The organism is Roseibium sp. MMSF_3412 (assembly GCF_030733265.1).
GTDB lineage: Bacteria > Pseudomonadota > Alphaproteobacteria > Rhizobiales > Stappiaceae > Roseibium.
Genome location: NZ_JASHJI010000003.1, coordinates 455139 through 511205, shown reverse-complemented (window position 1 = coordinate 511205; position 56067 = coordinate 455139). Strand labels below are relative to the sequence as shown.

62 protein-coding genes (2 of these 62 running past the window's edge) are annotated in these 56067 nt (G+C 59.0%); 37 read left to right on the top strand and 25 right to left on the bottom strand.

The genetic code is table 11. From position 1 onward, the window contains the following. A protein-coding gene (gene leuS, locus RBB49_RS08690; protein ID WP_306142335.1) for a leucine--tRNA ligase crosses the window boundary here: on the bottom strand, positions 1–2352 show its 5' portion. It extends 270 nt beyond the left edge of the window; 2352 of the gene's 2622 nt are visible here — the first part of the coding sequence; the start codon lies at positions 2350–2352; the stop codon falls past the left edge of the window. A gap of 262 nt (positions 2353–2614) precedes the next feature. On the opposite strand from leuS, the gene RBB49_RS08685 reads away from it, so the two are divergent. Further along, complete coding sequence (locus RBB49_RS08685; protein ID WP_306142334.1) at positions 2615–3280, top strand: YggS family pyridoxal phosphate-dependent enzyme; 666 nt, start codon at positions 2615–2617, stop codon at positions 3278–3280. Between the two features lie 9 nt (positions 3281–3289). Here RBB49_RS08685 and RBB49_RS08680 read toward each other — a convergent pair whose 3' ends face one another. Beyond that, positions 3290–4423 carry a hypothetical protein gene (locus RBB49_RS08680; RefSeq protein WP_306142333.1) on the bottom strand — a complete coding sequence of 378 codons (1134 nt, stop codon included), beginning with the start codon at positions 4421–4423 and terminating at the stop codon, positions 3290–3292. A gap of 684 nt (positions 4424–5107) precedes the next feature. On the opposite strand from RBB49_RS08680, the gene RBB49_RS08675 reads away from it, so the two are divergent. From RBB49_RS08675 to rimM, 9 genes are all read left to right on the top strand, one after another. Further along, complete coding sequence (locus tag RBB49_RS08675) at positions 5108–5338, top strand: hypothetical protein (RefSeq protein WP_306142332.1); 231 nt, start codon at positions 5108–5110, stop codon at positions 5336–5338. Positions 5339–5635: 297 nt separating this feature from the next. Then, positions 5636–6628 carry a TRAP transporter substrate-binding protein DctP gene (gene dctP, locus RBB49_RS08670; RefSeq protein WP_306142331.1) on the top strand — a complete coding sequence of 331 codons (993 nt, stop codon included), beginning with the start codon at positions 5636–5638 and terminating at the stop codon, positions 6626–6628. Between the two features lie 146 nt (positions 6629–6774). Continuing rightward, entirely contained in the window at positions 6775–7269 is a 495-nt protein-coding gene (locus RBB49_RS08665) for a TRAP transporter small permease (protein WP_306142330.1), read from the top strand. Further along, on the top strand, positions 7266–8540 hold the full coding sequence (locus RBB49_RS08660) for a TRAP transporter large permease (RefSeq protein WP_306142328.1): 1275 nt from the start codon (positions 7266–7268) through the stop codon (positions 8538–8540). Before RBB49_RS08665 ends, RBB49_RS08660 begins: the two co-directional genes overlap by 4 nt. A gap of 20 nt (positions 8541–8560) precedes the next feature. Beyond that, positions 8561–9433, top strand: coding sequence for an oxaloacetate decarboxylase (locus tag RBB49_RS08655; RefSeq protein ID WP_306142327.1), 873 nt, complete (start codon positions 8561–8563; stop codon positions 9431–9433). A 271-nt stretch (positions 9434–9704) separates the two neighbouring features. Further along, positions 9705–11252 carry a signal recognition particle protein gene (gene ffh / locus RBB49_RS08650; RefSeq protein WP_306142326.1) on the top strand — a complete coding sequence of 516 codons (1548 nt, stop codon included), beginning with the start codon at positions 9705–9707 and terminating at the stop codon, positions 11250–11252. Further along, on the top strand, positions 11249–11572 hold the full coding sequence (locus RBB49_RS08645; protein ID WP_306142325.1) for a chorismate mutase: 324 nt from the start codon (positions 11249–11251) through the stop codon (positions 11570–11572). The genes ffh and RBB49_RS08645 overlap by 4 nt, the downstream gene beginning before the upstream one ends. A gap of 18 nt (positions 11573–11590) precedes the next feature. Further along, positions 11591–12001, top strand: a complete 411-nt coding sequence (gene rpsP, locus RBB49_RS08640) for a 30S ribosomal protein S16 (protein ID WP_306142324.1) — start codon at positions 11591–11593, stop codon at positions 11999–12001. Between the two features lie 46 nt (positions 12002–12047). Then, positions 12048–12605, top strand: a complete 558-nt coding sequence (gene rimM, locus RBB49_RS08635; protein WP_306142323.1) for a ribosome maturation factor RimM — start codon at positions 12048–12050, stop codon at positions 12603–12605. Here rimM and RBB49_RS08630 read toward each other — a convergent pair. Then, positions 12551–13072: an antibiotic resistance protein VanZ gene (locus RBB49_RS08630; RefSeq protein WP_306142321.1), complete on the bottom strand. Its 522-nt coding sequence runs from the start codon at positions 13070–13072 to the stop codon at positions 12551–12553. The two genes, rimM and RBB49_RS08630, sit on opposite strands and share 55 nt — an antisense overlap. A gap of 123 nt (positions 13073–13195) precedes the next feature. On the opposite strand from RBB49_RS08630, the gene trmD reads away from it, so the two are divergent. After that, the gene (gene trmD, locus RBB49_RS08625) at positions 13196–13906 is read left to right on the top strand and encodes a tRNA (guanosine(37)-N1)-methyltransferase TrmD (protein WP_306142320.1); all 711 of its coding nucleotides are present in this window, start codon (positions 13196–13198) and stop codon (positions 13904–13906) included. Between the two features lie 126 nt (positions 13907–14032). Here the strand turns inward: trmD and RBB49_RS08620 are convergent, their stop codons facing one another. Continuing rightward, on the bottom strand, positions 14033–15169 hold the full coding sequence (locus RBB49_RS08620) for a helix-turn-helix transcriptional regulator (protein WP_306142319.1): 1137 nt from the start codon (positions 15167–15169) through the stop codon (positions 14033–14035). Positions 15170–15737: 568 nt separating this feature from the next. Between RBB49_RS08620 and rplS the strand changes: the two genes are divergently transcribed. From rplS to RBB49_RS08600, 4 genes are all read left to right on the top strand, one after another. Further along, positions 15738–16208, top strand: a complete 471-nt coding sequence (gene rplS, locus RBB49_RS08615) for a 50S ribosomal protein L19 (RefSeq protein WP_306142318.1) — start codon at positions 15738–15740, stop codon at positions 16206–16208. Between the two features lie 246 nt (positions 16209–16454). Next, positions 16455–17867, top strand: a complete 1413-nt coding sequence (gene leuC, locus RBB49_RS08610; protein WP_306142317.1) for a 3-isopropylmalate dehydratase large subunit — start codon at positions 16455–16457, stop codon at positions 17865–17867. 299 nt (positions 17868–18166) lie between these two features. Then, positions 18167–18724: an HNH endonuclease gene (locus tag RBB49_RS08605; protein WP_306142316.1), complete on the top strand. Its 558-nt coding sequence runs from the start codon at positions 18167–18169 to the stop codon at positions 18722–18724. A gap of 166 nt (positions 18725–18890) precedes the next feature. Then, on the top strand, positions 18891–20240 hold the full coding sequence (locus RBB49_RS08600) for a pilus assembly protein TadG-related protein (RefSeq protein ID WP_306142315.1): 1350 nt from the start codon (positions 18891–18893) through the stop codon (positions 20238–20240). Positions 20241–20306: 66 nt separating this feature from the next. On the opposite strand, the gene acs is transcribed toward RBB49_RS08600, so the two are convergent. The 13 genes from acs to RBB49_RS08535 all read right to left on the bottom strand — a co-directional run bounded on the left by acs (position 20307) and on the right by RBB49_RS08535 (position 29980). After that, complete coding sequence (gene acs, locus RBB49_RS08595; RefSeq protein ID WP_306142314.1) at positions 20307–22244, bottom strand: acetate--CoA ligase; 1938 nt, start codon at positions 22242–22244, stop codon at positions 20307–20309. 229 nt (positions 22245–22473) lie between these two features. Next, positions 22474–22872 carry a DUF1761 domain-containing protein gene (locus RBB49_RS08590; protein WP_306142313.1) on the bottom strand — a complete coding sequence of 133 codons (399 nt, stop codon included), beginning with the start codon at positions 22870–22872 and terminating at the stop codon, positions 22474–22476. Between the two features lie 90 nt (positions 22873–22962). Beyond that, positions 22963–23598 carry an urease accessory protein UreG gene (ureG, locus tag RBB49_RS08585; protein WP_306142311.1) on the bottom strand — a complete coding sequence of 212 codons (636 nt, stop codon included), beginning with the start codon at positions 23596–23598 and terminating at the stop codon, positions 22963–22965. Beyond that, complete coding sequence (locus tag RBB49_RS08580) at positions 23595–24305, bottom strand: urease accessory protein UreF (RefSeq protein ID WP_306142309.1); 711 nt, start codon at positions 24303–24305, stop codon at positions 23595–23597. The genes ureG and RBB49_RS08580 overlap by 4 nt, the downstream gene beginning before the upstream one ends. Next, positions 24298–24804, bottom strand: a complete 507-nt coding sequence (locus tag RBB49_RS08575; RefSeq protein WP_306142307.1) for an urease accessory protein UreE — start codon at positions 24802–24804, stop codon at positions 24298–24300. The genes RBB49_RS08580 and RBB49_RS08575 overlap by 8 nt, the downstream gene beginning before the upstream one ends. Beyond that, positions 24804–25406, bottom strand: a complete 603-nt coding sequence (locus RBB49_RS08570; protein ID WP_306142306.1) for a glutathione S-transferase family protein — start codon at positions 25404–25406, stop codon at positions 24804–24806. The genes RBB49_RS08575 and RBB49_RS08570 overlap by 1 nt, the downstream gene beginning before the upstream one ends. 32 nt (positions 25407–25438) lie before the next feature. Then, positions 25439–27151 carry an urease subunit alpha gene (gene ureC, locus RBB49_RS08565; RefSeq protein ID WP_306142305.1) on the bottom strand — a complete coding sequence of 571 codons (1713 nt, stop codon included), beginning with the start codon at positions 27149–27151 and terminating at the stop codon, positions 25439–25441. A 3-nt stretch (positions 27152–27154) separates the two neighbouring features. Then, positions 27155–27625 carry a hypothetical protein gene (locus RBB49_RS08560; RefSeq protein WP_306142304.1) on the bottom strand — a complete coding sequence of 157 codons (471 nt, stop codon included), beginning with the start codon at positions 27623–27625 and terminating at the stop codon, positions 27155–27157. 30 nt (positions 27626–27655) lie between these two features. Beyond that, the gene (locus RBB49_RS08555; RefSeq protein WP_306142303.1) at positions 27656–28060 is read right to left on the bottom strand and encodes a lysozyme inhibitor LprI family protein; all 405 of its coding nucleotides are present in this window, start codon (positions 28058–28060) and stop codon (positions 27656–27658) included. Then, complete coding sequence (locus tag RBB49_RS08550) at positions 28060–28485, bottom strand: lysozyme inhibitor LprI family protein (protein ID WP_306142302.1); 426 nt, start codon at positions 28483–28485, stop codon at positions 28060–28062. The genes RBB49_RS08555 and RBB49_RS08550 overlap by 1 nt, the downstream gene beginning before the upstream one ends. Further along, positions 28482–28787, bottom strand: coding sequence for an urease subunit beta (locus tag RBB49_RS08545; protein ID WP_306142301.1), 306 nt, complete (start codon positions 28785–28787; stop codon positions 28482–28484). The genes RBB49_RS08550 and RBB49_RS08545 overlap by 4 nt, the downstream gene beginning before the upstream one ends. A 35-nt stretch (positions 28788–28822) precedes the next feature. Further along, positions 28823–29125 (bottom strand): urease subunit gamma, encoded by a 303-nt coding sequence (locus tag RBB49_RS08540; RefSeq protein ID WP_306142300.1) that lies wholly within the window; start codon positions 29123–29125, stop codon positions 28823–28825. A 15-nt stretch (positions 29126–29140) separates the two neighbouring features. Beyond that, positions 29141–29980, bottom strand: coding sequence for an urease accessory protein UreD (locus RBB49_RS08535; protein ID WP_306142299.1), 840 nt, complete (start codon positions 29978–29980; stop codon positions 29141–29143). Between the two features lie 386 nt (positions 29981–30366). On the opposite strand from RBB49_RS08535, the gene RBB49_RS08530 reads away from it, so the two are divergent. From RBB49_RS08530 to RBB49_RS08520, 3 genes are all read left to right on the top strand, one after another. Beyond that, positions 30367–31758, top strand: a complete 1392-nt coding sequence (locus RBB49_RS08530; protein WP_306142298.1) for a D-alanyl-D-alanine carboxypeptidase family protein — start codon at positions 30367–30369, stop codon at positions 31756–31758. A 188-nt stretch (positions 31759–31946) separates the two neighbouring features. Further along, on the top strand, positions 31947–32246 hold the full coding sequence (locus RBB49_RS08525; protein ID WP_306142297.1) for a hypothetical protein: 300 nt from the start codon (positions 31947–31949) through the stop codon (positions 32244–32246). Between the two features lie 142 nt (positions 32247–32388). Further along, on the top strand, positions 32389–33639 hold the full coding sequence (locus tag RBB49_RS08520; RefSeq protein ID WP_306142296.1) for a GTP-binding protein: 1251 nt from the start codon (positions 32389–32391) through the stop codon (positions 33637–33639). 72 nt (positions 33640–33711) lie between these two features. On the opposite strand, the gene tesB is transcribed toward RBB49_RS08520, so the two are convergent. Beyond that, entirely contained in the window at positions 33712–34581 is an 870-nt protein-coding gene (tesB, locus tag RBB49_RS08515; RefSeq protein WP_306142295.1) for an acyl-CoA thioesterase II, read from the bottom strand. Positions 34582–34709: 128 nt separating this feature from the next. Here tesB and RBB49_RS08510 point away from each other — a divergent pair, with 128 nt between their 5' ends. The 5 genes from RBB49_RS08510 to RBB49_RS08490 all read left to right on the top strand — a co-directional run bounded on the left by RBB49_RS08510 (position 34710) and on the right by RBB49_RS08490 (position 38469). Beyond that, on the top strand, positions 34710–35948 hold the full coding sequence (locus RBB49_RS08510; RefSeq protein ID WP_306142294.1) for a ubiquinone biosynthesis hydroxylase: 1239 nt from the start codon (positions 34710–34712) through the stop codon (positions 35946–35948). A 67-nt stretch (positions 35949–36015) separates the two neighbouring features. Then, a complete protein-coding gene (locus RBB49_RS08505; RefSeq protein ID WP_306142293.1) occupies positions 36016–36888 on the top strand; it encodes an SDR family oxidoreductase in 873 nt (290 codons plus the stop codon). Positions 36889–36929: 41 nt separating this feature from the next. Beyond that, positions 36930–37124, top strand: a complete 195-nt coding sequence (locus RBB49_RS08500) for a twin transmembrane helix small protein (protein WP_306142292.1) — start codon at positions 36930–36932, stop codon at positions 37122–37124. A gap of 38 nt (positions 37125–37162) precedes the next feature. Continuing rightward, the gene (locus RBB49_RS08495) at positions 37163–37738 is read left to right on the top strand and encodes a cob(I)yrinic acid a,c-diamide adenosyltransferase (RefSeq protein ID WP_306142291.1); all 576 of its coding nucleotides are present in this window, start codon (positions 37163–37165) and stop codon (positions 37736–37738) included. A gap of 38 nt (positions 37739–37776) precedes the next feature. After that, entirely contained in the window at positions 37777–38469 is a 693-nt protein-coding gene (locus RBB49_RS08490; protein ID WP_306142290.1) for a rhomboid family intramembrane serine protease, read from the top strand. Positions 38470–38478: 9 nt separating this feature from the next. Here RBB49_RS08490 and RBB49_RS08485 read toward each other — a convergent pair whose 3' ends face one another. Next, complete coding sequence (locus RBB49_RS08485) at positions 38479–38730, bottom strand: RT0821/Lpp0805 family surface protein (protein WP_306142390.1); 252 nt, start codon at positions 38728–38730, stop codon at positions 38479–38481. Positions 38731–38888: 158 nt separating this feature from the next. Next, positions 38889–39371, bottom strand: a complete 483-nt coding sequence (locus RBB49_RS08480) for a hypothetical protein (RefSeq protein ID WP_306142289.1) — start codon at positions 39369–39371, stop codon at positions 38889–38891. A 176-nt stretch (positions 39372–39547) separates the two neighbouring features. Between RBB49_RS08480 and RBB49_RS08475 the strand changes: the two genes are divergently transcribed. From RBB49_RS08475 to RBB49_RS08435, 9 genes are all read left to right on the top strand, one after another. Beyond that, entirely contained in the window at positions 39548–40090 is a 543-nt protein-coding gene (locus RBB49_RS08475) for an RNA polymerase sigma factor (RefSeq protein ID WP_306142288.1), read from the top strand. After that, on the top strand, positions 40087–40791 hold the full coding sequence (locus RBB49_RS08470) for a hypothetical protein (RefSeq protein WP_306142287.1): 705 nt from the start codon (positions 40087–40089) through the stop codon (positions 40789–40791). Before RBB49_RS08475 ends, RBB49_RS08470 begins: the two co-directional genes overlap by 4 nt. Before the next feature lie 276 nt (positions 40792–41067). Then, positions 41068–41817, top strand: coding sequence for an electron transfer flavoprotein subunit beta/FixA family protein (locus RBB49_RS08465; protein ID WP_306142286.1), 750 nt, complete (start codon positions 41068–41070; stop codon positions 41815–41817). Positions 41818–41841: 24 nt separating this feature from the next. Then, positions 41842–42774 carry an electron transfer flavoprotein subunit alpha/FixB family protein gene (locus tag RBB49_RS08460; protein WP_306142285.1) on the top strand — a complete coding sequence of 311 codons (933 nt, stop codon included), beginning with the start codon at positions 41842–41844 and terminating at the stop codon, positions 42772–42774. 136 nt (positions 42775–42910) lie between these two features. Further along, positions 42911–43792: a 3-hydroxybutyryl-CoA dehydrogenase gene (locus tag RBB49_RS08455; RefSeq protein ID WP_306142284.1), complete on the top strand. Its 882-nt coding sequence runs from the start codon at positions 42911–42913 to the stop codon at positions 43790–43792. Positions 43793–43797: 5 nt separating this feature from the next. Further along, a complete protein-coding gene (locus RBB49_RS08450) occupies positions 43798–45288 on the top strand; it encodes a class I adenylate-forming enzyme family protein (RefSeq protein WP_306142283.1) in 1491 nt (496 codons plus the stop codon). A gap of 96 nt (positions 45289–45384) precedes the next feature. After that, a complete protein-coding gene (locus RBB49_RS08445) occupies positions 45385–45588 on the top strand; it encodes a hypothetical protein (RefSeq protein WP_306142282.1) in 204 nt (67 codons plus the stop codon). Positions 45589–45889: 301 nt separating this feature from the next. Continuing rightward, complete coding sequence (locus RBB49_RS08440) at positions 45890–46150, top strand: hypothetical protein (RefSeq protein ID WP_306142281.1); 261 nt, start codon at positions 45890–45892, stop codon at positions 46148–46150. A 28-nt stretch (positions 46151–46178) separates the two neighbouring features. Further along, entirely contained in the window at positions 46179–46385 is a 207-nt protein-coding gene (locus tag RBB49_RS08435) for a hypothetical protein (protein WP_306142280.1), read from the top strand. A 3-nt stretch (positions 46386–46388) separates the two neighbouring features. On the opposite strand, the gene RBB49_RS08430 is transcribed toward RBB49_RS08435, so the two are convergent. Continuing rightward, positions 46389–47051, bottom strand: a complete 663-nt coding sequence (locus RBB49_RS08430) for a TlpA disulfide reductase family protein (protein ID WP_306142279.1) — start codon at positions 47049–47051, stop codon at positions 46389–46391. Between the two features lie 42 nt (positions 47052–47093). Between RBB49_RS08430 and argH the strand changes: the two genes are divergently transcribed. From argH to RBB49_RS08410, 4 genes are all read left to right on the top strand, one after another. Beyond that, entirely contained in the window at positions 47094–48479 is a 1386-nt protein-coding gene (gene argH, locus RBB49_RS08425) for an argininosuccinate lyase (protein WP_306142278.1), read from the top strand. An 87-nt stretch (positions 48480–48566) separates the two neighbouring features. Then, a complete protein-coding gene (locus tag RBB49_RS08420) occupies positions 48567–48815 on the top strand; it encodes a lipoprotein (RefSeq protein ID WP_306142277.1) in 249 nt (82 codons plus the stop codon). A 70-nt stretch (positions 48816–48885) separates the two neighbouring features. Further along, complete coding sequence (gene lysA / locus RBB49_RS08415; protein ID WP_306142276.1) at positions 48886–50160, top strand: diaminopimelate decarboxylase; 1275 nt, start codon at positions 48886–48888, stop codon at positions 50158–50160. 125 nt (positions 50161–50285) lie between these two features. Further along, positions 50286–52883: a TIGR02302 family protein gene (locus tag RBB49_RS08410; protein WP_306142275.1), complete on the top strand. Its 2598-nt coding sequence runs from the start codon at positions 50286–50288 to the stop codon at positions 52881–52883. Between the two features lie 13 nt (positions 52884–52896). On the opposite strand, the gene RBB49_RS08405 is transcribed toward RBB49_RS08410, so the two are convergent. The 4 genes from RBB49_RS08405 to RBB49_RS08390 all read right to left on the bottom strand — a co-directional run bounded on the left by RBB49_RS08405 (position 52897) and on the right by RBB49_RS08390 (position 55514). Then, complete coding sequence (locus tag RBB49_RS08405) at positions 52897–53487, bottom strand: LysE family translocator (protein WP_306142274.1); 591 nt, start codon at positions 53485–53487, stop codon at positions 52897–52899. A gap of 106 nt (positions 53488–53593) precedes the next feature. Beyond that, positions 53594–53989: a response regulator gene (locus RBB49_RS08400; RefSeq protein WP_306142273.1), complete on the bottom strand. Its 396-nt coding sequence runs from the start codon at positions 53987–53989 to the stop codon at positions 53594–53596. A 2-nt stretch (positions 53990–53991) separates the two neighbouring features. Next, positions 53992–54558 (bottom strand): hypoxanthine phosphoribosyltransferase, encoded by a 567-nt coding sequence (gene hpt / locus RBB49_RS08395; protein ID WP_306142272.1) that lies wholly within the window; start codon positions 54556–54558, stop codon positions 53992–53994. Positions 54559–54560: 2 nt separating this feature from the next. Next, positions 54561–55514, bottom strand: a complete 954-nt coding sequence (locus RBB49_RS08390; protein WP_306142271.1) for a zinc-ribbon domain-containing protein — start codon at positions 55512–55514, stop codon at positions 54561–54563. A 194-nt stretch (positions 55515–55708) separates the two neighbouring features. Here RBB49_RS08390 and ftsE point away from each other — a divergent pair, with 194 nt between their 5' ends. After that, positions 55709–56067 carry the 5' portion of a cell division ATP-binding protein FtsE gene (ftsE, locus tag RBB49_RS08385; RefSeq protein WP_306142270.1) on the top strand. It continues 301 nt past the right edge of the window, so 359 of the gene's 660 nt are visible here — the first part of the coding sequence; its start codon is at positions 55709–55711; its stop codon lies beyond the right edge, outside the window.

Genomic DNA, 56067 nt, shown 5'->3' with positions numbered 1-56067 from the left:
CTCGGCAAGATGCGGCATCATCGGAGCCATCATCTGGACAAGATAATCGGCCGCTTCCCGAACGGCATATTCTGTGGCATCGTCGCCGAAGCCGTCGCTGATCGTTTTGCTGATCGTGTTGACCAGTTCATACAGCCGTGCCACGGCCCTGTTGAAACCAAGCGATTCCAGATCATTGGAAACCGCATCCAGGGTCTTGTGGCTGGCGCGGCGAAGATCGAGCGCCTTGCCGGTGACTTCGGGCGCGGAGCCGCTTCGCGGTTCGCATTTCTCGGAGATCTCGCCAATCAGACGCCATACCCGCTGGACGAAGCGCCAGGCACCCTGAACACCGTCCTCCGTCCAGATGACGTCGCGTTCTGGCGGGCTGTCGGACAGCATGAACCAGCGGGCTGTGTCCGCGCCATACGTATCGATGATGTCGGTCGGGTCGACGGTGTTTCTTTTCGACTTCGACATTTTCTCGATCGAGCCGATGGAGACTTCCTCACCCGTATCCAGCAAGGTTGCGCGCCGATTTCCGTCAATGTCCTCGATCTTGATCTCTGCCGGTGAAACCCAGGATCCGTTGGCGCCTTCACCCAGCCGGTAGGTTTCATGCGTGACCATGCCCTGCGTGAACAATCCCTTGAACGGCTCTTTCAGATCAAGCGCACCGACCTTCTGCATCGCGCGGGTGAAGAACCGTGAATACAAAAGGTGCAGGATCGCGTGCTCGATGCCACCAATGTACTGATCGACCGGCAGCCAGCCATTTGCCGCTTCGGGATCCGTCGGCTGATCGCAGTCAGGGGCGGTGAAGCGGGCAAAGTACCAGGATGAATCGACGAACGTGTCCATCGTGTCGGTCTCGCGCCGGGCCGGCTTGCCGCACTGAGGACAAATCGTGTCCCGCCAGGTCGGATGACGGTCGAGCGGGTTGCCGGGCTTGTCGAAATTGATGTCATCGGGCAGCTGAACCGGCAGATTCTCGTCCTTCTCCGGAACCACACCGCATGTGTCACAGTGAATGACCGGGATCGGACATCCCCAGTATCGCTGACGCGAAATGCCCCAGTCCCTCAGACGGTAGTTGATCTGGCGCTCTCCCTGCGGAGCGCCGTCTGCGTCGATGGATTCCAGCTTTTGCGCAATGGCTTCCTTGGCATCGGGAATGGACATGCCATTCATGAAGTCCGAATTGAAGATGGTGCCGTCTTCCGTGTAAGCCTCTGTGCCGATTTCGAAGGAGGCGGGATCGGCGCCCTTCGGCAATACGACAGGCTTGACCGGGAGGCCGTATTTTCTCGCAAAGTCGAGGTCGCGCTGGTCATGCGCGGGGCAGGCAAAGATCGCGCCGGTGCCGTAATCCATCAGGATGAAGTTGGCGACATAAACAGGCAGTTCCAGCGAACTGTCGAGCGGATGCTTGACGCGCAATCCGGTATCAATTCCCTTTTTCTCCGCCTTTTCAATAGCTTCTTCCGATGTTCCGACCCGCTTGCATTCGTCGATGAATGCTTTCAGCTCCGGATTGTCTTCGGCAAGCCTTGTAGAGATCGGGTGATCCGGGGACAGGCCCATGAAGGACGCGCCGAACAGTGTGTCCGGGCGCGTGGTAAAGATCTCCAGAGACCTGTCGCCGGTCGGAGCCGGTTCCGTAAACTCGAAGCGGACGCGCAAGCCTTCCGACCGGCCAATCCAGTTCTTCTGCATGAGGCGGACCTTGTCCGGCCAGCGGTCGAGCGTCTCGATCGCCTCCAGGAGGTCTTCCGAATAGTCGGAAATCTTGAAGAACCATTGGGTGAGTTCGCGCTGTTCCACCAGCGCGCCTGACCGCCAGCCGCGGCCGTCGATCACCTGTTCGTTGGCCAGAACGGTCATGTCGACCGGGTCCCAGTTCACCTTTGCGTTCTTGCGGTAGACCAGTCCGGCTTCGAGGAATCTCAGGAAAAGGCGCTGCTGCTGGGTGTAATAGGCGACATCGCATGTCGCAAATTCCCGGCTCCAGTCGAGGGACAGTCCCATGATCTTGAGCTGGTCGCGCATGGCGGCAATGTTTTCATAGGTCCAGTCCTTCGGGTGGACCTTGTTCTGCATGGCTGCATTTTCAGCTGGCATGCCGAACGCATCCCATCCCATCGGATGGAGAACGTTGAAGCCCTTTGCCCGCTTGTAACGGGCAACGACATCACCCATTGCGTAGTTGCGAACGTGGCCCATGTGAATGCGGCCGGACGGATAGGGGAACATCTCCAGGACGTAGTATTTTTCACGCGGGTCGTCGTTGTGGGTGACGAAGACGTCCTTGTCATTCCAGACCTTCTGCCAGCGCGCTTCCACTTCGCGCGCGTTGTACCGTTCCGTTGCCATCAATTGTGCCGTTTGTTCTTGCCGCCGGATTCGGCGGAATTCCTGAAAGATCGATTGCCGGACTGTCACCAGATATCCGGCTTCGGGTCAACATGTGTCTCAAAAAAGAGGCCACTGAAGACTGTTTATTTCGCAATGCCGCATTCGTAAAGCGATCGCTGGCCGCATCCGGGCAAGAATGCTGCAAACCAGCACTTGAGAAGAACGCTGTTCAGGGCGTAAAGGAAAGAGACCCGCCAAACCGGTTTCACAGGGAAATATGATGTCATCTGCCACAGATCGCCTTTCAGGAGTTCAGTCCGACATTCGCAGCGCCGAGGCGGAATTCGGCAGACCGGACAATGCAGTTGAACTGATTGCCGTCTCCAAGACGTTTGCGGCCGAGGATATCGTGCCTGTTCTCGACGCCGGGCAGCGGGTCTTCGGTGAGAACCGTGTTCAGGAAGCCATGGGCAAGTGGCCCGGATTGCGTGAAAGATATGCAGATATCGAGCTGCACCTGATCGGGCCGCTGCAATCCAACAAGGCCCGCGAGGCTGTGGCGACCTTTGACGTCATTCATACGGTCGACCGCCCGAAAATTGCCAGGGCGCTGAAGACGGAGATGGAAAAGCAAGGGCGGAACCTTCCCTGTTTCATCCAGGTGAACACCGGCGAGGAGCCGCAGAAGGCGGGCATTGCGCCGAAGGATGTCGCAAGTTTTCTGGCCGAATGCCGGGATCGTGCCGGATTGAACATTGTCGGGCTGATGTGTATCCCGCCGATTGACGAAGCGCCGGGCGAACATTTTGCGCTTCTGGAAAAGCTGGCCGAGCGTTCAGGTCTTGAACAACTCTCCATGGGCATGTCTTCCGACTACAGGGTCGCTGTCGGATTTGGCGCGACATATGTTCGGGTCGGGTCGGCGATTTTTGGTGCGCGCGGCTGACGCGCAGGTTCATTCGCCGGTGAACTCTTTTCTGGCGAGTGCCCGCGCAAGAGACGACAGCGCCCGGGCCTGTTTCAGGGCATCGGCGTCCTGGAAGGCAAGCAGCATTGCCAGGGAATGGTCGCCTGCACTTATGTGCGCGCTGATGATCTTGTCATCCATGCCAACGGTGGCAATGCCTGCCGCACTCATGATGTCTACAACCGCCGCGTCGTTGCCGGCCAGCGATTCCACATTTGCCGCGGCTTCGAGAGCAAGGTCGATATTCCGGGCCTGGCCGTCATCCAACCCGCCACGTTCGGCCATGTTCATGACCTCGGGGATAAGCTCCCGGGTGGCTTCCAGGCAGGCATCCGCCGTGTCGTGATGTTGAAAGGTGAAGCCCGCCTGCGCACACTGCGCCAGCGCCCAGGCCTTTTCACTGGCACCGTCGATATGATCGGCCAGCATCAAAGCATCTTTCGTACGGCCGCTTTCTCCCGCATTCAACAGCAAAAAAGCGAGCGTGCTGTTGCGGCGTTCGCCGGCAGGGACTTCTTCTGCAATCCTGATTGCCTGGTCGATCTCACCCAGCATCAGCCAGCCCCAGGCTTCTTCGATCAGGGCCGCCTGCGCCTCCATCGGATCCAGACTAGCGCGCCAGGCGGACGCCTGGCGCATAAAGGCTTTCGCGCGGTCGGCATCCGGGTCATTTGCCAGAATTTCCGTCAACAGAAAGGCGGCTCTTGCGCGATCGCGAAGCTCGGGTATCTCACGGACCATTTCAATTGCGGTGCCGATCTCACCCGAGGCTGCAATTGCACTCGGCAGACTTACGACCCGGACGGCTTCGCCGGTGGCTGTCTCATGGTCCTTCAGTATTTCCCGAGCCAGGTCCATGGCTGCATCGCCGCGAACCGGGTCGCCGCGCTGATAGGCGTTCAGTGCCCACTGCACGGGTACCCTTACGCGCTGTGCTGTGCGGGATGCATGTGCGTCCAGGGCCGCGCGTGCCTCCGACTGTTTGCCCGCATAGAAAAGAATATAGGCGTGTGTCATGTAGACGCCAGTCTGCACAACAGGACTCTTGATCTTTTCGGCAAGCTCCAGTCCGCGTTCGGTTCGACCGCTGTAGAGCATCGCTTCGCTGAGATTCGGCAGCACAAGATGCCACCGGTTTTCATCCACATGAGAGAAAGATCGTTCGGCAAGATTTATAACGCATTCGGCATTGGGTTTTGTGATACAGCGCAGACCCGCGTTTGCCTGCGCAAGCACGAGGCCAGATGTTGCCACCGTTGTGATGGCGGCCAAAACAGCAGCTGCAATCCTCGATATGATCTTTAGGCCCTCCGGCTTTCGGACCCGATCAGGATGCCACACCGGCTGCCCTAGCGGCAACTAAACGGATTTCTTGAAATCAGTTCGTTCCGACCAAACCTCCCGTCTGGTCGTTTGCGAAGTTGCAGCAGATATATGGATTTCATTCCCAAATATTTTAGATCAAAATTATCGTTCTACATCGTAGTAGTAAATATAAATTGCATCTAAATTCAATATATTATGAATCACAATAATCGAATGCATAGTCCATTTCTTGCCGAAAACTTTCAAAGTTGTCGCGAATATGACCGACCTATGGCTGAATACGTTTCATAGCCACAACAATGCCGCGAAGGTTCCCAAGAGCAGCCCTTTGCCGGTCGCGATCGCGGATCAGTGTTTGTGCCGTTCCGGTTCGGCAGGTCGCAGGGGCCTGGCGGATGGACGGAACACAAGCCGGGTGCACTTGTTTCCCAAGATATGGGACAGGCAATCCGGCGAGAACCAACACTTGGAGGTTTAAACATGTCCAAACGTCTTACCGCTGCTCTTCTCATCGGTGCTTTCACGGCGTCTACAGCAGCGCTTGCACAGGGCGTGTCATTTGAGACGATCGACAGCAACCAGGACGGTTTCGTGAGCTTCGATGAAGTCACGGCAGTCGTTCCGGATATGTCGGAAGACGTTTTCAAGGCTGCGGATGCGAATCAGGACAACCTGCTCGATCCGGCTGAATTCGCAGCGGTTCAGCCGTAATCCGGCTTCGGGCGATCCTCCCCCCGTAAGCTGCGCTTGCAGCGGGGTTGCCTGATAAAGACCACTGCCGGTACGGTCACACCGGCAGTGGTTTTCGTTTGTGCGACGTAGGGATCAATGCCGGTGTTCCGTTTGGCCGGTGAACCGCCTCCCCAAGATCAGCAAGTTTTTTGGCTTTTGGCAGCTGCGCCGGGCTCAATCGATTGATGAGTTTTTGTCATCCCTTTGAGGGTAGCAATCCTGTTGACCTCAACCGGGTCGTTTGCAAGACTGCGCCCATATAAGTGGGAGGACATCATGAAATCACTTGCCTGGGCCCTTGGCGCAGCCGTTGCGCTTGGCCTTTCTACCGGTGCTGCCTTCGCGGCAGACACGACGCTGCGAATTTCATTGCAGCTGCCGCTCAAGAGCCATCTCGGCCAGAACCTGCTGCTGTTCAAGGAAGAAGTTGAAAAGAACTCAAACGGCGACATCGCCGTTGAAATCTATGATTCGGCCCAGCTCTACAAAGACAAGGAAGTTCCCGCAGCGGTGGGTTCCGGTGCAATTGAAATGGGTGTTGCCTCGCTGACGCGCTATGTCGGCGATATCCCGGCGGTCGACATCTTCTATCAGCCGTTCCTGTTCGACACCGAAGACAAGGTGCGCGCCGCGGTCGCGCCCGGATCGCCCGTGCGCGGACCGCTCGACGAGGCCATCAAGGACACCGGGTCGACCGTGCTTTGGTGGCAGGCCTATGGCGGTGCGATCATGCTCTCGCAGGGTGGACCGCTGAAAACACCTGAAGACATGAAGGGCAAAAAGGTCCGCGTGTTCGGCAAGACACTCGGCGACTTCGTGACGTCGGCCGGCGGCGCGCCGACGCTGATTTCCGGTTCGGAGCAGTATCTTGCCTACCAGCGCGGCACGGTCGATATCGGCATGACCGGCGTTTCCGGCGTCAAATCGAGAAAGCTCTGGGAGGTCATGGACACGATCTCCGTGACCAACCACGCCGACATCGAGTTCATTGTCGTGGTGAACACCGATTTCTGGAACGGACTGCCGGAACAGCAGAAGGCCGTCATACAGGCAGCGGCGGTCAAGGCGGAGAATGATGTGCGCAACCGGATGGCCGAGATCGAGGCCGCCGCTTATGCGGCAGCGGAGGAAAACGGCATGACCGTCTACAAGCCGACCGCGGAAGAAATCGCGGCCTGGAAAGCGGTCAGCCAACCGGTCTACGACACCTACTCCGAAAAAGCCGGGGATCTGGGTAAAACCGTGATGGATGCGGCAAAGGGTCTTTAAACCCGACGAATTCCGGGCGCGCCGCCTCGTAACAAGACGGCGTGCCTGAGACATCCGGCCTTTCAACACGTGCGACCGGGACGGGATCTGCCTTTGCGTTAGCCTCCGTTTAACCGCTCCCCCCAACAAAGATTGCATTTGAGCTGATGAGAGCATTCCACGCTGTCCTGCAGGTTCTTGCAGGGATTGCAGCGTTTCTGTTCATTCTTGCAGGCTGCATGCTTACCTATGAGGTCACGGCCCGTTACCTGTTCGTCGCACCCACGATCTGGGCGGCGGAGCTGTCCCAACTCAGTCTGATCTGGGGCAGCATGATCGGGATGCCCTGGCTCCTGAAAACCAATCAGCACATAGCGGTGGATGCGGTGACCGAGCGGCTCGGAAAACAGGCGCAACGGGTCTGCCGCGTTTTGGCCATGACCGCGATCGCACTCTTCAGCGCGGTTGTTGCCTGGAAGGGCGGCGACATTTTCTACGATTCCTTTGAGCGCGGCCGCACAACCGGCTCGATGCTCGACTTGCCGACCTGGGTTTCGGAACTCGCCATTCCGGTCGGTTTTGCCCTCCTGTTTGTCCAGGCCCTGATTGAACTTGGCGCGGCGGTTGCGCGCCCGGCACCAAGTGGCGGGCCAGTCTCATGACGACAGTTCTGATCCTGGTTGCGCTTTTCGCGCTCTTGCTCATTCGCGTGCCGGTTGCCTTCACGCTGGGGGGCCTCGGTCTTGCGCTGCTGCTTTTCGGCGGGTTCTCGCCGTTGATGGCGCCGCAGGCAATACTCTCGACCCTGGACGGTTTCATCCTTCTTGCCGTTCCCCTCTTCCTGCTGATGTCGAACATCCTCCTGAAGGGAGGCGTCGGCAAAGACCTTTTTGCCGCCGTCCATGCCTGGGTGGGGCACTGGCCGGGCGGTCTTGCTGTTGCGACGATCATCTCCTGCGGGATCTTTGCCGCAATTTCCGGGTCCTCGGTGGCGACGGCCGCCACGATCGGAACCGTGGCGATCCCGGAAATGATCAGCCGGGGCTATGAGCGGCGGTTCGTCTATGGCCTGCTCGCGGCAGGTGGCACGCTCGGGATCCTGATCCCGCCATCGATCCCGATGATCGTCTACGGCTTCGTGACCGAGCAGTCCGTCATTTCACTGTTCCTTGCCGGGATCGGTCCCGGCATCCTTCTGGTGGTCTTCTTCATCGCATTCGCGATGATTCATGCAAGATGGTTCGGCGGCCACACCGCCGAAGCGGCCGCCAGCATGGAAGAGCGGTTCTGGAGTTCCCTGCGCGCGCTTCCTTCCGTGGTGCTGGCCGCCTTTGTCATCGGCGTCATCTATACCGGCATTGCCACGCCGACAGAGGCGGCAGCCATCGGGTTTGCGGTCGCGCTTGTCATCACCGGTCTCGTTCTGAGGACGCTGACATGGCAGGGTTTCAAGGAAGCGGCTTACGATTCCATGGTCACGACCGTTGCGATCCTCCTGATCGTCGCCGGTGCCAAGGTGTTCGGAAAGGCGATCACGCTCTACCGGATCCCGCAGGAAATTTCGATGTTTATCGGCCAGAACATCGATACGCCGCTGGCATTCATCCTTGTGGTTTCAGTGGTGCTTCTGATCATGGGGCTCGTGTTTGAAGCGCTTTCCATGGTGCTGATCATGACGCCGGTTCTTCTGCCGGCAGCCATGGCGCTCGGATTCGATCCGATCTGGTTCGGCGTCTATATGGTGGTGATGGTCGAATGCGCCCTGATCACGCCACCGGTCGGGCTCAATCTCTATGTGATCCAGTCGGTGGCGAAATCGAGTCTCGCCGATGTGTCGCGCGGGGTGCTGCCATTTCTGGCGCTGATGCTGCTTTCGGTCGTGATCCTCTATATGTGGACCGATCTTGCGCTTTATATTCCGTTCAAACTCTGAACCGCTTTCACGAGGTAAGAATGCCGTCCCAGGCTGACAAACTCAGACACCTGCTCGAAGCTGACAAACTGCATGTCATGCCGTGCTGCTTTGACGCGCTTTCTGCCAAGCTGATCGAGCAGGCAGATTTCGGTCTGACCTTCATGTCGGGGTTTGCGGCATCGGCATCCCGGATCGGACAGCCGGATCTGGGGCTGATGTCCTATGGCGAGGTTCTCGACCACGTGAGCAACATCACCAATGTCGTCGATTTTCCGGTCATCGCCGATGGTGACACCGGGTACGGCAATGCCATGAATGTGCGCCGTACGGTTTCCGGTTTTGCCAAGGCGGGAGCGGCAGCGATCATGATCGAAGACCAGCTGTCTCCGAAGAGATGCGGCCACACACCCGGGAAAGCCGTGGTGTCGCGGGATGAAGCCTTTGACCGGATCCGGGCGGCCAACGATGCCAGGGAAGAGGGCGCGGATATTCTGATCCTGGCGCGCACGGATGCGCGCCATGAGCACGGCCTGAGCGAGGCCATCGAACGGGCCGCCCGTTTCAAGGAACTGGGCGCTGACATTCTTTTTGTCGAAGCACCCAGGACCGTTGCCGAAATGGAGACGGTCTGCCGGGAGCTGCCCGGACCGAAAATGGCGAATATCGTCGAAGGCGGAGAAACACCGGAGTTGTTGCACAAGGAGCTGGAAGATATCGGGTTCGCGATTGCGGCCTACCCGCTCACGCTGATGGCGAGCGCCATGAAAGCGATGACGGAAACCCTGTTGAAGCTGAAAACGGATGGTGACCGCGCACCGCTTGTGATGAACTTTACCGAACTCAGGGACCGGATCGGGTTCAACGACTATTATGAAACGTCGTCGCGCTACGAGACGTCGAAACGGGATTGATGTGCTCCGCCCCGGCCTGTGCGCGGCGCGAAACTTGACTCTTGCCAGCGGGTAAGGCATAGACCCGCCAACTCCATATGAGTGGCTGAAAAACAGAACCGCCGACCGGGACCCGCAAAGGTGTAAAGAGATCCCGGAGGTTACCACCCGACAGCGCGATGCGCCCTCGGGTGCTAAACTGCTTTGCGAACGGCAAGGCGGTTGGATCTGAGTTCCGGCTGACCATATGGTTCGGGAGACATCCCGAAACCGATGACCTAAGGACCCTTTGATGTTTGAAAGCCTGTCCGATCGACTAAGCGGCATTTTCGACAAGCTCACCGGTCGTGGTGCGCTGTCGGAAAACGACGTGAACGAAGCAATGCGCGAAATTCGCCGCGCGTTGATCGAAGCCGACGTCGCTCTGCCGATCGTGCGCTCTTTTACCGACAAGGTCCGGAACCGGGCGGTCGGTGCCGAAGTGGTCAAGTCGGTCACGCCGGGCCAGATGGTCGTCAAGATCGTTCATGACCAGCTCGTTGAAATGCTCGGTGCCGAAGCGCAGCCGATCGACCTGAATGCACCTGCACCGGTGGCGATCATGATGGTCGGTCTGCAGGGCTCGGGTAAGACAACGACCACCGCCAAGATTGCCCGCCGCTTCACCCAGCGCGACAAGCGCAAGGTGCTGATGGCCTCGCTCGATACGCGCCGTCCGGCGGCGCAGGAACAGCTCAAGATCCTGGGTGAGCAGAACGATATCGATTCGTTGCCGATCATCGAGGGCCAGGGTCCGGTCGAAATCGCCAATCGCGCCATGTCGGCAGCCAAGCTGGGTGGCTACGATCTCGTCCTGCTGGATACCGCCGGACGCATTCATATCGACGAACCGCTCATGATCGAGATGGCGGAGGTCAAGGCGGCCGCGCAGCCTCACGAGATCCTGCTCGTCGCCGACAGCCTGACCGGTCAGGATGCCGTCAATCTGGCGCAGAGCTTTGACGAGCGCGTCGGTATCAGCGGTATCGTTCTGACCAGAATGGACGGTGATGGCCGCGGCGGTGCAGCGCTGTCCATGCAGGCCGTGACCGGCAAGCCGGTCAAGCTCATCGGTACCGGCGAAAAATCAGATGCGCTGGAAGACTTCCACCCAAAGCGGATCGCCGACCGGATCCTCGGCATGGGCGACATCGTTTCGCTTGTCGAGAAAGCAGCCGAAGCCATTGATGCGGAACAGGCCGCGAAGATGGCGAAGAAGATGCAGAAGGGTCATTTCGACCTGGAAGATCTCGCCGAACAACTGAAGCAGATGGAAAAGCTGGGCGGAATGTCCGGCATGATGGGCATGTTGCCGGGCGTCGGCAAAATGAAGAAACAGATCGAAGCAGCGAATGTCGATGACAAGATGTTCAAGCGCCAGATCGCCATCATCCAGTCGATGACCCCGTCTGAACGGCAGAAGCCGGATCTCCTGAAAGCGAGCCGAAAGAAGCGGATTGCCGCCGGTTCCGGTGTTCAGGTGGCCGAGGTCAACAAGCTGCTCAAGATGCATCGCCAGATGGCGGACATGATGAAAAAGATGGGCAAGGGCAAGGGCATGCTCGGCAAGCTGATGGGCGGTCTCGGCGGCGGTATGCCGGATGTCGACCCGAAACAGCTTGAGGAAATGGCCAAGTCCGGCCAGCTTCCCGGCGGAATGGAACTGCCGAAAGGTTTGCCTGGCGGAATGCCTGGCGGACTCGGCGCTCCGGGGCTGCCGCCCGGAATGCCCGGCCTTCCGGGTCTGGGCGGTCCGAAGCTTCCCGGCCTGCCGAGCATGGGGAAAGGCAAGAAGCGATGAGCAATGCCGTGACCCAGCTGGGCCAGAGCGAGGCGGTCGACGAGCTGAAAGCTCTCAGATCCTCCATCGACAATATCGACGCAGCATTGATCAACATGCTCGCCGAACGGTTCAAGTGCACCCAAAAAGTGGGCGTGCTGAAAGCCAACAACGACCTGCCGCCGGCTGATCCGGCGCGGGAAAAGATTCAGATCGAACGGCTCCGGCGGCTTGCCGCGGAAGCGAATCTCGATCCTGACTTTGCCGAAAAATTCCTGAACTTCATCGTTCGCGAAGTGATCCGGCACCACGAAGCCATTGCCGCAGAAGCCGGCAACTGAAGAAACTGGAGACCTAAAATGGCTACGAAAATTCGCCTTGCACGAGGCGGTTCCAAAAAACGCCCGTATTACCGCATCGTTGTTGCCGACATCCGCTCACCGCGCGATGGCCGCTTCATCGAAAAGGTCGGCAGCTACGACCCGATGCTGCCGAAAGATTCCGAGGACCGCGTCAAGCTTGACGTGGAACGCATCCAGTACTGGCTCGGCAACGGTGCAAAGCCGACCGATCGCGTTCATCGTTTCCTCGATGCAGCCGGCCTCCTGAAGCGTGAGCCGCGCAACAACCCGAAAAAGGCAGAGCTCGGCGCGAAAGCCAAGGAACGCCTTGAAGCCAAGCGCCAGGCCGAAGAAGAGGCCGCTGCTGCGGCTGCCGAAGCTTCTGAAGCTGCCAGCGAAGGCGCTGCGGAAGAAGCAGCTGCAGAATAATCCGACATCCGGGTGGCGCTGAATCCTCTGAAAGGGGCTTGCTGACATGACTTCAGACAGCGGTCAGAAAGTCCTGATGGCAAAAATCGGCGCCGCGCACGGCATACGCGGTGAAGTGCGGGTCAAGCCTTTCGGCGATGACCCGCTTTCTTTTACCGACTACGGCGTCCTGACCAGCAAGGACGGCGCCAGGTCGTTCGAGGTTGAAAAGGCCAGGGTTCAGAAGACGGTCGTCATCACCAAGTTCCGGAGCGTGAATGACCGGAACCAGGCCGAAGAACTGAACGGAGTTGAGCTTTTCATCGATCGGGATCAGCTGCCGGACCCTGACGAGGACGAGTATTATTACTCCGACCTCAACGGTCTGTCCGTTGTTGACCAGGACGGCAACGCTCTTGGCAAAATCATCGCCGTGCAGGACTTCGGGGCCGGCGATCTGTTGGAAATCCGCCCCAGGCGCGGGCGTACCTTCTACATTCCGTTCACGAAGGAATTTGTTCCGGACGTTTCCGTATCGTCGGGCCGGGTGACGGCTCACCTGCCGGAAGACTATTTTTCCGAAGACAGTTCTGACTCCTCAGAAGCGGCTTCGCCGGACAAGTAGCGGATCGGCATCGGCTGCAACCCCATGCTGCCCAGATTGAGATCTTCCTCCGGATCCTTGATCGCCTGCGAAACCTCGGAGCGCAGCAGAGCAATGAGCGCGACAACCAGCGCTACCCCAATTCCGTTGGCCACGAGATCTGGCAGCGACATGGCGTGATGCGGCAGGAAGCCTTGCACAAGTTCCCCGGCAATCCCCATCCCGAATGCAACCACGGCAGAGATCCTGAGACGGCAGCAGAAAAGCGCGTGTATGGACAATGTCAGCAGGGCGAAGAAACCGATATGGATGACCTTGTCATAGGGATGTCCCACGCCGGTCTCGAACACCAGCCCAACCAGAACGCCGAACGTCACGAGTGCAACAAGCGGGACAACTCGGCTGATCGAAATGTCGAGATAATGCTGATCGACCTTGTTTTGGATGAAGGCGGGAATTCTCAAACGCAGAACGGGAAACTGGAACACGGCAATAGACCTGACTGAAACGCTCTTGCCAGCATGCGCGCTCGGCCTTAATCAGTTCTTTCCATGCCGTTTTTGTCCGATGGGCGGGCGCATCTTTCGATCTTCTAGGTTAATGTTGTGTTGATGCCCTTTAAGACCACGATCCTGACGCTGTATCCGGACATGTTTCCAGGCCCGCTTGGCCAAAGCCTGTCGGGGCGCGCGCTTGCCAAGGGGCTCTGGCAGCTCGAAACCAGCCAGATCCGGGACTTTGCGACGGACAAGCATCGCAGCGTTGACGATACGCCGGCCGGGGGCGGTGCCGGAATGGTGCTTCGCGCCGATATTCTGGCAAAGGCGATTGATGCGGCCGCAACCGAGCATGATCCACGTCCCACGCTGCTGATGAGCCCGCGCGGGACGCCGTTCACGCAGGAGCGCGCGCATGAGCTTGCTTCCGGGCCGGGAGCAATCATCGTCTGCGGCAGGTTCGAAGGTGTTGACCAGCGGGTTATCGACAGCCGGCAGCTGGAGGAAATCTCCGTTGGCGATTACATCCTCTCCGGAGGCGAAATCGCGGCGATCACGATGCTGGATGCCATCATTCGTCTCATTCCCGGCGTCATGGGAAACATGGAAAGTGCGGAAACGGAGAGTTTCGAAACGGGCCTGCTCGAGCACCCGCACTTTACACGTCCGGCGGAGTTTGAAGGCATGGCGATCCCAGAAGTGCTGACATCGGGAAATCACCGGAAGATCCACGAATGGCGCATGGCGGAAGCGGAGCGCCTGACACGCGAGCGCCGGCCGGATCTTTGGGACGCCTACATGGCGGATGAAGACGATGTCGACTAGGTCATACCCTCATAAATCAGGCCGCAATGGCGCTGCAAACGGTGATGAGATGCCAGGAAGAGCGCTGTGACACCGCAGATCGAAGCCGTTTCTGTGTCCCTGCGGGCTGATTTCTGAGGGTGTGCCCTATATAGGTTCGCTGCCGAGTTTAGCGAGAATCTGGGTTCCGCGGCGGACGATGTCTGCCTGCGAATGTGCGCCGGTCTTGGATGTCGCGTTGGCCAGGTGATTTCTGGCGGTGTTGTAGGAGATCTGCAGCGTGTCGGCGGCTTCCTTCAGGGACGCACCCAGGATCAGCTGCTGAATCACAAGGCATTCGCGCTCGGTCAGGCCAAAGGCGGCCGACAATATCTTTGCCGATGGCCTGGGAACATCGGCAGGATCGAACATCGTGACCAGGAGCGGCATTGAAGGCGCCAGAAATGGTGCAAAGCCGGGATGTATCTGATCCTTGTGCTGGACCGGCATGACAAAGAAGAACGGCCCGCCGTTGCCTGCAGAACTCATGGCCACGGGACCGACCGGCAGTGACGTGTCCGACGCCTTCCTCAAGGCAGATTGCAGCTGGTTTTGCAGTTTGCGTGTCCGCGCGGCGAGACGAACCGTGCGGTCGGTATAGACAAGTCCGCTGGTCTTCAGAAACTGTTCTGCCTGGCTGTTGAAGTGCACGACCTTTCCATCCGGGAGAGCCAGAACCGCTGCGGTCGGGATCTGGTTCAGCCAGAAACCGGGGTCGGCCGGGACCGCATCGCGTTTTGCCAGTTCCAGCAGCAGACCAAAGGCGTTCTGCAGATGTGGCCGTAAAAACCCGAACAGGCTGCGCACATGTTCTTCTTCGCGCCATTTCATCGTTCTGGGCAGATTGGCGGCGACGAATGCGGAGTCCTCTCCGTGGCGGTGCAGGATGACGCCGAACGCACGGTTGATGTCGCCGTGGTCTTTCATGAACTCGTGATAGAAGTCCGTTTTCTCGACATCGGCTGCGGATATGAAGTCGCCCGTGTAAACGAGATCCGAAGGATCACATTGCAGAGCAATGGGCGGAAACGGGTTGGCTGATACCGCGCGGCCCAGTTCAAACTCCGCGCCTTCGCCGTGATTGTACATCGCGCAGTCGTAAAGCGTGTTCTCGTAAACACATTGCGCCTGGTAGGAGATCGGCAGATCCGGGTAACAAGTTGCAAGATCGGAAAGTACACCAGTAAGTCCCTGGTCGAGCAAAGCAGCACTATAGAGTTTATGTAGTAAACCGGAGTGATCCATCGTCAGCTGATGTTTCCTAAAGGTAAGGGCGCCTTACTTTACCGTAATGAGCAAACCTAAAACATTAAAATGATAAATGCCAGCGTGACATTTTTTTAAGAATGTGCTATATTAAGACCATTGCAACCAAAAATGTCTCTTCAGTTGTAAAAAACCGAAGAAACACAAAAGAATTACTTTAGGCAATGCTGAGCATCAGCGGCGGCACTTGTGCCGCCGCTTTTCCTTGTAAATACGATCATGTATTTCACTGCCGCAATATTGCACTTTGGACCGAGAAGGGTGGTAATGATCTTTACCCGACGGTTTGCAATGCTTGGTGCTGCTCTCTGCGAGCGAACCGGCCGGTCGCAAAAAGCGCATGACATTACCCGGCTTTTGCTGTATACGCCCGCGAAGCTGGTGAAAGAAATTCCTGATATCTGACGTCAGGGTCTGAAAAGGCCGGGGTTTGTCCGGTCTCCCAGGCAATCCGGCTGATATGCAACATGGCCCAAAGTTGGCGCACCCGTTTCCCGATCGGAGGGAAACGCTCTGGCCGCTTTGTAATTGAAAAGGGAAAAATGCCATGAATATCATCGAGCAGCTCAATGCCGAAGAAATGGCGAAGATCGAAGCGCAACGCAAGCTTCCCGAATTTTCGCCAGGCGACACGGTTCGCGTTAACGTAAAGGTAACCGAGGGTAACCGTACCCGTACGCAGGCCTATGAAGGCGTTTGCATCGCCCGTTCCGGCGGCGGTATCAACGAAAGCTTCACGGTCCGCAAGATTTCCTACGGCGAAGGCGTCGAGCGTGTCTTCCCGATCTACTCCCCGATGCTGGAAGGTGTTGAAGTTGTCCGCCGCGGTAAAGTTCGCCGCGCGAAACTGTACTACCTGCGTGACCGTCGCGGTAAGTCCGCCCGCATCACCGAGAACACCAACGTCCGCTCCAAGCGCCTCAATGAAGAGGCCCGCGCTGAAGCTGCCGCCGTCAAGGCTGCAAAGGCGGAAGCCAAGAAGGCCGAGCAGGCAGCTGCAGAAAACGCGGCAGAATAAGCCGTCAAGGCAATGTGAGGTCGAAAAGGCGGTCATCAGAACCGCCTTTTTTTGTTTGGCGGAACGCCGGTCAATCTCAGTTGAATTCAGCTCAACCCGGCAACGCTTGACGTTTTCGCGGACCTGCGTCATTCACTAGCCAGACTTTTGAGAAACACTTCAATCCGGGCATGGAACCCGACAAAATCCGAAGGCGGACGCTCCGACGCAAGCGTAACCGCACCGGGAGTAAACGAGGAGAGATCGATGGCGAAGGCGCGCACGCTTTATGACAAGATCTGGGATGATCATGTTGTTGATATGCAGCCGGACGGAACCGGGTTGCTCTATATTGACAGGCACCTTGTCCATGAGGTGACGAGTCCGCAGGCCTTTGAAGGTCTTCGCATGCATGGCCGCAAGGTCCGCAGCCCTCAAAAAACGCTTGCCGTCGTCGACCACAACGTGCCGACGAGCGATCGTCGTCATGGTATCGACGATCCGGAATCCGCGCTGCAGGTCGAAACGCTTGCCAAGAATGCCAGCGAATTCGGTGTCGAGTACTACTCCGAGCTGGATATGCGCCAGGGTGTTGTTCACATTGTCGGCCCCGAGCAGGGCTTCACGCTGCCGGGCATGACAATCGTCTGCGGCGACAGCCACACCTCGACCCACGGCGCTTTCGGTTCTCTTGCGCATGGGATCGGCACCTCCGAAGTTGAACACGTCCTGGCCACGCAGACCCTTATCCAGAAAAAAGCGAAGAACATGCTGGTCAAGGTCAATGGCCAGATTCCGGACGGCGTGACCGCGAAAGACATCGTGCTCGCCATCATCGGCAAGATCGGGACAGCCGGTGGAACGGGCTATGTCATCGAATATGCAGGCGATGCCATTCGCTCGCTGTCGATGGAAGGCCGCATGACCGTTTGCAACATGTCGATCGAAGCGGGTGCGCGGGCCGGGCTGATTGCCCCGGACGAGACCACTTTCGACTATGTCAAAGGCCGGCCGAAAGCACCAAAGGGTGAGGCCTGGGACATGGCGATGGCCTATTGGCACACGCTGCATTCCGATGCAGACGCGGATTTCGACAAGGTCGTTGAACTGGATGCCGCCAATCTGCCGCCGATCGTTTCCTGGGGCTCGTCGCCGGAAGATGTGGTTTCGGTCGAAGGCGTCGTTCCCGATCCGGAAGAGATCGACGACGAAAACCGGCGCGAATCCAAAAAGCGCGCCCTCGACTACATGGGTCTTGAGCCGGGAACGAAGATAACGGACATCAAGATCGATCGTGCCTTTATCGGATCCTGCACCAATGGCCGCATCGAAGACCTGCGGGCTGCCGCCGCCGTGATCGGCAATCACAAGGTGGCGTCCCACGTGGATGCGATGGTGGTTCCGGGGTCCGGTCTGGTGAAGGAGCAGGCCGAGGAAGAAGGACTCGACCTGATCTTCAAGGAAGCAGGCTTCGACTGGCGCGAGCCGGGATGTTCCATGTGCCTTGCCATGAATGCGGACAAGCTGAAGCCGGGCGAACGCTGCGCCTCGACCTCGAACCGCAATTTCGAGGGACGCCAGGGACACAAGGGACGGACGCACCTTGTTTCGCCCGCGATGGCAGCGGCTGCTGCGATTGCAGGCCATTTCGTCGATATCCGCGACTGGACGTCGAATTGATTCGCAATCTGCCGCAAGGTTCGCAGATGATTTTCCAAGGGCGCCGCTGGCGCCCTTGTTGTTTTTCGGCGAAACCGAACTAATTTTCCCCGCCTATGCGAGATTTGTCTAACTGATTCATAGTTTTAACGAAAAACGGGGACCGCGAAAGACGTTTCAACAACGACCTTCAGAAATGAATTTCACGGGCTTCACAAGACTGTCACCTCGGCACTACAATACTCCCGTCACAAAAGGACATATTCCGCTGTCCGATTGACCGGACACCGGAAGAACTGAGCAGGTGTGAGGAGCGGAAGGTGACGATTGCGGTTTCGCCGGGAGCCCATCCGGCGTTGGTACTCAATGCGGATTACCGGCCTTTGAGTTACTATCCCTTGTCTTTGTGGTCGTGGCAGGACACGATCAAGGCGGTCTTCCTTGATCGGGTGAACATCGTTGCCGAATATGATGCAGCGGTCCGAAGTCCGAGCTTCGAGTTCCGATTGCCGAGTGTCGTCTCCCTCAAGACCTTTGTAAAACCCAGCCGATATCCCGCCTTTACCCGCTTCAATGTCTTCCTTCGCGACAAGTTTCAGTGCCAGTATTGCGGCTCCAAAGAAGAGCTCACATTCGATCACCTCATTCCCAGATCAAAAGGTGGCCTGACCACATGGGAAAACGTGATCACGGCCTGTTCCCCCTGCAATCTGCGCAAATCAAACAAGTCGTGCAAACAGCTCAACATGTGGCCGATGCACATGCCGTTTCAGCCGACGATCCAGGATCTTCACAACAACGGGCGCGGGTTTCCGCCAAACTACCTCCACGAAAGCTGGATGGATTTTCTTTACTGGGATACCGAACTGGAACCGTAAGATACGCAGAGTTCTTGCGTTCACGCTGGTTTTCAGCTGAGCGAGATCTTTGTTGTTTGCAATTTTGCCTTTTCGATTAAGAGTTCTTTTACTTCTTTTCGAAGCTTCATTTAAGAATTTAGGTACTTTTCTGTAATAACTGTTTCATGAGAGCTGTGAGGCAGTCATGAGCAAGCAACATTTTCCGTACTTTTACAATTTGATCCGGCGGTTCCGTAAAGATCGGGAGGGCGCGATTATTCCGCTCTTCGGCATCATGATCATCATCATTGTCGTGATGGCCGGCGCCGCAGTCGATGTGTCCAGGGTGGTGAACGCGCGCGAGAAACTCTCCTATGCGCTTGACGCGGCGGCCCTTGCCGCCGCGACTGACCTGTCGACGCAGGAGATGACGAACGACGAGATCCAGGAAGTCATCACCGATTCCTTCAACGCGAACCTCGCCGGCGCCGATTTTCTTGATGAAGCGATCGAGAATCTATCCTTTACGGTGGACGCCGACAACGGCCTGATTACCGTCAGTTCCGCCGCGACGATGGACAACCTGTTCATCGATTTCGGCGGATACGGCCAGACCGCGTTCGGTCCGGAGACCTTCACCTTCGGAACCAATTCGCAAGTGACCTATTCGCGCTTCGACGTTGAAATGGCAATGGTCGTCGACGTAACCGGATCGATGGGCTGGGCGCTTGGCGACCTGAAGGACGCAGCGGAATCTGTGGTCAACATCCTCATTCCCGCTGACGGCGAGGAAAGCAAGGTCAAGATCTCGCTTGTTCCCTACAGCGTCGGCGTCAACATGGATAGCTATGCCTCGGCAGCGACCGGCGGCATCAGCACAAGATGTGTGACCGAACGCGACGGCGACGAAAAATACACCGACGCCAGCTACACCGTGGAGCCGGCGGGCGACGGTTCGGGAACGCGACGGAGCCAGGACTGTTCGGACTCGGTTCTCGAACCGCTGACCGACAACCGGGACACGCTGCTGACGGCAATCGATAACCTGGAGACCGAAGGCTATACGGCTGCGCAGACAGGTATCGGTGTTGGCTGGTACACGCTGTCTCCCAACTGGAAAGACCTCTGGCCGACCGAATCCGAACCGGCAGCCTATTCGAACAGTGAAGTGCTGAAATTCGCGCTGATCATGACCGATGGCGCGTTCAACACCTACTACGACAAGCACACGCTCACCTACTCTGAATGTGACAATTTCCGCAGATATTACGGTCCGTGTTACGCCGGAACGAACGACTACTGGATTGAAAAAGCCGGCAGCGGTTATTCCGGTCAACCTTCGCAGCGCGCGCTGCGGCTGTGCTCGGCAATGAAAGACGCCGGTATCACGATCTACACCGTTTACTTTGGCACGGCCACGTCATCGAGCCAGGCACGGGTCATGGAAGAATGCGCGGACGAGGGCAAATACTATGTCGCGACATCGTCAGACGATCTGATCGCCGCCTTCTCGAACATCGCCAAGAAGATCCAGCAGGTCTTTCTGTCGCAATAAACCGGCAAAGACACAAAAAAGCCCGCCGGGTCCGGCGGGCTTTTTCCGTTTCAAGGGACTGATTACCTAACCGCGGTTCTGGCGATTGTCGATCAGATCGTCGACCACGGCCGGATCGGCAAGTGTCGATGTATCTCCAAGATTTTCGAAACTGTCTTCGGCAATCTTGCGCAGGATGCGGCGCATGATCTTGCCGGACCGTGTCTTTGGCAGACCCGGCGCGAACTGGATGAGATCCGGCGAAGCAATCGGTCCGATCTCCGCGCGCACGTGCTTGACGAGTTCCTTCTTCAGTTCGTCCGTCGGTTCCTCGCCTTCCATCAGCGTGACATAGGCATAGATCCCCTGCCCCTTGATATCGTGCGGATAGCCCACGACGGCGGCCTCTGACACCTGCGGATGCGCGACCAGCGCGCTTTCGACTTCAGCGGTTCCCATGCGGTGGCCGGAGACGTTGATCACGTCATCGACGCGGCCGGTGATCCAGTAGTAACCGTCTTCGTCGCGCCGGCAGCCGTCACCGGTGAAATAAAGGCCCTTGTAGGTCGCGAAATAGGTCTGGACGAAACGATCATGATCCCCGTAGACCGTGCGCATCTGGCCCGGCCAGCTGTCCTTGATGACGAGATTGCCTTCCGTGGCGCCTTCAAGGAATTTGCCTTCCGCATCGACGACAGCGGGCTGGACGCCAAAGAACGGCCGTGTCGCGGAACCCGGTTTCAGGTCCGTCGCGCCCGGGAGCGGTGTGATCAGGATGCCCCCGGTCTCGGTCTGCCACCACGTGTCGACAATCGGGCAGCGGCCATCGCCGACAACGTTGTAATACCAGGTCCAGGCTTCCGGGTTGATGGGTTCACCGACCGAGCCGAGAAGGCGCAGGGAGTTGCGCGAGGTCTTCGTGACGTGTTCATCGCCTGCGCCCATCAGGGCGCGGATCGCGGTCGGCGCGGTATAGAAGATGTTGACATTGTGCTTGTCGCAGACTTCCCAGAAACGGCCTGGGCCCGGATAGGTCGGGACACCCTCGAACATCAGCGTGGTCGCCCCGTTCGCTAGTGGTCCGTAGACAATATAGCTGTGACCCGTGACCCAACCGACATCGGCGGTGCACCAGTAGATGTCGCCTTCGTGATAGTCGAAGACATACTCGTGTGTCATCGACGCATAGACGAGGTAGCCGCCCGTCGTGTGCAGCACACCCTTCGGCTGTCCGGTCGAGCCGGATGTATAGAGGATGAACAGCGGATCTTCCGCGTTCATCTCCACCGGATCGCACTGGTCGGAAACACGGGCAGCTTCTTCGTGATACCAGACGTCCCGCCCGTCCTGCATGCTGATGTCGCCGCCGGTGCGCTGAACCACGACAACGGATCTGACGGGGGCCTTTTCCGCTGCCTTGTCGACATTGGCCTTCAAAGGCACCTTGCGGCCGCCACGCAGGCCTTCGTCGGCAGTGATGACGCACTCGGATTTGCAGCCCTCAATGCGTTGCGCGAGACTGTCGGGCGAGAAGCCGCCGAAAACGATGGAATGGACTGCTCCGATCCGGGCGCAGGCCAGCATCGCGTAGGCCGCTTCCGGGATCATCGGAAGATAAATGGTGACCCGGTCGCCCTTCTTCACGCCCTGCCCGTGCAGAACGTTGGCGAATTTGTTCACTTCCCTGGAAAGTTCGTCGTAGGTGATGACCTTGTGCTCGCTCGGATCATCGCCTTCCCAGATGATGGCCGGCTGGTCGCCACGCTTTTCCAGATGGCGGTCGACGCAGTTGGCAGCGACGTTGAGCGTGCCGTCCTCGAACCATTTGATCGAAACGTTGTGGTAGTCGTAGGAGGTATTCTTGACCTTCGTGTAGGGCTTGATCCAGTCGACACGTTTGCCGTGTTCACCCCAGAACCCGTCGGGGTCCTCTACGGAGCGCTGGTACATCTCCAGGTATTTCGCGTTGTCGACATGCGCCCGTGCGGCCACCTCCGCCGGAACGGGGAAAACAGAGTCTGACATATGAGAACCTCCCGAAACAATATGAACCGGTGCGGGCACACATCATCCTCCCCGCGCCCGGTTTGTTTGCCGGGGGCCATTATGCTGATCGCCCCCATGGGCGTCCAGAACCAAACTTTAGTCCTTTAGTCGCCGAGTCCTTGGTCTAATGCGTTCAAATACGTAGTGATTTAGGCGTAAGTCTTGTGGCGAAGCAGCACGCGACGGCTTCGCCTCCGACAGTACCGGGTCAAGAACCGAACCAGCCGATCACGACAGCCTGGACAATCAGGACACCGAGCCAATGGCCGCCGTCGATCATCGTCAGGCTCCACGGCTTGCCCTGAAAACGGTGGTTGATGATCTGCGTGGTCATGACGATCCCGACCCAGATCATCAGTGCGGAAATCAGTCCGGTGCGGATCGATGTCTCGCCGGTGTGGTAGATCACGCCGGCAAAGACGAAGGCCATCACGAGCTGGCAGACAAAGGCCAGGCCGAGTGTCACCGGATCCGGTCTGGTCTGCTCCTCGGTCAGGCCGGCAGCCGCCATCCATGCCTTGCCGAGCACGCCGTACCAGATTGATCCGAAAATGAAGGATGCCACGCCGGCAACCGCCACGGCGATGAGATTAATGCCATCAAACATCATCGGTCTGCCCTCCGCATTTTTAAGGATGCAGGTTGAGTGGAAACGGTTGAAAGATCAAGCGGGATCTTGTTTTGCGCGTATCGAGCGTCAGTCGCCGGAAGAAGGCGGCGCCCTCAGGCCGCCTTTTGCGACGATAAAATCCACCACGCGGTCGAGACCTTCTCCCGCCTTGGTGTTGGCGAAGACGAAGGGTCGCGCCTTGCGCATCCTCGCCGCATCCCGGTCCATGACATCGAGGTCAGCGCCGACATAGGGCGCAAGATCGGTCTTGTTGATGATGAGCAGGTCCGACCTCGTGATGCCCGGCCCGCCCTTTCGGGGTATCTCCTCGCCGGCGGCGACATCGATCACGTAGATTGTCAGATCGGCAAGCTCGGGCGAGAACGTGGCGGCCAAATTGTCACCGCCCGATTCGATCAGGACCAGATCCAGATCCGGAATGGATCTTGTCAGGTCGTCGACGGCTGCAAGGTTGATCGAGGCGTCTTCCCGGATCGCCGTGTGTGGACAACCGCCGGTTTCCACGCCGCGGATGCGGTCGCTGGAAAGGGCCTGGGACCTCATCAGAGCCTCGGCGTCCTCGCTGGTGTAAATGTCGTTCGTGATGACGGCGATCGAATAGGTGTCGCGCATCGCCTTGCAAAGACGGTCGGTCAGGGTGGTCTTGCCGGAACCGACGGGACCGCCGATGCCGACGCGAAGGGGACCGTTTGGTGACGTCATGAGCGAAAGAGCCTCGAATACTGTGTTTCGTGCGCCATGGAGGCGATGTCCGCGAGGAATGTGGAGCTGCCGAGATCGTCGAGCCCGGACAGGAGTGCCTCCTCGGCAACTTCAAAAACGGCCGTTTCCAGACCGGCGACAACAAGCTGGCCGTCATTTTGCCCGAGCGGAACTGCCCGTATCGCGGCGGACACGAGGTTGGCGGCAAAAGCCTGGAGAAAAGAGGTGATCGCCGGAACGAGCGGGATCGCATGCGCTGCGCAGGCAAGCCCGACAGCGACCGGATACGGCCAGTCATCCCGATCTGCGCCGGTAAGGTCACCGAAGAGAAAAGCCGGGCCATCGGCCTCCGGTTGCCAGCCTTTCTCCACCGTCCGAATGAATGCCGTGCCCTGGGCCGCGGTTTCCAGCCGCCTTTCCTTTGATGGCTGCAAGGCAAGGCCCAGCTCGCGCAAGTCCTGAATGCCGGTCCCGCCGTCTGCCGTAAAGCTGCGGTGGGTTTCGGCCAGAAGAATCGCATCGGTGCGCCCCGCCCCGTGGCGAAGGACATCCTGCAGCCAGTGTTCAAGCTCCACGCGATCCGTCACGATGCCCTGTTCGATCACCTGTTCCAGCCCATGGCTGTAGGTGAACGCGCCGACAGGGAATGCCGGCGAGAGGAAGGTCATCAATCGGTAAAGCGCGCCGGGCGACATCGGTTCAGTCATGGCTATGCCCATGCCCATGCCCATGCCCATGCCCGTGCCCGTGCCCGTGCCCGTGCCCGTGCGTGCGGCCGTGCCCGTAAGCGCCGCCTTCAGGATCGAAAGGAGCCTGCAACGGGGTTAGCCGTCCGCCGAGTTTTGCCACCATGTCCTCAATTACGTGATCGCGCCGGATCCTGAGGGCTTGCCCCATAAGCTGTGTCGGCAGATGCCGGTTGCCCAGATGCCAGGCGATCTTGATGAGATGGGCCGTGTTCTCGGCTTCAATCTCGACAAGCTCTTCCGGCTCCGCCACCACTTCCACGATGCGGCCATCCTCCAGTTCAAGACCATCGGCATGGCGCAGGTGAACTGCGCTCGGTTCGTCCAGCAGAAAAGTCAGGCCGTTTTCTCCGTTCAGGACGGCCCGTCTGCGATAACGGTCGTCGAGATCGAGCGTGATCCGGTCTGCCGGATCCCCTTGCCAGTTTCCGGCCGGGTGAATTTTCTGGACACGTATCATTATGCTGCGTCGACCTTTGCCTTCATTGCCTTGAAAGCCGGGCGCTCCCGCAGGCGCTTGAAATAGTCGTAAACCGGACCTTCCCTGGGCAGATCGAACCTGGCGGCTACCGCCCAGCCGGAGCAATGTCCGATGATGATATCGGCGATCGTGAACGTCTCGCCCATCACGAAGGGGCCCGCACCTAAGCGTTTTTCGAGCGTTTCCAGTCCGGTCTGGAATTCCTTGTTGCAGACTTTCTTGATCTCCGGAACCCGCATCTCCTCAGGATGGATGAAGGTGTTCTTGGATGCCGTCCAAAGCGCACCTTCCAGAACATCGACCGCGAACTGGGTGAAGCTGTCCTGCCGGGCGCGCTCGATGGTGCCGGGCGGAAAGGTGAACTTCCCGTGCTTGTCGGCAAGATATGTGCAAATCGCGACGGAGTCCGTGATCGCGTCGTCGCCGTCAATCAGGATCGGAACCTTGCCGCTTGGATTGAAGCTGCGCGCTCCCTCCGATTGCGGCAGGGCAGGATCGATCTCGTAAGGCTCGCCAAGTTCCTCCAGCAGCCACATCACCCGCATGGCGCGCGTGCGCGGAAATCCGACGATCTTGTACATTTTCCTCTCCCAAACGCGGTCTCGTCCACACCCTAGAACAGGAAGTAGCGCTGGGCCATGGGGAGAACCTCTGCCGGTTCGCAGGTCAGGAGTTCACCGTTTGCGCGCACTTCATAGGTTTCCGGATGAACCTCGATGTCCGGCGTCGCATCGTTGAGAACCATGGATTTCTTGGAAATGCCGCCGCGGACATTCTTCACCGGCAGCACGAGACTGTCGAGTTCGGCTTTCTGCTTGATATCCGTGTCATAGGCTGCCTGGGACACAAAGGTCACACGGCTTTCCGTCATGGCCTTGCCGAAAGCGCCGAACATCGGGCGGTAGTGGACAGGCTGCGGCGTGGGGATCGAGGCATTCGGGTCCCCCATGGGGGCCGCGGCGATGGTGCCGAGTTTCAGCACCATGTCGGGTTTGACGCCGAAGAATTTCGGATCCCACAGAACCAGATCCGCCAGTTTGCCGATCTCCACGGAGCCGACATGCTGGTCAAGCCCGTGAGCGATGGCGGGATTGATGGTCATCTTGGCCATGTAGCGCTTCACCCGGAAATTGTCGTTTTCACCGGTTTCCTCTGCAAGGCGGCCGCGCTGAACCTTCATCTTGTGGGCCGTTTGAAGCGTTCTGATGACAACCTCACCGACGCGGCCCATGGCCTGGCTGTCGGATGCGATGATCGAAAATGCACCCATGTCATGCAGGATGTCTTCCGCCGCAATGGTTTCCTTGCGGATGCGGCTTTCGGCAAAGGCGACATCTTCCGGGATCGAGCTGTCCAGGTGATGGCACACCATCAGCATGTCCAGATGTTCTTCCAGCGTGTTGACGGTGTAGGGCCTTGTCGGGTTGGTCGAGGACGGCAGCACGTTCGTCTCGCCGCAGACCTTGATGATGTCCGGTGCGTGCCCGCCGCCGGCACCTTCCGTATGAAAGGCATGGATGGTGCGATCCTTGAAGGACGCCGTCGTGTTTTCAACGAAGCCGGATTCGTTCAGCGTGTCGGTGTGGATCATGACCTGAACGTCGTATTCATCAGCAACCGACAGGCAGGTGTCGATCGCCGCCGGTGTCGTGCCCCAGTCCTCATGCAGCTTCAGGGCACAAGCCCCGGCCATGATCTGCTCTTCCAGCGCCGCGGGCAGGGAAGCGTTGCCCTTGCCGGCAAAGGCGAGGTTCATCGGAAAGCTGTCGGCCGACTGAAGCATGCGCGTGATGTGCCAGGGACCGGGCGTGCAGGTCGTTGCGTTTGTTCCCGTGGCCGGTCCGGTGCCGCCGCCCAGCATGGTCGTGACGCCGGACATCAGGGCATCGTCAATCTGTTGCGGGCAGATGAAGTGGATGTGCACGTCGAGCGCACCGGCTGTCAGGATCTTGCCCTCGCCCGCAATGGCTTCGGTTCCGGGTCCGACGATGATGTCGACATCGGGCTGGACGTCCGGGTTGCCCGCCTTGCCGATGCCGACGATGCGGCCGTCTTTCAGACCGACATCCGCCTTCACGATGCCCCAGTGATCGACAATCAGGGCATTGGTGATGACCGTGTCAACAGCGCCCGCCGAACGCGGCGCCTGCGACTGGCCCATGCCGTCCCGGATCACCTTGCCGCCGCCGAATTTCACTTCCTCGCCATAGGTGGTGAAATCCTTCTCGACCTCGATAATGAGGTCGGTGTCAGCAAGGCGCATCCGGTCGCCGGTCGTCGGTCCGAACATATCCGCATAAGCGGCGCGTGGCATTTTATACGGCATGTCTCACTTCTCCGTTTTTTCGTTCAGGGGAGTGTGGCATTGGACAAGGAGAACAAACGCCAGAATGGCGGCCCCTCCGAGATTGAAAATCAAAAGCATTACTCCGGGAATTCCGTCCGGACCCGCCGACTGGAACGGCGACGGTGACCCTGTCGGCCAATTGAGCCAGACGTAGGCCATTGCGATGAGCGTTGCGACCGGCAAGGCGAGCAGAAACGGGCGGGCTCTGTTTCGCCAGATGCCGGTTATCGCCAAAAGCAAAACGGCAAAGGCCGCGAGCTGATACCCGCGAAACCCCGCGAAAGTCAGCTGAGAGATCGGTATGACAAGCAGACCGAGCGACACAAGCAAGCCGGTCACCGCGACGCGGAAGCCGTGAGATCTTGAGAAGCTGGTAAAAAGCCCAACGCAGATCAGGCCCACGACAAACACGGCCGCAACTATGGTCAAAATCAGGTGTGGGGAATAGACCACCATATGTTTCTGTCAGCTCTTTCACGTGCGTCAATCGCCGTAATCATCAAGGGTTGCCTGCAAGTCTTCGATGCGCTGCATTGTCATGATGATCATGCAATTCCGGTAAAGCTCACTGCCGCGCGTTCCGCCCTTGTAGGGAAAGCTGTAGGCATTGCAGTCGAGTTCCCGGAAGGACACCCAGGCCGCCTGTGCCTCTTCAAGGGCGGCAGCGGCACCTTTCAGATGCTCGGGCACGGCGTCATCCATCTGGATGACCCTGGCGAGGAGGTCCCGGTAGATGGTCTCAAGTTTTGTATTGGCTTCGCTCAGCGCTTTTTCTGCGCAGTAAGTGCGCTCGTTGTTGTTAAGCGGGTATCCGCAATCGATGTTCTCCTGCGCATGTGCGCCAAGGCTCATGGCGGCGTAGAGGATGGCGGCAAGCAAAAGACGCATCAGTTCCCCAGGCCTCCCGCAAGCTCTTCAAGTTCTCCGACGCGGGACCGGGTCAGATCGGCGCGGCAGCTATAGATGGGTTGCGGCTCCAGGGTGCCGCCGCGGGCGAGGTAGCCGTATGCGGCGCAGGCCTTGTCACGATAGGGGATCCAGGCGCGCTGGGCGTCGCGCAAGGCGTTCGCTGCCCCCTTCAGATTGTCAGGCAGATAGCCATCTGTTTCGCGCATCTTGGCCATGGCCAGTCCGTAAACCGTGTTCAGCGCAGCATCGGCCTCGAGCCAGTCCTGCTCTGCGCAATAGGTCATTTCCACCTGGCTTACCGGGTTGGCGCAGTCAATTGCGGTCTGTGCCTTGACCGGCGCACCGGTCAGGACGGCAAGAGCCGTTCCGGCGAGACAAGCGAGCGCCTTGGCTTGGACTTTCACAGCGGACCCATGACCTTCTGATTGAAGCCGTAGACCGTCCTTTTGCCGCGATAGGGCACCAACGTGACGGACCGTGTCTGCCCGGGTTCGAAACGAACAGCCGTGCCGGCAGGAATATCCAGACGCATGCCCCTGGCCTTCTCACGATCGAAGGAAAGGCCTGAATTGGTTTCGGCGAAATGATAATGGCTGCCGACCTGAACGGGTCTGTCTCCGGTGTTGGAAACGTCGAGTTCCACGGTCTCAAGGCCCGCATTCAGTTCTATGTCGCCTTCGGCGGGAAAGATCTCACCCGGGATCATTTGAAAACTCCTGACATCTTGGAGAACAGAAAGGGTCAGCGGATCGGTTCGTGGACCGTGACGAGCTTGGTTCCGTCGGGAAATGTCGCTTCCACCTGAACGTCGTGGATCATCTCCGCTACGCCTTCCATGACCTGGTTGCGGGAAATGACAGAGGCGCCGGCGGCCATGAGATCGGCGACGGAGCGCCCGTCCCTTGCGCCCTCGACAACAAAATCCGTTATCAGGGCAACCGCTTCGGGATGATTGAGTTTGACCCCGCGTTCCAGTCTGCGGCGGGCAACCATTGCGGCCATTGAAATGAGCAGTTTGTCCTTCTCGCGGGGAGTAAGGTTCACGGCAAATCCTCCAAACTAGCAATACCAGACGCGCGGCAGGTCGGCCGAGCGGTAACCGGTCAAAAACGAAATGAGCGCGTTGCGTAAGTCGCGGCTATCATTGGACACAAAACGTGCCGTCAGCAAGCCGTTCCAGGCACTTGCGGCAGCCTGGGTCGATGCCGCTGGGATCTTGTCCAGACAGGATCGCGCGTGCGGCAGGCGCTCTTCGGCGTCGATCGCGCAATCCACAAAAGTTGAAACGACATGGCCTGCGCGTGCGGTTGCCGGGCCACTCAAGAAGTCTGCCGGGTTGCCGGCGTAGCGGACGTCGTCGGCGAAAACGAGCTTGTTCTCGCGTCGGATTCTCCAACGGTCCCTGAAGCTGACCGACGTGACGGTTTCGCCCATGGCGGTACGGCCGACCACAATCGTCTCCAAAAGCATCAGCCGGGCATCCGTGGCAAGCTCGGCATTCAGTTCCCGGCCCAGCCCCGACCGGTCAAACAGGATGGTCTCCTGGGGCAGCCATTCCAGGGTTGCCCCGGCCCCAACCTTCAGCGAGCCTGTCACTTTTGCCGAGCCGGTGTTGCTTCGGTAGGCCCGCTCGGCGGTCTGGGTGGTCACAATCGCGTGTGCGCCGTCATCAATCGCGACATCGTAGGAAAGTCTGTCGCCTCCGGTGAGGCCGCCGGCCGTGTTGATCAGAACCGCCGTTGCCGTCGTGTCATAGATTTTCGGCAGCCGGATCTTGGCAGATCCCTTCTGGTAGAGGTCCGCCACGCGCGTGCGGCCTTCAACTTTCGCGAACCGGACACGCGCTACACCGGCAACCCGCTGCAAAGTTTTGTTTTGCAGGCCCGAATCTGATGCCATTGCAGCATCATACATGCTTTATCCGCCCCTGGATCTTGCCGGTGCTGTTCATCCCGGCACCTTTCGTCCGAATTCTGACCGGGCAGGCCTCAGACGCGTCCCGGCAACGGTTGGCAGCATATTAGCAAGGGCCGGGCCAAAAAAGCGCGATTTGAAGCGAGCGCCGGAATCCGCGAGAGAGACCACGGATTTACGGGCGGGGAGACGCGGCTCCTCTAGCCGGTTGCTCAAAAATTGGGCGGTTGCACAAAGAGCAATCAGGTTTCGAATTCGACTGAGGGGTTGCTCTGCGCGGGATGATCCGGTTTTTAATAGGAACGGCAAGATGGCAAACAGTCTTTAACCAGTGTGCGCTCATATAGCGGTGTGACCAGCGAGGGATACACGTGTTCTCAAGCCCAATTGGCCGCCTGACAGTCTTTTTTCTGGCCCTTTTCTTCGGCGCTGCGGCCCTGAACAGCGGGTCGGCGCGCGCCGATATCGGCGCGTTCATCCTTGTCGATGCAAAGACGGGCAAGGTGCTGGAAGAAAAAAATGCCACGCGGAAGTGGTACCCGGCCTCGCTGACAAAGATGATGACCGCCTACGTGACCTTCAAGGCGATCCGGGAAGGCCGTGCGACGCTGAATTCGGCGGTCGTCCAGTCGAAGAACTCCTTGTCCGAACCGCCGAGCAAAATGGGCTTCAAGGTGGGGACACGGTTCACCATCGACACCGCGTTGAAGATCATTCTGGTCAAGTCGGCGAACGATGTCGCCGTTGCGCTCGGCGAGGCGGTTTCCGGATCGGAATCGGCGTTTCTTGCGGCCATGAACGCGGAAGCCCGGCGTCTTGGAATGACCAATACGCGTTTCACCAATCCGCATGGCCTGCCGGACAACGGTCAGGTTACAACCGCGCGCGACATGGCCATCCTCGCCATGGCCCTGCGCCGGGACTTTCCGGAATCCAAGAAATTCTACAACCATCCGGGCCTGCGGTTCGGCAAAAAGACACTGCGTTCGGCAAACAGGGAATTCCTTTTGCGGGTTCCCGGTGCGAACGGCATGAAGACAGGTTACATCTGCAACTCGGGCTACAACGTCGCCGCCTCCGTTACGCGCCGCGGCCGGACACTGATCGCCGTTATCCTGGGTGCGGGCTCCGGGCTGGAGAGAACCGCCTTTGCGCGCCAGCTCTTCGACAAGGGGTTCCGGAAGCGCGGCGGCGGCAAAAATGTTGCCAGCATGACCGGGTCTTCCGGAAATCCACCGGCGAACGGCTATTGCCGGCGGAACCGGAGCCCGGGTGCAAAGGCGTACATGGCCCGCTTCGACATGAAGAACGAACCGTCAGGCGGATTTCTGTTTTTCAGAAGTGCCAGCGACAAGCAGCTGAAGAAGGTGGACGAAAGCGGGTTCACGCTTGCAAACGGAAAGCCTGACTGGGCAAAAATACTGGATCGGACGCTCGGACCGCGCCGGATTGCCTACAAGCCTCTGCAGGTCAGTCTCGGAAAACCGAGCGGCACACCGAAAGCCGCGGCCAACATTGCCGGATCGCAGATACCGGCGTCCGATATTCCGGTCCCCGCGGCAAATCCGATGCGCCGGGCCGAAATCGAGATCCGTGCCAAACTGCAGAACACAGCTCAAGGCAGTGCCTCGGACGCCATTACGCAGTCTGCTTCGGCAAGCGCCGGAAGTGCCGGTGAACCCGCGCAGGCGGCGCCCGGTTCAATCTTCCGCAAGGGGCTCGATTTCACCGTTCCCGTGCCGGCACCCAGTCCGCGCAAATAAAACTGCCTGCATCGAGCCGCAGCCCGTGCCGATCCGTTCCGGACAGTTAACACTTTGTTTACCGAGTTCCTTAACACTGCGGTAAGAAATCTTCCGTCGAGGCGCGTGACCGTGTCAATGCGCCCGGCAGCGGATGTGCACTCCTTCAGGCATTGGGATGCCGGTCCTTAACCAGATCGAGAAATCGCATGATGATTGAACCGAGATCCACAGCAACCATCCGGGCACTTGCAAGTCTTGCGGAGCTCTCAGCTGATCAACTGGAAGACGGAACATCGATCGAAGAAGTCGTCGCCACCCTTCGCAAAGCCGCGGAAGCCGTGCGGCACGTAATTGATTCGGAAGATCCGGGCGATGCAACGTTTGCATTTACCGATACGGATATCGTCCAGGATCTGACGCCGATGGATCTCGCTGCCGATGACACGGAAGAAACCGGCGGTATCGCCGATGCTGAGACGGAAGAAACGGTCCTCAACGCAAGCTAGCTGGAAGCGCGCATTTCCCTTTGACGTCCTGCGGGAAAGGATGCTAGCCGTTCGCCTCGACCTGTAACCGGGCCTGCCGGCGCGCATTTTTCCCTGCGCCTGAACGCAACAGGCACTCGGCATCAAACTGGAGTCGCGTTTCATGACTTCCCAAGAACGTTCCGGACCCAATCCCGAAAAAGGACCCAAGCCCCCTATTCCGCTGTCTATACTGACGGGGTTCCTGGGCGCGGGCAAAACGACTCTCCTGAACAAGATCCTCAAGGATCCCGCGATGGCCGATACGGCGGTCATCATCAACGAGTTCGGTGAAATCGGTCTGGATCACCTGTTTGTCGATCAGGCCGGAGAAGGGATCGTGGAGCTGTCTTCCGGCTGCCTGTGCTGCACGATCCGCGGAGATCTCGTCACCACGCTCGAAAATCTCCTGCGGCACCTGGACAACGGACGCACCGAGCGGCTCAACAGGGTGATCATCGAGACGACGGGTCTCGCCGATCCCGCGCCCATTCTGCACACCGTGATGCTGCATCCCTATCTGGTCATGCGCTACCGGCTCGACAGCGTGATCACGCTGGTCGATGCGATCAACGGACTTTCGACGCTTGACGGGCATGAAGAGGCGCGCAAACAGGCGGCCGTCGCCGACCGGATCGTTTTGACAAAAACCGACCTCGTGGGGACGGAGGCGGAAGCGTCTGCGTTCGAGACGCTGAAGCACCGTCTTCACGCGTTGAATCCGGGGGCGCTGCGGCTGGATGCCCAATCCGGCGACGCGGAGCCGGACAAGCTGTTCAACGCCGGCCTTTATGATCCGAAGAGCAAGATACCGGATGTGGCGGCCTGGCTGAACGAGGAAGCCTATGCCGACAGCGGTCACGGGCACCACCACGCGCATGGTCATTCACACGATCACGCGCACAGTCATGCGCACGGGCATCATCACCATCATGATCACGACCACGGACATGACCACGGACATGACCATGCGCATGATATAAACCGGCACAGCGAAGCCATCCGTGCTTTCACGCTTGCGACCGAGCGGCCGGTTTCCGCGTCGGCCCTCGAGATGTTTCTCGATTTGCTGCGGTCGGCGCACGGACCAAAGCTCCTTCGCGTCAAGGGGATCGTGCAGCTTGCCGAGGACCCGGACCGGCCGGTGGTCATCCACGGCGTTCAACACGTGTTTCATCCCCCTGCGACGCTGGAAGCCTGGCCGGATGAAGACAGGCGCACGCGCATGGTGTTCATCACCAAGGATCTTCCCGAAGGATTTGTCCGGAAGATGTTCGAGGCTTTTTCCGGGGCGCTGTTGCCCGATACACCGGATCCGAAGGCAATGACCGACAATCCGCTTGCGATCTCCGGATTTACCAGTCCGGTCCGCTAGAGGGGCGCGTTTTGAGACCGGCGGGTCTTTCGATAATCCGCGCGTTGAGACCTTGCCGTGACCGATACGGCGTCACTTTTCCTTCCTGCGCAACCTGATCAGCCCTTCCTGGGCTGTTGAGGCGACGAGTTTACCGTCCATGGTGAACAGGGATCCCCGGTTCAAGCCGCGGGACCCTGACGAAGACACGCTGTCGGTCGCGTAAAGAAGCCATTCATCGGCCCGGAACGGATGATGAAACCACATGGCGTGATCCAGACTGGCCGCCTGAATTTTCGGGCTGAAGACCGACGTTCCGTGAGGAAAAAGCGATGTGTCCAGAAGCGTCATATCGGACGCGTAGGCAAGCACGCACTGGTGGATGCGTTCGTCGTCGGGCAGTTTTCCCGTCGCCCTCACCCAGACATATTGCTGCGGCGGCAGGGGCTTCTTGCTGAAATAGTGTGTCAACTCGACCGGGCGCATCTCGATCGGCCGTTCGCGCTCCCAGTAGCGGCGCACGTTTTCCGGCGCGACGGCCAGAAACTTTTCCTTCAGTTCCCGGTCGCTCGGCAGCTCGTCGGGTTTTGGCACGTCGGGCATGTCGATCTGATGCTCAAGGCCGTTTTCCTGAAGCTGGAACGATGCGGACATGGAAAAGATTGCTTCACCGTGCTGGATGGCAACGACCCGTCTTGTGGTAAAGCTGCCGCCGTCGCGGATCCTGTCGACCTCGTAGATGATCGGAACCTGAGGGTCACCGGGACGCAGAAAATACCCGTGAAGGGAGTGCACATGGCGGTCTTCGACAACTGTCCGGGACGCTGCGACCAGTGCCTGGCCGATAACCTGGCCGCCGAAAACGCGCTGCCAGCCAACTTGGGGGCTGCGACCACGGAACAGATTGCTTTCCAACGGTTCCAGGTCAAGTATCTGCAGAAGGTTGTCAATGGCCGTGTTCATCGGTGTATTCCTTTGCGTGGACCAGCCATGTCGCTGTTAAGAGTTGATTTCCCGGCCAGCACTCTTGGACGGGAGATGACGTTAAAGTCAAGATGCCTTTGGGGAAGCTCGGGGCAGGGAGAATTCGAGTGGCCAAGAAACCGAAATCGACGGATATGTTCGATGTTGTGATCGCAGGAGGCGGATATGTCGGCCTCTCTCTCGCGGTGGCACTGAAACAGGGCGATCCGGGCCTGAACTGTGCCGTGGTCGATCCCAAGCCGATGGATCAGCTGCACAAGGACCCGAGAGCATCAGCCATCGCTGCCGCCGCCTCCCGCATGCTGACGCAGCTCGGTGTCTGGGAGCGGATCGAGAACAAATCCCAGCCGATTACGGAAATGATCGTCACGGACAGCAAATTGCGCGACGTCGTGCGCCCTGTTTTTCTGACGTTCGACGGCGAGGCAACCGAAGGCGAGCCGTTTGCGCACATGATGCCGAATGGGGTGATGATGCCTGCGCTCTTCAAAGCGGCCAAGTCGCTCGGTGTCGTGTTTTTCGCGCCGGCAAGCGTGAGCACGTTTCGCACCCTTGCCAGCCACAGCGAGATCGAACTGGAAGACGGAACGCAGCTCAAGAGCCGTCTTCTGGTCGCCGCGGACGGTGTACGCTCAAGATTGCGCGAACTGGCGGGGATACGGACCGTGAACTGGGACTACGGCCAGTCGGGCATCGTGACGACGGTCAAGCACGAAAGACCGCATGACGGACGTGCCGAAGAGCACTTTCTGCCCGCCGGCCCGTTTGCAATCCTGCCGCTTCCGGAGAACCGTTCGTCACTGGTCTGGACCGAGAAAACCGCAGATGCCGAGCGGCTGGTGCGCTCTGACGAGTTCACTTTCGAGATCGAGCTGGAACGGCGCTTCGGCCATCATCTCGGCAAGCTTGAGGTCGACGGCCCGCGCCGCGCCTATCCGCTCGGTCTCAAGCTCGCCCGGGATTACGTTCAGCCCCGGTTCGCACTGATCGGCGACGCTGCCCACGGTATCCACCCGATCGCCGGGCAGGGGTTGAACCTCGGCTTCAAGGATGTCGCGGCCCTGGCGGAAGTTCTGGTCGATGCGCGCCGCCTCGGGCAGGATGTCGGTGCGTTCGATGTTCTGGAAAAATACCAGCGCTGGCGGCGGTTCGACACGTTCCAGATGGGCGTTGTCACCGACGTGCTCAACAGACTGTTCTCAAACGACAACGATGCGCTGCGGGCGGTTCGCGATTTCGGCCTCGGTCTGGTGGACCGCATGCCGGGGCTCAAAGGCATGTTCATCAAGGAAGCGGCCGGGTTTGCCGGGCCGGTTCCGAAATTGCTTTCCGGGGAACCAATCTGATAGGACTTCAGTCACTGCCGTTGCTTCGGCCTGATTCCTGCTTTCGACGTGATTGGACCAGCCCTGCATGACTGACACGCCAGAGGGTTACAGCAAGCCTCGCTCAATCCTGATTACAGGGTGCTCGTCGGGTATTGGCGCGGAAGCGGCGCACATTCTTCGCGGGCGGAACTGGCGTGTCTTTCCAACCGTGCGGAAACAGGAAGACCTCGACCGGCTGGCCGCACAGGGATTCGAGGCGTTTTATCTCGACTACGAGGATGCAGACAGCATTCGCGCGACGGCAGACGCCGTTCTTGATCTGACCGATGGAAAGCTTGATGCGCTGTTCAATAATGGCGCCTATGCCGTGCCGGGAGCGCTCGAAGACATTCCCACGGATGCCATGCGGACGTTGTTTGAGGCGAATTTCATCGGCTGGCACGATCTGACGCGGCAGCTGGTTCCAGCCATGCGGACAAACGCGAGCGGGCGTATTGTGCAGTGTTCCTCGGTGCTCGGCTTCGTTGCCCTCAAATTCCGGGGTGCCTATACGGCATCCAAGTTCGCGGTCGAAGCGTATACGGACACGCTGCGCCAGGAACTTCACGGGAGCGGCGTGCAGGTTTCATTGATCGAGCCCGGGCCGATCGATACCCGGTTCACACAAAACACGCTTGCCAATTTCGATCGGTGGATCGGCGAGCAGGGTTTGAAATCATCTGTATTTCGGCAAACATACGAGAAACGGCGTATTCGCATGGAGGCCGGGGAACCCGGACCGTTCAAGCTGCCGGCAAGCGCGGTTGTCAAGAAACTCATACACGCGCTGGAAGCCAAACGGCCGAAAGCCCGGTATCATGTCACGGTGCCAACCACCCTCATGTCCGTGGCGAAGCGGGTGTTGCCGACACGCCTCCTGGACAAGGTCTGCATCAAGGCAGCTGATGCTGAAGAGTAAAATGTATTCCAAAACAGAGGTTTGAACCTCGCGAGGAAAAAATGGCGGAAATTTTCAACATACTTGTTCCGATCGGAATGGCTGCGGTGGCAATTGTCCTGCTGCTCGGGATCTGGAATATGTTCAGGAACGGACCGTCGAACCGGTCTCAGATGCTGATGCGCTGGCGGGTCGGTTTGCAGTTTCTGGTGGTTGTTCTTGTGATGAGTGGGCTCTATTTCTTCGGGTCCGGCTGACGAGGCGGGTTTGAAGCTGTTTCCAGGAGAAATATGAAATGGTTGTTCTGAACAAGATCTACACAAAGACGGGCGATGACGGCACAACCGCGCTGGGGACGGGCGAGCGACGCCCGAAAAACGATCTGAGGATCGACGCTTACGGAACGGTCGATGAAACCAATGCCGTTGTGGGCCTTGTCAGGCTGCACATGAACGCGGATGCCAAAGCTGTGGACGATGTTCTCAGCCGTATCCAGAACGATCTTTTCGACCTTGGCGCCGATCTGGCGACACCCGAGACAGACCAGGATCTGGGATATGAACCGCTCCGGATTTCCGAGGCCCAGGTGAGTGCCATCGAGGCGGCGATCGATGAACTGAATGGAGACCTCTCCCCCTTGCGTTCGTTCGTTCTGCCTGGAGGCGGCGCGGCGTCGGCCTATCTGCATCTGGCCCGGACAGTGTCCCGGCGCGCCGAACGGCTCATGGTCGAGCTCACCGGGGTTGAAAAAATAAATCCTGCGGCCGTCCGCTACATGAACCGGCTTTCCGACTATTTCTTTGTTGCCTCGCGGTATCTGAACGACAAGGGCGAAAACGATGTTCTCTGGGTCCCCGGCCAGAACCGCTGAAGCCATGGCACTGCCGTTTACCGGAGCCTGATCGACACGTGTTTATTCCGCTTCACGATCAGAACAGCCTTGAGCATGTGGCAAGGCCTTACGTCAATCTGACCTTGATCGCGTTGAATGTCCTGGTTTTTCTGGTGCTTCAGGACGCCGGTGAGTACAAGGCGATCAACGCGTCTTCCGTTTCCCATGGCCTCATCCCGGTTGTCCTTTTCGATATCAGGGACCTGGCACCACAGTTTCAGGTGTTGCCGGACTGGATGTCGCTGGTCACCTATGCCTTCCTGCACGGGAACTTTACCCACCTGATCGGGAACATGCTGTTCTTGTGGGTCTTCGGCGACAATGTCGAAGATGCCATGGGGCACTTCAGATACCTGCTTTTCTATCTGATTTGTGCCGTGACTTCAGGCATGGCCTATGCCCTGCTGGACCTGAACTCGGACACACCCTTGATCGGGGCCTCCGGTGCTGTTTCGGGTGTCGTTGCCGCCTATCTGATGCTGCATCCCAGGGTCAAGGTGTGGGTTCTTGTCTTCGCCCGCATTCCGCTGCGTCTGACCGCGCAATGGCTTCTGGGCGCGTGGGTGCTTTTCCAGGTCGGCAATCTGTTGTTTGCAGGGGAAAGCCAGGTTGCCTGGATTGCGCATGTCGGCGGCCTTGCCACCGGCGCAGTTCTGGTGCTGTTCATGCGCCGGAAAGGTGTTGCGCTTTTTGATCGGGACCTCGGGTAACCGCTTTGTTCAAGCCGATTCCCATCTGGAATTGGATGCCCGGCACGCGACGCCGCGCCGGTTCAGCGATTTGCCGGAAGCAAGAACGATTTTTTCGTCATAGGAGCGGCAATACGTTCCCGAAGCGGTTTTCCACGTTTTCAAGGGGGTAACCGTCCCGCTTGCGCCGCTTGCGGGGTTTTGCCAGCGTGTCGCTTCGCCCGACACGGATTTTTCCAATGCTGACTGAAGCTTTTGATTCGCGAGGGACTTGTCAGACATTTCAAGCGACGAGGCAACTGACGGCACGAGAGGCTCGGCCTGTTCCTCGGCTGTTATCATTGTACAGGAAGGTGCCGCCGCCAGACATGTCACCGCAAGCACAAGCCTTGCTGGCCCCAGTTTGAAGTCTATTCCCAATTTGATCCCGCCTCTTGGATCTAGCGCCAGCCGTTCTGTATCGCCTCCCTCTCCTGGTTTCTGGACAAGGGCCCACCGGAAGGCTCACTGTCGCCATCGAACTGACGACGCCCAATGATACGGTCTAAGAGATCGTTAGATCTAGACTTTTCTGAGGCAGATTTATTCGAATTTCCAGAGGAATTCGGTTGTGCTTGCTTTTGAGCCTTCTTGCGGCTTTCGTCTGCGAAGTCTTCACCGCCACCGGACGAACCGCCCGATCCGTTGGAGCCGCCACCGCCGCCGCTGCCGCCACCGCCGCTGCCGCCGCCACCTTTGCCGCCACCGCCGCCGCTGCCACCGCCGTCTCCGGATTGCGCAACCGCGGCGATGGTATCTTTCTGGTCAAACAAGGGGCTGAAGAAGACAAGAGAGAACACCAACGCCGAGGCTGCGACACTCGGCAGAATGCGGAACATCGCAGAGAGGCGGTCTTGCAATGAATTCTGGCGAGTGCGTTTCATTCGGTTTCAGCTCTTCGGCGGTTTGCTAAGATGACAAAGATTGGGAATGGACTTTTTCCCCTCGCACCCATAACACGTGGTGGTCTGTCTTCTTCCGCAACATAATTCAAAAAAAGTGGGGATTGAAAGGCAGGTTCGCGTGTTGTCCCCTTGAGAGCGGTTTTGCGGAGAACTTCTTGTCTGACGAAGCATTGAAAACGGAGATGATCCGTTTGCTCCCAAAGTTGAGGAGTTTCGCGCTGCGACTGTGCCGTAATCCGGACCAGGCCGACGATCTGGTTCAGACGACCTGCGAACGCGCCATCCGCTCTCTGGATCAGTTTGATCCCGCGACGCGTCTCGACAGCTGGATGTTCAGAATTTTGCAAAACCTGTACTTTAATTCTGTGAGGGATGGTGCCAATCGAGCGCGACTGTTCGATCTGGCAATGATGGATTTCGAAGACAGCTATGACGGGGCCAAGGCCGCCGCGAGCAGTCTGGAACTGCAGAAAGTACAGTCCTTTATCGGGCAACTCGACGAGGACAATCGCGAGGTTCTGTTGAAAATCGCAATCGAAGGGCAAAGCTACAAGGATGTCGCCGCTGAGCTGGGCGTGCCGATCGGAACGGTGACCAGCCGTCTTGCCCGCGCACGTCTGAAACTCAGGGAGTTTCTCGAGGCAAAGGATGGCGCGCAAGGGGTTACATTGCGCAGCATGCCAGGGGGTATGTCATGACATTTGACAAGAAACGCGAGCAGATTTTGCTGGCGGAAGACATCGGCAGACTTCTGGATGGCGAGCTGAGCGAGGCGGAAGCCGCCGCGTTCAAGGATGCCATCTCGAATGTGGAAGACGCAGATCAGCTTTGGCGCGACATGGCGTCAGATAATGCGCTGCTTCAGAGCGCGGTGTCGGCGCCCGTGCCCGATCGCTCGCTGACGCGGTTTCAAAGTGTTATCGACAGAGAATTCGACAAACGCGATGTTGGTCCGCTCGCGCGTGCGCAACCTTTCTGGTCGAGCCCCATGGTTCAGGTTGCCGCGGCCATCGTCCTGGTCGCCGGAACCTTCATGTTCACCGCTTTCTGGATGCAGTCGCGCATGGACGACGCGGTGGCGTCTCTTGCGGCCCACATGGAAACGGAACGGGTCTTGCTGGCACAGACGGTGCAGGAAGCCTTGGAAACGCGGGTCAGCGGCGAACCTGTCTATATCGGACAGGAAGGTTCGTGGACAGATGTTCTCACGCCGATCAAGACCTACAAGAGCAAGAGCGGTCACTGGTGCCGCGAATATGTAAGGCAAACCACCTTCAGCGGACGCGACCTGACAATCCAGGGAACGGCGTGCAGGGACGAAAACGGCACCTGGACGACGGTGTTCGCGGAACCGATTTCCGACAAGTTCACGCCGCAGCGGGACGATACCGGGATCTAAGCCCGTTACAGTCAGACAAGTTGATGGCGGCGGGCGATGCGTCCGGCGCCATTTTTTTGTGCGAACTATGATCATTGCGACGCATGTTTTTCCAAGCCCGGCAATTTTCGGCCTTGCGCCCTATAGCGCAATTGACAGCCGGTCTGCTGGTAAGTACCGTCCCGCGCCATGCGCCACGATTGGCTTGTTTCCGCCGTTTGTGACCGTGAGTTACATCGGTGGACAGGCCTTGCAATGCGGAGCGGTGAAAACCGCCCTGAAAGAGGTTGAGAGCAAATGAAAATCCTCGTGCCCGTGAAGCGGGTCATCGACTACAATGTTAAGGTTCGTGTCAAACCGGACGGTTCGGGTGTTGATCTTGCCAATGTCAAGATGTCCATGAACCCGTTCGATGAAATCTCCGTTGAAGAAGCCCTTCGACTCAAGGAAGCCGGCAAGGCGACAGAGGTCATCGTGGTTTCCGTCGGACCGCAGCAGGCCACGGAAACGCTCCGCACAGGCCTGGCCATGGGCGCTGATCGCGGAATTCTTGTAAAAACGGACGAGACGACGGAACCGCTTGCTGTTGCGAAAATCCTGAAGGCAATCGTCGAGGCGGAAGAGCCGGGTCTTGTCATCGTCGGCAAGCAGGCAATTGACGACGACTGCAACCAGACGGGGCAGATGCTTTCCGCGCTTCTGGGCTGGAGCCAGGGCACGTTTGCTTCCAATGTCGATCTGGGCGAAGGCACGGCCGATGTCACGCGTGAAGTCGATGGCGGCCTGCAGACGGTCAAGCTGAAACTGCCGGCAATCGTCACGACGGACCTGCGTCTCAACGAGCCGCGCTACGCGTCGCTGCCGAACATCATGAAAGCAAAGAAAAAGCCGATCGACGAGAAAACGCCGGAAGACTTCGGTGTGGACATCGCACCGCGGCTGACCGTGGTAACCACCACGGAGCCGGCCGGCCGCGAAGCCGGTATCAAGGTCGCGTCGGTGAGCGAACTCGTCGACAAACTGAAGAACGAAGCCGGCGTCCTCTAGGACCCGCTGCAGGAGTACGAACACATGACAACACTTCTTGTGGCAGAACATGCCGGTGGCGCTCTGAATGACGCAACTGCCAAGGCCCTGACGGCGGCAGCGGCGCTCGGATCGGACGTACACATTCTCGTGGCCGGAAAAGGCGTGCAGGGCGTTGCCGAGGAAGCCGCAAAGCTGGCGGGTGCCACAAAGGTACTTGTCGCCGAAAGCGACGCGCTTGAGCATCAGCTCGCAGAACCGACGGCCGACCTGATCGTCGGCATGGCGGGCGACTATGATGCGATTGTCGCCCCGGCAACCGCCAACGGCAAGAACACGCTTCCGCGCGTTGCCGCCCTTCTGGACGTGATGCAGATTTCCGATATCACCGCCGTGATCGATGCCGAAACGTTCGAGCGGCCGATCTACGCGGGCAATGCGATCCAGACTGTAAAGTCGGGCGATCCGAAAAAAGTGATTACCGTGCGCACGTCCACATTCGCAGCTGCGGAAGAGGGCGGATCTGCCGCGATCGAGAGCATCGCAGGCACCGATGGCACGGGTCTTTCGGAGTTTGTCGGCGAGGAACTCTCCAAATCCGACCGTCCGGAACTGACTTCGGCGAAGATCATCATTTCCGGTGGCCGCGCCCTCGGATCTGAAGAAAAATTCCAGGAAGTCATCATGCCTGTCGCCGATGCCCTCGGCGCGGCTGTCGGTGCCTCGCGTGCCGCCGTCGATGCAGGCTATGCACCGAACGACTGGCAGGTCGGGCAGACCGGCAAGGTGGTTGCTCCGGATCTTTACATTGCCTGCGGAATTTCCGGTGCGATTCAGCACCTTGCGGGCATGAAGGATTCCAAGGTCATTGTTGCGATCAACAAGGACGAGGAAGCTCCGATCTTCCAGGTGGCGGACTACGGCCTTGTTGCCGATCTGTTCGACGTGTTGCCGGATTTGAAGGCCGCGGTCGAGTAAAACCTGCGGCAAATTGATCACGGACCCCGGGGTGATTGCGAGTTTTCGCTCCGGGGTTCTTGCTGTTCGGCTCAAGACTTGCCAAAAATAGCCGCAAACCGGTTCACCGGGTGTTTCTCTCAGACGGAAGTTCAGGATGGCAGTCGAAATCAAAAAAATCGGCGTGATCGGCGCGGGTCAGATGGGCAGCGGAATTGCGCATGTATGTGCGCTTGCCGGGTTCGACGTTGGCCTGAGCGACATCTCGATGGAGCGTATCGAATCGGGGCTTGCCTCGATCAACGGCAACATGGCGCGGCAGGTCAGCAAATCCCTGATTGCGGAAGACGAGCGGAACGCGGCTCTCGACAGGATCAAGCCGATCGAGGAACTGGACCAGCTCGCGGATGCGGATCTGGTGATCGAATCAGCGGTTGAAAACGAACAGGTCAAGCGCAAGATCTTCGCGCAGCTCTGTCCGATCCTGAAGCCGGAAGCGATCCTGGCCACCAACACATCCTCGATCTCCATTACCCGTCTTGCGGCGACAACGGACCGCCCGGAACGGTTTATCGGCATTCATTTCATGAACCCGGTCCCGATCATGGAGCTTGTCGAGCTGGTTCGGGGCATAGCGACGGAAGACGAGACTTTCGAGGCCTCGAAGGGTTTTTGCGTCCGGCTCGGAAAACAGATTGCCGTCGCCGAAGACTTCCCGGCCTTCATGGTCAACCGCATTCTGCTGCCGATGATCAATGAAGCGATCTACACGCTCTACGAAGGCGTCGGGTCGGTGGAGTCGATCGACAAGGCCATGCGGCTCGGCGCAAACCACCCGATGGGTCCGCTGCAGCTTGCCGACTTTATCGGTCTCGACACCTGTCTTTCGATCATGCAGGTGCTTTACGAAGGTCTTGCAGACACCAAGTACCGGCCCTGCCCGCTGCTGGTGAAATATGTCGAGGCCGGATGGCTGGGACGAAAGACCCAGCGCGGCTTTTATGACTATCGCGGGGAGACGCCGGTTCCGACCCGCTAGATGTCATGAATCTTGCCGAGTTCTGTCTGACGCATGCGCATGCGGACGTGTCCAAGACCGCGCTGGAAGTCGTCGGGCCGGGCGGCGAGATCGAGGAAATCTGGACCTTCGGCGATCTTCGGCGGGCCGTTCTTTCGGTGGCGGCGGGCCTCAGGGCCCGCGGCCTGAACGCAGGCGACCGGGTTCTCCTGAGGATTGGCCACAGCAGCGACTTCCCGCTGATGTATTTCGGTGCCATTGCCGGCGGTTTCGTGCCTATACCGACCTCGGATCAGCTGACGGCAGGTGAAGTCGGCAAAATTCTAAAGGACAGTGGTGCCAGGCTTGTCCTTCATGATGGTGAAGGCCCCGTTCCGCAGGCAATGGCAGCGCCTCTCCTGGGTCCGGGCGCGATAGAAGATCTCAAGACGGCCGCGCCCGGCGAATTCGCCGTCGCGAAAGACGAAGACCCCGCGTTTCTGATTTATACGTCCGGAACGAGCGGGACGCCCAAAGGCGTGTTGCATGCCCATCGATCAGCGACTGCGCGGCTTGCAGCTCATGTCGGCTGGATCGGATTGTCCTCCAATGACCGGCTGCTTCACTCCGGCGCGTTCAACTGGAGTTACACCCTGACCGTTGGGCTGATGGACCCCTGGATCCAGGGGGCGACCAGCGTCGTTTACAAGGGGCCGCGTGATCCCGAAGTCTGGCCGGAAATCCTGGAAGCCAGCAGGGCAACCCTTTTTGCGGCGGTTCCAAGTCTCTATCGCAGGATCCTGAAATATGGCGCGGTCTCGAAGGATTCCTTTCCCTGTCTTCGGCACGGGCTGACCGCCGGAGAGGGTCTGCCGGCTGACCTTTATGCGAAGTGGCGCGAGCGAACGGGCCGGGAGCTCTACGAGGCCCTCGGAATGAGCGAGGTGTCGACCTATCTGTCCAGCGGTCCGGCTGTTCCCGTAAAGCCGGGCGCGACAGGGAAACCGCAGCCCGGCCGCAAAGTCGCCCTGCTGAAGGAAACGGGTGCCGGCATGGCCGAGACCGGGACGGAAGAGACCGGCCTGCTATGTGTGCATCGCGACGAGCCGGGACTGATGCTCGGCTACTGGAACCGGCCCGAGGAAACGCACGCAGCTTTCAAGGGGCCCTGGTTTGTGACGGGCGACCGGATGCGCCGGGATGACGATGGTTACTACTGGTATGAAGGGCGCGCCGACGATCTGATAAATGCCTTCGGCTACCGCGTTGCTCCGGAGGAAGTGGAGCGCGTGCTTCTCGATCACCCCAACGTGCAGGAAGTGGCGGTTACGGAAAAAGAGATCCGGCCGGGCGTGAGCCTGATTGCCGCCTTCATCGTTCCGAATGATCCGGAGTTGTTCGATGAAGAAGATCTGGCCACGTTCGCCGCGACTTCGCTTGCAGACTACAAGCGGCCCCGGATCTACAAGGCGTTGCAGCACTTGCCGCGTACCCGCACAGGCAAGATCCGGCGCAAGGCGCTCACCGCCGACAGTTAAAACCTTCTGGTTTCGCTTAGAGTTTTGTTAACGCGGGCTTAAGGGCAGGCAAGCTACGTTCCAGATCCCTGAAATCGGCAACAGAAAAGAGCATCGATGGACAGCGCCGGCATCGCCAGCACATACGCCGCAACGACGCAGGCGCAGACGCAGCAGGCCTTGCAGTCGGAGATGCTCAAGATCGCGGCCCAGCAGGATGCAAATCTCGTTGCATTGCTGCAGGAGGGCGCCGCCAACCTCGAATCCGCCACAAGCGCCCCTCCTCCGGGACTTGGAACGCAGGTCGACGTGACGGCCTGACGGAAAACCGACTGTCCAATTCGTTAATCCGGTCAACGGCACGCACGCGAAAATCAGCGCCTGCGGAGGGTCGCCGCGCTGTTTCTTCAGGGGCACGTATCAGATGTCGCAAATTGCCTCGCGCGAAACTGAGTAAACGCCTCAGACACTTGCCCGGAAAATCGTAAATTTTTAAATTAATGCTCCGGAATTATTTAGTTTCTTCTTGAGTAAGAACTCAGGAACAACCTGATTTTTACGTTTTAATTCAAGGTGCTGGTGCAAACTGGTGTTTGACTTGAATTCCGTGTTTGGACCAAAAATGTCTGAGGCAATCGCAAGCGCATCCACACAGGCCTTTCAGCCGTCGCTCAGCACTTCCCGTATCGAGAAGACCGCCGAGCAGGTGAAGGTTCTCAGTGCGCGCCAGTCAGAAGCTGCCGCCGAAACTGTTCAAAGACAGGCCGAGTTCAGCACGAGCCGTGCCGAGTTTCTGAGCGACCAGGCACAGAAGCTTGAAAACCGCGCGCAGAACCGCAGCCCGGAAGACGGGGTCGGCACCAGGGTCGATATTTCGGTTTAACCCGCACCAGATATGAGGCCTTGAAGGCATGACCACAGTTTCAGACAGTTCTTCCGCGTCCTATGACGTTGCCAAGATCCGGAACGAGTTTGCGCTCAATGCGGTCAAGGACCAGGCGGAGCAGGAACAGCAGGTCGCGAGCCGTCTCGAGGACGCGCAGGCAACCCGGGAAGAAGACCGCCGCGAAAACCGAAAGATCCCCGGTCTCGGCGAGGCGGTTGACATCACAGTCTGACCGTCAGGCGCCCTCTTTCCCGAGCGTTGAGCGGATAAGCGCCTTTGCCTCACCGGATGCCCAATGGGCCGGTCCGTACATGGTGCCGACCTCACACCCCTCTTCATTGATCAGGATTGTCGTCGGCAGGCCCGTGGCCCGGCTGACCTTGCGCAGGTCCTTCAAAAGGCCGTTCGAACTGTCCTGATAGAATGTCAGGTTGCCGACACCGATTTCATCGAGAAACTTTTTCGGTTTTTCCGGGCCGCCGCGATCAAGGCTGACCGCCACGACTTCAAAGGAGTCGTCTCCGAGATCTGCCTGCAGCTGATCGAGGGCCGGCATTTCCTCGCGGCATGGTGCGCACCAGGTGGCCCAGAGGTTGAGCAGAACCGTCTTGTCCTTGAAATCTTCCATGGTCAGATCCTGACCGTCCGGACCCTTGAACGCGAGGCTTTTCAGCCCCAGCGGCTCGCTGGCCGGCAGGAAGGCGGCGACTTCACCCTTGGCATGGGGCTTTGCAGCGGCGGCGGCCGAAAGGGCCGCAGTGCAGCTTTGCGCACTGGCGATGTTGCCATTCGGACCGGCGATCACGTATAGAGCCGCTACAGCAGCTGCCGCACCAGCGAGACCGGCCAGAATCACGCCGCGTCTGGAGCTCTTGACGGGTTCGGTTGGCTTATTCATTCGTTCACACCTCGCAAGGGGCGCCTCTTTAAAGGACAGGACATGAGCAATCGCATGTGGGGCGGCCGGTTCGCCGAAGGACCGGACGCCATCATGGAGGAGATCAATGCCTCTATCGACTACGACCGGAAGCTATATAGGCAGGACATCGACGGCTCGAAAGCCCATGTGCGCATGCTCGCTGAAAAAGAGATTGTCACGCGCGACGATGCCGACAAGATCGTCGGGGGTCTAGACACAATCCTGTCAGAAATCGAAAAAGGCGAATTCAAGTTCTCGCGTGCGCTTGAAGACATCCACATGAATGTGGAAGCGCGTCTTGCAGAGCTTATCGGTCCGGCGGCCGGGCGCCTGCATACGGCGAGATCCCGAAACGACCAGGTGGCAACGGATTTCCGTCTCTGGGTCCGTGATACGCTCGACACGCTGGACCAGCAGCTTGGCGAGATCATGCAGGCTCTCGCAGAAAAGGCGGAAACGCATGCTGCCGTCGTGATGCCCGGTTTTACCCATCTCCAGTCCGCACAGCCCGTCACCTTCGGACACCATCTGCTTGCCTATGTGGAAATGTTCTCCCGCGACCGCGGCCGCGTCCGCGATGCCCGCAAACGGATGAACGAATGTCCGCTCGGCGCCGCGGCACTGGCGGGTACGTCCTTTCCGATCGACCGCAGGATGACCGCCGAAGCGCTGGGCTTTGATCGGCCGACGGCCAATTCGCTGGATGCGGTGTCCGACCGGGATTTCGTGATCGAAGCGCTCGCAGCGGCATCTCTCACGGCAATGCATCTGTCGCGGCTTGCGGAGGAAATCGTTGTCTGGTGCTCGGCGCAATTCGGGTTTGTGAAGCTTTCTGACAAGTTCTCAACCGGTTCCTCCATCATGCCGCAGAAGAAAAACCCGGATGCTGCGGAGCTCGTGCGCGCCAAGACCGGGCGTATCTACGGGTCGCTGCAGGCGCTGCTGGTCATGATGAAAGGCCTGCCGCTGGCCTATTCCAAGGACATGCAGGAAGACAAGGAACAGGCTTTCGACGGTCTGGCCAGTGTCTCACTCGCCCTTGCCGCGATGACCGGCATGGTGCGCGATCTCGAACCGGTCACCAAGTCGATGAAGAAGGCCGCCGGATCGGGTTATTCCACCGCGACCGATCTCGCCGACTGGCTGGTGCGCGTGCTCGGCATGCCGTTTCGCGATGCCCACCACGTGACGGGCCGCATCGTCGGTCTCGCCGTGGAAAAGGGAGTCGAACTGCACAAGGTGCCGCTGGAGGACATGCAGCAGGTCGATCCGAAGATCACCGAAGAAGTCTTCTCGGTCCTGTCGGTGGACAAGTCGGTCCGCAGCCGTACGAGTTACGGCGGCACATCGCCGGTCAATGTCCGCAAGCAGGCGCGCCGGTGGCTGAAGGATCTTTCCCGCGACTAGACGCCGCTCCAATCCCTTCTCCGGCAGGGGCCAAACAACTCTATGGTCTTGCCGAATGGCTCTTGCCGTGCGAGGAGAAGACTGAACGTGGTGAATTCCGAAAAGGGCAATTGTCGCATGGTGATCCGGATCAGAACTCTGGCGGTGGTCTGTCTGTGTCTGAGCACGACCCTGGCTGCATGCGGCCGGAAGGGCGAACTGGATGCACCCGGGACGCCGGTGGAGCAACAAAACACCCTGTCGGAGCCCTTGGATCCGGCGACAGCTCCGGCACCGCCGGACCTTGAACCGGAAACCGACGACAGGACCTTCTTTCTGGATTTCCTGATCAACTGACATCAACCGCAGCGCGGATCGGGATCGCAGTCCGGTCCCCACGGCATTCAGACAGCTCAGCGAGGCAGTCTTGCATCATTTCGATTACAAAAACGGCGCGCTTCACGCCGAGGATGTCGCAGTCGAAGAGATTGCGCGCACGGTCGGCACGCCTTTCTATTGCTACTCGACCGCGACCCTGACACGACACTACCAGGTGTTTGCGTCGGCATTTGACGATATTCCGTCGCTGGTCTGCTACGCGATGAAGGCGAACTCGAACCAGGCCGTCCTGAAAACGCTCGGGCAGCTCGGTGCCGGTATGGATGTGGTGTCCGAAGGCGAGCTGCGACGGGCCAGGGCCGCGGACGTTCCCGCCAGCAAGATCGTGTTTTCCGGCGTCGGCAAGACCGAGGCCGAACAGGCCTACGCGCTGGAAGAAGACATTCTCTGCTTCAATGTGGAATCGGAACCTGAACTGCTGCAGCTTTCGCGCGTTGCAAGTGAAATGGGCCGCACTGCGCGGGTTTCCATGCGCATCAATCCGGATGTGGATGCGAAGACCCATGCGAAAATCGCGACCGGCAAGGCGGAGAACAAGTTCGGCATTCCGTGGCAGCGCGCGCGGGATGTCTATGCACATGCGGCGAAGCTGCCGGGCATCGAGGTCACCGGCATCGACATGCATATCGGGTCCCAGATCACCGAGCTTGGGCCGTTTGACGATGCGTTCGCCCGGCTTGGCGAGCTGATTTCCGACCTGCGCGGCCAGGGTCACAAGATCGAACATGTCGATCTGGGCGGCGGGCTGGGTATTCCCTATGTCAGCGACAACGATCCCCCACCGCACCCGGACGCCTACGCGGAAGTGGTCAAGAAACACGTTCGCGAACTCGACTGCATGGTCATGTTCGAACCGGGCCGTCTGATCGCTGGTAATGCCGGTATCCTTGTGACCAGCGTGATCTACGTGAAGGAAGGGGCCGACAAGACGTTCGTCATTGTCGACGGGGCAATGAACGACCTGATCCGGCCAACGCTCTACGAGGCCCATCACGAAGTCCGGCCGATGAAGGAGGATATCGGCGATCTTGATCGAATCAGGGCCGATATCGTCGGTCCGGTGTGCGAAACCGGGGACTTTCTCGCCCAGGACCGGGACATGGCAAAAGTGGAGGCTGGGGATATCCTTGCGATCTATTCCGCCGGTGCCTACGGCGCGGTCCAGTCAAGCACCTACAATTCACGTCTGTTGATCCCGGAAGTCCTCGTAAACGCAGATCAATTCGCTGTCGTACGGCCGCGTCTTTCCTATGAAGAGCTGCTTGGACTCGATCGGATGCCGGATTGGCTCAAGGCTTCGTGACGCAATCGGCGCGGAATTAGTTGTTCCGACCTGTTGCCGGATCGCTCCTTATGCCTCACTTTATAAGGTGGTGGGCCGATCCCGACGCTGACATTCAAGCCTCGGGGTATGAACCGGAGGTGCCTTTGAGCCCGAAAGACAGCGATCAGGATGCAGGCAGATCGAAAGATCCCGGTGCGGCCGGCTGGCGGGACTATATCCAGTCACGCCTCGATACACTCATAGGCCAAAGCCGGGTTGCGCTGTTCGTTGAACGGTTTTGGCGCGCTCTGCTGCCCTTGCTCGTCGTTGTCGGTATCTATGTTGGCTTGTCCTGGCTCGGGCTCTGGATGGTCCTGCCCGTCTGGATCGGACTGGTCGGGATCGCTCTGTTCGCGGCCGCGCTCGTTTGGGCGTCGAGAGATCTTTTCCAGCTCAAATGGCCCTCGCGCGAAGACGCGCTGCAGCGTGTCGAAAAGACGTCGGGCTACAAGCACAGGCCGTTGACCGCGCTCGAGGATGACCTTTCGGTCGGTTCCGACAACCCGGAAAGCCGGGCTATCTGGGCGCTGCATCAGCGGCGGACTGCGGAGGCCGTTGCGGCGATCCGCTCCAAAGCACCGGATCCGCAGGCGTTCCGCCGGGATCCGTGGGCGCTTCGGGTTCTCGCGGCCTGCCTGCTCGTGATCGGGTTCGGCGCGGCGCACGGCGATCATGTGGGACGTCTGACGTCGGCGTTCCAGAACCCGTTCAAGACGGTCGAACCGCCGAGCCGGCTGGACGCCTGGGTCACGCCGCCGATCTACACCAGCGAACCGCCGATCTATCTCACCGGCGAGAGTGCACAGCTGCGCGAGGCAGGGGCACCCATATCCGTGCCCGAGGGTTCTATTCTTGTTGTGCGGTCGCAAGGGTCGCAGGAAATCAGCATGACATTCGCCGGCCCGGATGAAACCGAGCCGAATGTGGTTGAACCGGACCAGGAGATCGGTGAGGAAACCGATGCCGAGCTTGCCAGGCTGCTGCCGGTCGAACGGCGGCTGACGCTCGAAACCACCGGCGTCGTCGAGCTTGCGAACACGGATGCGCCGGAAGAACCGTTCCTGCGGTTCGTGTTTTCGGTAAAGCCGGACCACGCGCCCGAAATCCGCCTTGTCGATGACCCGGAAGCGCAATTGAGCGGGGCTCTGAAGTTTTCCTATCTGGTCAATGACGACTACGGGGTTGTCGCCGCCGAGGCGCGCATTACGCCCCTGCCCAACCCGGATCATCAGGACCGGGTCCCCCGTCCGCTTGTCGAGGCGCCGCAGTTTCCGCTGTCCCTGCCGCCGCGCACCGGAACGGCCAAGACAGCCGAGACGATCCGGGATCTGACGTCACATCCCTGGGCGGGATCTGAAGTCGATCTGACCCTGCTTGCCCGCGATCAGGCGTCTCAGGAAGGACTTTCCCCGCCCTATCGCATCACCTTGCCGCAGCGCCGCTTTGCCAAGCCGCTGGCGCGGGCAATTGTCGAACAGCGCCGGAACCTTGCTCTGGATGCGCAGAACCATGCGCAGGTGATCACGGCGATGGACGCCTTGATGCTTGCGCCGGAGCTTTTCGATTTCAGGGCCCGCAACTACCTGGGCATGCGCTTTGCCTATGGCGAACTGATCCATGCGGAAACCGATGACGATCTCAAGGCCATGCTGCCACTGCTGTGGGACCTGGCGCTCTCGATCGAGGACGGAGACCTGTCGGCCGCCGAGCGCAAGCTGAGAGATGCCCAGGAGGCCTTGCGCAAGGCGCTGGAAGAAGGCGCGAGCGATGAGGAAATCGCCAAGCTGACCCAGGAGCTTCGCGAGGCACTGAACGAGTACATGCAGGCGCTGGCGGAGCAGATGCGGCAGAACCCCCAGGCGATGCAGCCCTTCGACGGCAACCAGCAGACGCTCAATCAGCAGGATCTGAGCGAGATGCTGGACCGGATCGAGGAACTTGCCCGGACCGGATCGCGGGATGCCGCGCGCGAGCTGTTGGCGCAGATGCAGCAGATGCTGGAAAACCTTCAGGCCGGCAGGCCGCAGATGATGCCTGAAGGCATGAACAGCGAAATGATGGAGATGCTCAACCAGCTTGGCGAGATGATCCAGCAGCAGCAGCAACTGATGGACGAAACCCACAGGTTCAATCAGGACGAGCAGCGCCAGCGCGGCAATCAGCAGCAGGGGCAGCAGCAACAGGGCCAACAAGGCCAGGGACAGCAGATGACCCAGGAGCAACTGGAACAGATGCTCCAGCAGCTGCAACAGGGCCAGGGCGATCTGGCGCAGCAGCTGCAACAGCTGATGGATCAGCTCGGTCAGAACGGCATGGGCCAGAACGAGGCGCTCGGCCAGGCGGGCGAATCCATGGGAGATGCCCAGCAATCGCTCGGCCAGGGGCAAGGACAGCAGGCGCTCGGACAGCAGGGCGATGCCCTTGATGCACTCCGCCGCGGTGCCCAGAGCATGACCGAACAGATGATGGGACAGGGCGAAGGCGCCGGGAACCCCAACGGGCCCTCGCCGCTTGACGAAGATCCGCTTGGGCGCCCGCGGCGCACCGAAGGCCCCGATTTCAACAACCGGGTGCAGATCCCGGACGAAATCGACGTGCAGCGTGCCCGGCGTATTCTTGAGGAGCTGCGCAGACGCTTCTCCGATCCGTCGCGGCCGCAACTGGAACTGGACTATCTGGAGCGGCTGCTGAAGCGGTATTGATCCCGGGGGGCCTTCAGTCCGTTGCGAGAAATGCCAGCGCAACGACGGCAAGCAGCGACCCGGCCATCGCAAAATTGATGCGGCGCTGCACCCGCGGGTCGAGATCAAGCCGGTGCAATGCCATCCCGGCGTACAGCCAGATGAAATGGATCGGCAACCAGATCATGTTCATGATCAGGAACTTCAGAACCGTTTCAATAAACAGGCTCTCCGGCCAGAACGCGAAACCTGTCAGGAGCGCGGTGTTCACCGCGTAGGCCTTCGGGTTCACCGTTTGCAGGATTATGCCGGACCAGAAGCCGGGGGCCGTCTTGGCCTCGCTGAAGCCGATGCGCGAACCGGCAAACGCGATCTTGTAGGCGAGATAGACCAGATATCCCATCGACGCGACCATGAGGACGGCCCTGATGTTCTCGTTTGCCAAAATCACGGCCGCCATTCCCGAGACGACCGCAAGTGCAACAAGATTGGTGCCGACAAACAATCCGCCGATATAGCGCGCGCCTGCAGCAAAGCCGAAGGCCGAGCCGACGCCGGCGACGGACAGGACGCCGGGTCCGGGTGTAATGATGAGGAAGAAGACCGCAAGCGCGAAGGTGATCATGCCTGCGTGGTAGAAGATGGGACAGGCCAGGTCAATGCGGTGCTACCGCATGCGCCGGTTGCTTCGCGAGGACTTGTGGTCCCGATTGATGGATACGTCCATGGGCTTACGCGTATCTGCGCGTGTCCTCCGGCAGAACGCCTGAGATGGCATCGCGCACCGCCTTGCGGATATCGGCGAGGGAGAACGGCTTGGTGATCACGTCATGTACCAGCGCGTCCAATCCGTTGGCTCTTTCGCGCTGATCGGCGAAGCCGGTCATCAGCAGGATCGGCATGTCCGGAAAATCGCGCGCCGTGTGCAGCGCGAGCGCTATGCCATCCATGACCGGCATCTTGATGTCGGACACAAGCAGGTCGAAGCCGCCTTTTTCGCGGGTGAGCACTTCGACGGCCTCACCGCCATCCTCGGCGACGCTGACCGTATGTCCGTCAAGCTCCAACGCGCGCTTCACGAAGCTTCTTACCGCGTCATCGTCTTCCGTGAGAAGAATGCGAGACATGCTCACTCTCCTGTCTTGCCGTCAGCTGCCGCTTCGTTTTCAGAAGGTGCAACATATCCAATAAAGGGCAACTGCCGCCACGCGTGACCCATATCCATACCGTATCCGACGACAAACTTATCAGGACAGGCAAACCCGACATAGTCTGCAGATATGGCAGCTTTGCGGCGCTCGGGCTTATCCAGCAGCGCCGCGATCTTGACGGAGCGTGCCCCGCGCTCCATCAACCGCTCGCGGGCGAAGGCCAGCGTGCGGCCCGATTCTAAGATGTCATCGACCAGAATGATGTCACGATTTGTCACGTCGCTTTCAACATCGCGCAACACGCGGATGTTGTCCGACCCTTCCGTGCCGGCCCCGTAGGAAGACAGGTGGATGAACTCCATCTCGGGCTCCAGTTCGGCACGGTGCATGGCCCTGACAAGGTCAGCGGCGAAAATGAAGCTGCCTTTCAGCACTGCAACGACCAGCAGATCCCTGGGTTGGCCTTCTGCAATTTCCCGCGCAAGCGCTGCGACCCGCATGGCGATGGCGTCTTCGTCGAAAAGCGTGTGAATGTTTGTCGTCATGGTCACTCAAGTACTATCTGGCGTTGCCCGCGCTCTATGAAACGGACCTGAATATCGGAAGCGTCCTGCGGAGGATCGGCCAGTATCGTCCTGAACCGGGTCTCGTCGAGCCCGTTGAGCGCCTTGGTCCGGGGCTCCACGGTCCAGGCGTATACCTCCTGGAGATCCGAATTGCGAATCGACAGCCGGACGGCGGGAACGGGATTGGCTTCATCGAGGAGATTGCGGATCGAACCCTCCACGACAAGGATCTGCTTGCCTGCCTCGATTTCAGAGAAGGTGCGCAGGTTCCTGAATTCCAGCCCGCGCAAGTTGACGTCAAACCCGATCATCTGGAAGAGGCTGGCCAGGTCTGGCGACTGTTTGACCATGCCGTCGCGCAGGAACACAAACGAGGCGACCACGGCGAGCGCGACACCGAATATCAGGATGCCGCCGATCCGTCTGAAGTTTCGCCGCCCAAGCCAGCCGATGACAGCGCCGATGTGATTGCGCCGGAACTTGTCCGGATTGACGATGATCTTCGGTCTTTTGGCCTGCGACTCGATGTCCTCGGTGCCGTCGTCCTCATCACCGTTTTCATCGGCCTCGAGGTCTGCGGCGAAATTGTCCTCGTCTTTTGTCGAAGGCGGATCGTCATCACCTGCCGAAAAGCCGTCGTCCTCATCGTCGGTATCGAATGAGTCCTCGTCATCCTGCTGGCTGGCATCGTCCGAAGGCGCATTGTCGGCTTCAGCGTCTGCGGCCCATTCCGCCTCGTCCTGGGCAGCGTCTTCTTCGTCGGGCTTTGCAGCCGATCCGGCTTCGGCATTCTTGAATTCGGCGGCATCGTCGTCATCGGCCGAAACAAACCAGCGGTTGCCGCATTTGGCGCATTTGACGCTGCGCCCTTGCTGGCCTACAGCTTCCGCCTTTATTTCGTAGGACGTACTGCAATCCGGACATGTGATCTTCATTTGTGAAGACCTTTCGTCATGGCATGCTCAAGTGCTGTTCTCGTGTGACCGATCAGGCGAATTCCAGCACGAAATGTTGGACAAATGCCAGCAAATCCGGTGATGGGCTTTCAGGATTCTAATGGACCTTTATATGATTAATGCACCGTTAACGGCATGGCTATAGCGTCGGTCCATCAACAGGAGACATTTGTGTGATCCGCTTTGAGAATGTCGGATTGAGATACGGCATGGGACCGGAAATCCTGCGCGACCTGACCTTTCAGATCGAGCCGCAGTCGTTTCAGTTTCTGACCGGACCTTCGGGCGCGGGCAAGACCAGCCTGATCCGGCTTCTTTTCATGTCGCTTCGGCCAACGCGCGGCCTTATCAAGGTGTTCAATCGCGACCTGAGCGTCATCGACAAGCAGGAATTGCCGAAACTGCGCCGCAAGATCGGGGTCGTTTTTCAGGATTTCCGGCTGCTGGATCATCTGACGACCTACGAGAATGTCGCTTTGCCGCTGCGCGTCGTCGGCAAGCAGGAATCCGACTATCGTGCCGATGTGATCGA

Coding starts and splice junctions, on each gene's coding strand:
- argH (WP_306142278.1), top strand. CDS start 47,094: ATGAGCAATCGCATGTGGGGCGGCCGGTTCGCCGAAGGACCGGACGCC.
- leuC (WP_306142317.1), top strand. CDS start 16,455: ATGGCGAAGGCGCGCACGCTTTATGACAAGATCTGGGATGATCATGTT.
- dctP (WP_306142331.1), top strand. CDS start 5,636: ATGAAATCACTTGCCTGGGCCCTTGGCGCAGCCGTTGCGCTTGGCCTT.
- RBB49_RS08400 (WP_306142273.1), bottom strand. CDS start 53,989: ATGTCTCGCATTCTTCTCACGGAAGACGATGACGCGGTAAGAAGCTTC.
- RBB49_RS08500 (WP_306142292.1), top strand. CDS start 36,930: ATGGCGGAAATTTTCAACATACTTGTTCCGATCGGAATGGCTGCGGTG.
- ffh (WP_306142326.1), top strand. CDS start 9,705: ATGTTTGAAAGCCTGTCCGATCGACTAAGCGGCATTTTCGACAAGCTC.
- hpt (WP_306142272.1), bottom strand. CDS start 54,558: ATGACGACAAACATTCACACGCTTTTCGACGAAGACGCCATCGCCATG.
- RBB49_RS08600 (WP_306142315.1), top strand. CDS start 18,891: ATGAGCAAGCAACATTTTCCGTACTTTTACAATTTGATCCGGCGGTTC.
- RBB49_RS08590 (WP_306142313.1), bottom strand. CDS start 22,872: ATGTTTGATGGCATTAATCTCATCGCCGTGGCGGTTGCCGGCGTGGCA.
- RBB49_RS08495 (WP_306142291.1), top strand. CDS start 37,163: ATGGTTGTTCTGAACAAGATCTACACAAAGACGGGCGATGACGGCACA.
- rplS (WP_306142318.1), top strand. CDS start 15,738: ATGAATATCATCGAGCAGCTCAATGCCGAAGAAATGGCGAAGATCGAA.
- RBB49_RS08445 (WP_306142282.1), top strand. CDS start 45,385: ATGGACAGCGCCGGCATCGCCAGCACATACGCCGCAACGACGCAGGCG.
- RBB49_RS08555 (WP_306142303.1), bottom strand. CDS start 28,060: ATGCGTCTTTTGCTTGCCGCCATCCTCTACGCCGCCATGAGCCTTGGC.
- tesB (WP_306142295.1), bottom strand. CDS start 34,581: ATGAACACGGCCATTGACAACCTTCTGCAGATACTTGACCTGGAACCG.
- RBB49_RS08545 (WP_306142301.1), bottom strand. CDS start 28,787: ATGATCCCGGGTGAGATCTTTCCCGCCGAAGGCGACATAGAACTGAAT.
- RBB49_RS08455 (WP_306142284.1), top strand. CDS start 42,911: ATGGCAGTCGAAATCAAAAAAATCGGCGTGATCGGCGCGGGTCAGATG.
- ureG (WP_306142311.1), bottom strand. CDS start 23,598: ATGACGTCACCAAACGGTCCCCTTCGCGTCGGCATCGGCGGTCCCGTC.
- RBB49_RS08450 (WP_306142283.1), top strand. CDS start 43,798: ATGAATCTTGCCGAGTTCTGTCTGACGCATGCGCATGCGGACGTGTCC.
- RBB49_RS08505 (WP_306142293.1), top strand. CDS start 36,016: ATGACTGACACGCCAGAGGGTTACAGCAAGCCTCGCTCAATCCTGATT.
- rimM (WP_306142323.1), top strand. CDS start 12,048: ATGACTTCAGACAGCGGTCAGAAAGTCCTGATGGCAAAAATCGGCGCC.
- RBB49_RS08480 (WP_306142289.1), bottom strand. CDS start 39,371: ATGAAACGCACTCGCCAGAATTCATTGCAAGACCGCCTCTCTGCGATG.
- RBB49_RS08440 (WP_306142281.1), top strand. CDS start 45,890: ATGTCTGAGGCAATCGCAAGCGCATCCACACAGGCCTTTCAGCCGTCG.
- trmD (WP_306142320.1), top strand. CDS start 13,196: ATGCCCTTTAAGACCACGATCCTGACGCTGTATCCGGACATGTTTCCA.
- acs (WP_306142314.1), bottom strand. CDS start 22,244: ATGTCAGACTCTGTTTTCCCCGTTCCGGCGGAGGTGGCCGCACGGGCG.
- RBB49_RS08465 (WP_306142286.1), top strand. CDS start 41,068: ATGAAAATCCTCGTGCCCGTGAAGCGGGTCATCGACTACAATGTTAAG.
- RBB49_RS08665 (WP_306142330.1), top strand. CDS start 6,775: ATGAGAGCATTCCACGCTGTCCTGCAGGTTCTTGCAGGGATTGCAGCG.
- RBB49_RS08520 (WP_306142296.1), top strand. CDS start 32,389: ATGACTTCCCAAGAACGTTCCGGACCCAATCCCGAAAAAGGACCCAAG.
- RBB49_RS08645 (WP_306142325.1), top strand. CDS start 11,249: ATGAGCAATGCCGTGACCCAGCTGGGCCAGAGCGAGGCGGTCGACGAG.
- RBB49_RS08685 (WP_306142334.1), top strand. CDS start 2,615: ATGTCATCTGCCACAGATCGCCTTTCAGGAGTTCAGTCCGACATTCGC.
- RBB49_RS08535 (WP_306142299.1), bottom strand. CDS start 29,980: ATGGCATCAGATTCGGGCCTGCAAAACAAAACTTTGCAGCGGGTTGCC.
- RBB49_RS08405 (WP_306142274.1), bottom strand. CDS start 53,487: ATGATCACCTTCGCGCTTGCGGTCTTCTTCCTCATCATTACACCCGGA.
- RBB49_RS08580 (WP_306142309.1), bottom strand. CDS start 24,305: ATGACTGAACCGATGTCGCCCGGCGCGCTTTACCGATTGATGACCTTC.
- rpsP (WP_306142324.1), top strand. CDS start 11,591: ATGGCTACGAAAATTCGCCTTGCACGAGGCGGTTCCAAAAAACGCCCG.
- RBB49_RS08485 (WP_306142390.1), bottom strand. CDS start 38,730: ATGTCTGACAAGTCCCTCGCGAATCAAAAGCTTCAGTCAGCATTGGAA.
- RBB49_RS08525 (WP_306142297.1), top strand. CDS start 31,947: ATGATGATTGAACCGAGATCCACAGCAACCATCCGGGCACTTGCAAGT.
- RBB49_RS08430 (WP_306142279.1), bottom strand. CDS start 47,051: ATGAATAAGCCAACCGAACCCGTCAAGAGCTCCAGACGCGGCGTGATT.
- ureC (WP_306142305.1), bottom strand. CDS start 27,151: ATGCCGTATAAAATGCCACGCGCCGCTTATGCGGATATGTTCGGACCG.
- RBB49_RS08620 (WP_306142319.1), bottom strand. CDS start 15,169: ATGGATCACTCCGGTTTACTACATAAACTCTATAGTGCTGCTTTGCTC.
- RBB49_RS08460 (WP_306142285.1), top strand. CDS start 41,842: ATGACAACACTTCTTGTGGCAGAACATGCCGGTGGCGCTCTGAATGAC.
- RBB49_RS08470 (WP_306142287.1), top strand. CDS start 40,087: ATGACATTTGACAAGAAACGCGAGCAGATTTTGCTGGCGGAAGACATC.
- RBB49_RS08390 (WP_306142271.1), bottom strand. CDS start 55,514: ATGAAGATCACATGTCCGGATTGCAGTACGTCCTACGAAATAAAGGCG.
- RBB49_RS08570 (WP_306142306.1), bottom strand. CDS start 25,406: ATGTACAAGATCGTCGGATTTCCGCGCACGCGCGCCATGCGGGTGATG.
- RBB49_RS08575 (WP_306142307.1), bottom strand. CDS start 24,804: ATGATACGTGTCCAGAAAATTCACCCGGCCGGAAACTGGCAAGGGGAT.
- RBB49_RS08655 (WP_306142327.1), top strand. CDS start 8,561: ATGCCGTCCCAGGCTGACAAACTCAGACACCTGCTCGAAGCTGACAAA.
- RBB49_RS08435 (WP_306142280.1), top strand. CDS start 46,179: ATGACCACAGTTTCAGACAGTTCTTCCGCGTCCTATGACGTTGCCAAG.
- RBB49_RS08675 (WP_306142332.1), top strand. CDS start 5,108: ATGTCCAAACGTCTTACCGCTGCTCTTCTCATCGGTGCTTTCACGGCG.
- RBB49_RS08660 (WP_306142328.1), top strand. CDS start 7,266: ATGACGACAGTTCTGATCCTGGTTGCGCTTTTCGCGCTCTTGCTCATT.